This is a genomic window from Streptomyces sp. enrichment culture (assembly GCF_964272895.1).
Taxonomy (GTDB): Bacteria; Actinomycetota; Actinomycetes; order Streptomycetales; family Streptomycetaceae; genus Streptomyces.
Genome location: NZ_OZ186832.1, coordinates 790,545 through 848,215 on the forward strand (window position 1 = coordinate 790,545; position 57,671 = coordinate 848,215).

A 57,671-nucleotide genomic window follows, 5' to 3' on the forward strand; every position below is an offset into this window, starting at 1 on the left:
GATGGGGGGCGGGGGCGGTGGCCTCATCGGCCGGCGCGTCGTGCGCCGAAGACGGCGGCGGCCACCGCGGCGGGCAGGAGGAGCAGCAGCAGGACGGCGAGCAGGCCGAGGCCGGTGGGTTCGCCGTTCGGCCGGACGAGGCGGCGCAGGAGCGGGGTCTCCGGCGGGACCGCCTGGTCGCGGGGCGGGGTGGCGGGCGTCGCCGGGGCGTCGGGGGCGGGGGGGTCGGGCCGGGCGGGCGGTGCGTTCTGGTCGGCGGAGCCGGTTCCCGGTGCCGCCTCGCCCGGTGCGGCCTCGCCCGGTGCCGCCTCGCCCGGTGCGGCACCGCCACCAGTGGCTCCGGCGCCTTCCCCCGGCGCCGCGGGGGCCGCTCCGGGGGCGTCTGCGGCTCCTTCGCCGGCCTCCGCGGCGGCGCCGGCAGCGGCCTCGGCCGCCGTGTCGGTTGCCGCGTCCGGTGCCGGGTCGGGTGCGGCGATCGCCGGGGGTGGGGGTGCGGGGGCGGGCGGTGCGTCGAGGGGCGCGGGCAGGACGGGCGGCGGGAGCAGGGCGGCCGGGGGGCCTGGGGCCGGGGGTGGGGGCGCCTGCGGGACGACGACCGACGGCGGGGGTGCCTGCGGGACGAACGACCACGGCGGGGACGATCCGGAGGGCGGCGGTGAGGGCGGCCGGACGGGGGGCCTGGTGGGCCCGGCGCCCGGCGGGGGCGGCGGCTTGGGGACCGTGAAGCGTAAGGCGGCCGTCGCGGTGAGCGGCGGCGGCGGTTCCGTACCTCCCGTGCGGGTCAGCGTGTGCAGGCGGTCACTGCCGCTCGCGCGCCCCTCGCTGCGGTGGGTACCCGGCGGTCGCCGTACGACGGCCGTGCACCGCGCGGACCGCCCCGGCCCCAGCCTCGGCACCACCGCCGCACGGCCCGCGCAGTCGATCCGCGCCGGACGCAGCACCGGGTCGGTGATACGGACGCCGTGGACGGTGCGGTTGCCGGGGTTGCGCACGGTGTAGGTGACGACGGCACGGGTGCCGATCGGCGCGGCGTAGGCGCCGCCGAGGCGGGCGCGCGTGGTGACCGGCCCGGCATGAGTGCCGCCGACCTGGGCGCGCGTTCCAGCCCACCCCACCCGCGCCACGCCCGCCCGCGCCGCGCCCGCCCCCGCCCGCGCCACGCCCGCCCCCGCGCGCGGCCCGCTCCACCCGGCGCGGGTGCCTCCGGCTCCCCCGTCGCCCAGCCGGACCGACTCCGTCAGGACGAGTCCGCCGCCGACACCGGCGTATCCGGACCGGGCGCGTGCCCGTGCCTCCTTGCCCAGGTAGGGGATGCGCCCGCGGGCCTCCACGTCCCCGACCCAACTTCCGGGCCGGGCAAGGGTCTGCGCCCGGCAGGTGGCCGAGCCGAGTCCGCGCAGCATGGGGACGTGGTCGCGGCCCCCGGGGCAGCGGATGCGGACGCCGGGCATTCCGGGGTCACCGAGCCGGACGTCGTAGAGGTCGGCTCCCCCGCGGTTGATCAGCCGGTACGTCTTGACCACCGGGCGTCCCGAGCGGATGCCGGGGTGCAGTGCGCGGGTGCCGGGACGGGTGTTCACCGTGACGTCGAGGGCCAGTCCGCTCGCCCCCGTGCCGTCGGCGGCGGCCGGCGGGGCCGGTACGGCGGTGGCACCGGCGACCGCGGTGACGAGCAGCAGCACCGCCCATCGCGAGCGGATCCGTTCGATGAACATATCGTCATGATCTTCATGGGCGATGCGGATCCGGTCGCTTCCACGCCCGAGCCGTGCCGCATTGCCCGCGGAATCACTCGGTCGGTCGGCGCCCCGACAGGGGGTCCGGGCCGCATGCGACGTCGCATGCCCGCCCCCGCCGCGATCGGCCGGCGGCGCTCCGCGCGCCCCCTCGCCGCGGGCGCCGGGGTCACTTGGGCGGCCAAGTCATCAGCGCCGACTGAATAGTTGAAGCTTCCTCCAACCAAAAGACCGAAAAATCATGGCATTTACTCGTATGTACGGAGGACGGGGGTAGGCGGAGGACGTATGCAGAAGGGAGGTGCACGGCATGCGTACGTACGAGCCTCCGACCCTGACCCTGGCCGGTTCCTTCCGGAGCCTGACCGGTCTTGGTGGCCGCGGCCCCAAGGACGTGCTCTTCCGTCACCAGCTCATTTGAGACGGACGGTTGCGCACGGCGGGCCGGGTGGCAGCGCGGCGTCGCTGCGGCCCGGTCCGCCCGACGCTTCGGCACAGCACAGGAGGGCGGTGAGGCGTACGTCCTGGGAACCGGCGCCGGCCTGGTTCGCGGTGCTCCCCGACTGCCGGGCGGCGTCCCCGACCGCGGCCGCGCTGGGCGCCGGGGCGCCCCAGCGGATCGACCACGCCTCCGGCCGCCCCTGGATCCTCGGCCGCTGGCCCGAGGACACCCTGGCCCTCGGCACCGCGGGCGGCGTCCGCCTCGCCGTCCTCGGCCAGCACGCGCTCACACCGGAAGAACTCACCCGCGCCGCCCACGCGCACGGCTTCGACGCCCTGGCCGGCGGCGTGCCCGGCAGCGCCCACGTGATCGTCTCGGCCGGGGGACGGGTACGGCTACAGGGCACGGTCACCGCGATGCGCCGCGTCTGCCACGCCCGCGTCGGCGGCACGACGGTGGCGGCGGACCGCGCCGACGTACTGGCCCGGCTCGCGGGCGCCCCCGTGGACGAGCCGCGGCTCGCCCTGCGCCTGCTGGAGCCGTTCATCCTGCCGCCCCTGACCCGCACCCCCGTCTGGCGCGGAGTGACCGAGGTACCCGGCGGCAGCCACCTCCTGATCGACGAGACGGGGCGGCCCCGGCACGTCCGCCGGTGGACCCCGCCCGACCCGGTGCTTCCCCTGGCCGAGGGCGCGCGAGCCCTGCGCGACGCCCTGGCCGCGGCGGTCGCGGTCCGCACCGACGGCCACGCCACCGTCAGCTGCGACCTCGGTGGCCTCGACTCCACCGCCGTGTGCTGCCTGGCGGCCCACCGCACCCACCGGGTCCTGGCCTGCACGATCGCCCTGCGCGACCCCCGCGGCGACGACGTCCGCTGGGCGGTGCGCACGGCGGCCGCGCTGGACCCGCTGGAGCACCATGTGATCCCGGCCGACGAGGTGCCGCTCTTCTACGCGGGGGTGCAGCGCCTCGACGACCCGCTGGAGGAGCCGACCTCCGGCGGGGAGCGCGAGCGCGGACTGGTCACCGTGCGCCGCGCCGCCGCACTGGGCTCGCGGGTCCATCTCACCGGGATGGGCGGCGACGAGCTGCTCTACGGCTCGCTCGCCCATCTGCACACCCTGGCGCGCACCCGGCCCGCGCTCGCCGCCCGGCGGATCAGCGGCTTCGCCGCCAAGTACCGCTGGCCGCGCGCCGCCGTGCTGCGCCAGCTCGCCGACCACCGGCCCTACGGCACCTGGCTGCGGTCGGTCGCCGACCAGCTCACCGAACCCCCGCCGCCGCTCAACGACCCGCTGCTGTCCTGGGGCTTCACCCCCCGCCTGCCGCCCTGGACCACGCCGGACGCCGTGGCCGCCGTACGGGATCTGGTGCGGGAGGCCGCCCGCACGGCGCTGCCGCTGGCCGAGCGGCGGGGCCAGCACCGGGAGCTGGCCGCGATGCAGGCCGTGTCACGGGTGGCCGCCGAGGTGGAGGAGATGGGTGCCCGGATCGGGGTGACCGTCGCCTCGCCGTACTACGACGACCGGGTCCTCCAGGCCGCTCTCGCGGTACGGCCGGAGGACCGCGTCACGCCCTGGCGGTACAAGCCGCTCATCGTGGAGGCCATGCGCGGGATCGTCCCCGAGGAGAGCCGCACCCGGCAGACCAAGGCCACCGCGGACTGCGACGAGGCGCCGGGGCTGCGCCGGCACCGGGCGGCGCTGATGGCCCTGTGGGAGGACTCCCGGCTCGCCCGTCTCGGCCTCATCGACGCGGGCGCGCTGCGGGAGGTGTGCGCCCGGCCGCTGGACCCGCGGCTCGGCGCGGACGTGCTGTACCAGACCGTCGCCTGCGAGACCTGGCTGCGAGCCGTCGAACGGCCCGTCAGCGGACCGACCGAGGAGAAGTCATGGCTGTGAGACTGCGGGACCATGTGTCCCTCGCGCCGACCGAGGACGGCCTCGCCCTGCTCGACGAGGACTCGGGCGCCTACTGGTCGCTGAACCCGACCGGTGCGGTGGTGCTGCGCACCCTGCTGGACGGCGGCACGTCCGTCGAGGCCACGCGGCGGATCGCCGAGGAGTACGCCGTCGACACCGGCACCGCGCGGCACGACGTCGACGAACTGGTCGCCGCGCTGCGCTCGGCCGGGCTGATCGTGCCGGCGCCCGGCGGGCCGTAGGGGGTGGTCCGCGATGACGATGCAGGGGGCGGTGCCGCACGATCCGCGGTCCGTGCCCTTCCCGCGGCGGGTCGAGGCGCGGGCCGCCGTCGGGGCGGCACGGCTGCTCGGCACCCTCTCGCCGCGCCGGATCCGCGCCGTCCTCGGGGTGGTCAGGCGCGGGGCCCGCCCGGCGGGGCCGGACGAGACGCGCCGGGCGCGGGACCGGGTGATCGCGGTCAGCCTCGCGTGCGGCGGACCGGAGGGCTGCCTGACCCGGTCGCTGGCCACCGTGCTGCTGTGCCGGCTGCACGGCCGCTGGCCCACCTGGTGCGTGGGGGTGCGCTACACCTCGCCGTTCGGGGCGCACGCCTGGGTGGAGGCCGCGGGCGTCGCCGTCGGCGAGGACTTCCCTGCGGGCTACTTCCGGCCGCTGTTCAGGGTGGAGTAGAGGATGCCGGACCGCGCGGACGACGCCGAACGGAAGGCGGGGCTGCGGGACGTCCTGCGCCTGATGGGCCCGTACCGCCGCTGGGTGCTCGCCGCGTGTGCGCTGACCCTCGCCGGGGCCGCGCTGGGTCTGGCCCAGCCGCTGCTGGTCCGGCAGGTCATCGACGGGGCGGGCACCGGCAGCGTGCCGGCCGCGCTCGTCGGCGCGCTGGTCGCGCTGTTCGCCGCGGAGGCGGCCGTGGAGACGGCCGCCCGCTATGTGCTGGCCCGCACCAGCGAGCAGGTCACCCTCGGCCTCAGGGTCGGTCTCATCGGCCGGCTGCTGCGGCTGCGCATGCCGGAGTACGAGCGTCAGCGCACCGGCGATCTGATCTCGCGGCTCGGCACGGACGGCGGGGAGGTGCGCCGGCTGGTGGCGGACTCCTTCGCGGACGCCGTCACCGGGGTGGTGGGCGTGGCGGGCGCCGTGGCGCTGATGGTGTGGCTGGACCCGGTGCTGTTCCTGATCGTCCTGGTGCTGGTGACCGCGGGCGGGCTCGCGGTGGCCTCGGCGCTGCGCGGGCTGCGCCGGGCCTCCTGGCACCGGCAGACGTCGGTCGGCGCGATGGCCGCCGATCTGGAGCGGGCGCTGGGCGCGATCCGGACCGTGCGGGCGGGGCGGGCCGAGGAGCGCGAGAGCGACCGGATCTCCGCCCAGGCGCGGGCCGCGTACACGGCGAGCCTGCGCATGGCCCGGCTGGAGGCGGTGATCGGCCCGGCGACCCGGCTCGCCGTCAACGGCTCCTTCCTGGTGGTGCTGCTGGTGGGCGGCCTGCGGGTGGCGCAGGGCGCGGGCTCCGTGGGCGACCTGGTGGCCTTCCTGCTCTACATGACGTATCTGGTGATGCCGGTCGACGCGGTCTTCCAGGCGATGAGCGCCCTCCAGGAGGGCAGCGGCGCGCTGCGGCGCATCGACGACACCCTCGCCCTGCCCACCGAACCCTCCTCCTCCGGCTCCTCCCCCGCCCGCGCGCCCGTCCTGCGGCCCGGAGAGACGGCGCTGGAGTTGCAGGACGTGTGGTTCGGCTACGAGCCGGGCCGTCCGGTGCTGCGGGGGGTGTCCTTCCGGGTCCCGGCGCTGCGCGCCACCGCGCTCGTGGGCCGGTCGGGCGCGGGCAAGTCGACGGTGTTCGCGCTCGTCGAGCGGTTCTACGAACCCGACCGCGGCCGCATCCTGCTGTGCGGCGAGGATCTGCGGTCTCTGGACCGCGCCGCGTCGCGGTCCCGGATGGCGCTGGTCGAGCAGGACGCGCCGGTGCTGTTCGGCACGCTGCGGGAGAACCTGCTCTACGCCGCCCCGGACGCCGCCGACGACGAGGTGCGGCGCGCCCTGGAACTGACGGACCTCTCGGCGCTGGTGGCCCGGCTGCCGCGGGGACTGGACACCGACCTCGGGGAGCGCGGCGTACGGATCTCCGGCGGGGAGCGGCAACGCGTCGCGGTGGCCCGGGCGCTGCTCGCGCGGCCCGCGCTGCTGCTGCTGGACGAGCCGACCTCGCAGCTGGACCCGATCAGCGAGGCGGCGCTGCGGCGCTCGGTGCGGCGGATCAGCCGCGAGTGCACCCTGCTGGTCATCGCCCACCGCATGTCGACGATCCGGGCCGCGGACCGGATCGTCGCCCTGGAGGACGGCCGCGTCGTGGCCACGGGCACCCACGACGAACTCCTCGCGGGCAGCGGCTCCTACCGGGGGCTCGCCCTGGCGCACGAGGCGGGCAGCGGCGGCCCTGACGCCGGGCGCTGACGCCGGGCGCTGACGCCGGGCGCTCGGCGGGCAGCGGCGGCCCTGACGCCGGGCGCTGACGCCGGGCGCTGACGCCGGGCGCTGACGGCCGGACGGAGGCGTTCGGCGGGCGTGGGCGGGTCCCCGGCGCGCTTGGTCTTCCTGCTGCCCGTGACCAGGTCCCTGGTGCGCTCGATCTCCCTGCCGCCCGTGGGCGGGTCCCTAGTGCGCTCGATCTCCCTGCCGCCCGTGGGCGGGTCCCTAGTGCGCTCGATCTCCCTGCCGCCCGTGGGCGGGTCCCTAGTGCGCTCGTTCCGCCCGCCGCCCGTGGTGCTCATGGCGGTCCGGTGATCATTCGCCGAGCAGCCGGCGGGCCTGGGACAGCAGGCGCAGCAGTTCCGCGCGGGAGGGTTCGTCGGGGGCCGCCTCGGCGGAGGGGCGGGGCATGTGGGTGGTCAGGACGTGCAGGGCGACCGCGGCCTGGCGGGCGAAGAGGCCCAGCAGATCGAGCTCGGGCAGTCCGGAGCGGGCCTGCGGGGAGGGGTCGAGCACCTCCAGGACACCGAGGACCCGGGCGCCGTGGATCAGGGGCGCGGCCATCAGCGCGTTCGGGACGTAGCCCGTCGACCGGGCGGTGTCCCGGTCGAAGGACTCGTTGTCGCGCAGGTCGTCGACGATCATCGGTTCCCCGGAGGCCGCGACCCATCCGGCGATGCCCCGGCCCGCGGGGAACCGCCGGCCGACCAGGAACTCCTGGCCCTGGCCGGAGACGGCCTCGAAGACCATCTCGTCCGCGGCGGCGTCCAGGAGCAGGATGGAGCTCGCCTGGGCGCCGAAGATGGCGCGCGCGGTGTCCACCACCGACCTCAGGAGCTCCGCCAGGGCCGGATCCGGCCGGGGGCTTGCGGACACGACGGGGGCGGTCGTCCGATCCATGGGGTTCCCTTCCGGCGCCGGTGGTCACCGGCGTCCGTCGACACGGACGTTGGCTGCGGACAGGTACAGGGCGTTCTTCAGCTGGAACGGCGTCAGCCGGGGGCGGCTGGACAGCAGCCGGGCGCACAGGCCCGCGATGAACGGCGTGGCGTAGCTGTTGCCGGAGCTGGTGATGGACGTACCGCCGAGCCACGCCACCTGGACGCGCTGGCCCGGCGCGAAGAACTCCACCGGGGGCGCGGGGTTGTAGAGGTGGAGATCGGGGTCGTCCTCCTGGTGGCTGCCGACCGAGATCACCGAGGAGAACCGCCAGGGGAAGCTCTCCACCTGCGCGTTGTGCGCGGACGCCACGAGCACGGTGCCCTGGAAGTACGCCTCGTCGGCGAGCCGGCGCAGTTCCCCGACGAAGCGCTCGTGGGTGGTGGACAGGCTGAGGTTCACCACGTCGAACCGCTGCCGCACCGCCCAGCGGATCCCTTCGAGCAGGATGTCGCCGCTGCCGGAGAACCGCTCCCCGAGCACCCGCACGCTGGACAGTTCGCACTCGGGCGCGACGCGCCGGACGATCCCGGCGCAGGCCGTGCCGTGCCCGCAGGCGTCGCCCTCCTCGGTCTCCTCGACGCGCAGTCCGTCGTCGTCCTTGACGACCCGCCACGCCTGCGCGACCGGGCCGACCAGTGGGTGGTCCCGTTCGACGCCGGAGTCGACGACGCACACCCGCACCCCGCGCCCGGTGCCGCCGGGCAGGCCCTGTTCGGGCCGTTCCGGGGTGCCGTCGGCCCGCACCTGCACGTCCTCGGGGCCACGGCCGCGCAGGCCCCAGGTGAGTGCGGGGGCGGTCATCGCGCCGCCCCCGGCCCCGTGGTGGCGGTGTGGCAGCGCGCGGCCACCGCCTCGGCCTGGCGTACGGCGGGCAGGTGGCCCTTGGCCGCGAAGTGCTCGCGGGCGGCGCTCGCGGCCTCGGCCGCCCGGTCCGGGCAGCCCAGCGTGAGAGCGGTGCGGGCGAGGTCGAGGGCGGCGGTCCCCCGGACGATCGGCGAGTCGGTGCGGGCGGCGACGGCGACCGCACGGTCGGCCAGCCGTTCGGCGGTCACGGTGTCCCCGCGTCGGGCCGCGGCACGGGCGCGCAGCCCGTCGAGGTCGGCCGCCTCCGCGCGCGGGCGGTCCGGTACGCCGTCGGCGTCGCCCAGCGCGGTCAGCGCGTCCTGCGCGGCCCGCGGATCGCCGAGGTCGAGGCGGATGCGCGCGGCGTCCAGCAGGGCGCTGCGCAGCAGCGCGCCCGCGCCCAGGGAGCGGGCCGCGGCGGCGGCCCGGTCCAGGGTCGCCAGCGCCTCCTCCTTGCGGCCGGCGAGATCGGCCACCGTGGCGCCGAACAGCGGCAGGAACACCTCGGCCTCGGCATAGCCGAGCCGTTGGGCCAGCTGCTCGGCCTCGGCGAGGCAGTCCAGGGCGGCCTCCGCCTGGTCGGCGAGGGCGAGCAGGACCGCCAGGGGGCAGTTGAGGGTCAGCCGGACCGCGCGGCGGCCGGGTCCCTGTTCGGCGAGGAGGGACCGGCAGCGGTCCACGGCGGCCGGTACGGGCAGCGGGCCCCGCCACAGCGAGATGCCGGCCGCCCCGAGGGCCGCGGCCCGTTCCGGCTCGGCGTCGGCGCGCACCGCGTGCTCCAGGGCGCGCACCAGCAGCCGCTCCGCGGCCCGGTGGCGGCCCTGCTCCTGACGGCGCTGGGCGAGCCGCAGGCAGGCCCTGGCCTGGCCGAGGTCGTCGCCGGCCGCCTCGAACACCGGCAGGGTGGCGCGGGCGGCCTCGGCCGGTGACTGCGCGGGGCCGGTGCCGCGCCCGGCGGAGGCAAGGGCGAGCCGGGCGTGCGCGGCCTCCACGCCGTCGCCGCTGTCCGGGCCCTCGGCCAGCACCGCCTCCAGCAGGGCCCGGCCCTCCGCGGCCCGCCCGAGGTCCAGCAGGGTCTGGCCGAGGCGGCGCCGGGTCGCGGTGCTGTTCGGCTCGCCCGGCGCATAGCGGGCGACGGCCCTGCTCAGCAGGTCGGCGGCCCATACGGGGTCGGCGTGGGCCAGCGCGAGACGGCCGGCCTCGGCGAGGGCGTCGGCGGCGCGCCGGCGCAACGCGTCGGTGTGGGCGTCCTGGCCGCCCAGCTCGACGCGGTAGCGGTGGGCCTGCTCCAGATGGGCGCCCACGGCGGCGCTTCCGGCGGCGCGCACGGAGCCGAGCCGGGCCGCCCGTTCGTGCCGTTCGGCCCGGTCGTGCTTGGACTGGCAGTCGTAGACGACCTCCTGGATCAGTCCTCCGGCGAAGCGGAAGGCGGCTCCGTCCGGGGCGATGAGACGGTGGCGGACCAGCCGGTGCAGCGTCGTGCGCAGGGCGGGCCCGTCGGGCAGCTCGGCGGGCCGGCCGGCGAGCTCGGTGAGCTCCCCGGCGGTGAACTCCGGTCCCAGCACGGACGCCAGACCGAGGACGCGCTGCTCGGGCGGGTCGAGGGCGTCGACGCGGGCGCCGATCAGGGCCTGGAGCGGCAGCGGGACGCCGTCCGCGCCCACGGTGTCGCCCGCCACCAGCAGTTGCTCCAGGTGCAGCGGGTTGCCGCCGGCCCGCTCCAGGACCTGCGGGGGGACGGCCCCGCCGGGTGACCGGCCCGCGGCGAGCTCGGCGGCCAGCAGCCGCGCCTCGCCGTCGGACAGCCCGCCCAGGGACAGGGCCTCGGGGGCCAGTTCCGGGCGGGCGTCGAGGAGTTGGGGGCGGCCCAGCAGGACGACGAGGACCGGGGCGCCGGTGAGGGCGCGCAGCAGCCGGTCGAGGGCGTCGAACAGGGGCCGGGTGGCCCAGTGGCAGTCGTCGACCACCAGGACTAGGGGCCGGTGTGCGGCGAGTTCGGTGAGGACGCCCGCGAGGGCCGCGCAGGTGTCGGCCGCGGAGGCGTTCGGGGTGCCGTCCTTGAGCAGGCCCCGCTGGAGGAGGGCGAGTTCGGGCGACGGGGTGAGGGTGCCGTGGGCCCGGAGCACGGCGGCCACGGCGTCGGCGAGCGGCCCGAGGCTGGACTGCTCGCCGCGGGCGCGGCAGCGTCCCACGCCGTGCAGCGGGGGGCGAGGGCTGCCGTCCCCGCCTCCCGTGGAGCGCCGCTCCAGCCACTCCCGTACCAGCCGGGTCTTGCCCTGGCCCGCCTCTCCGGCGACCACCAGGCGGCCGGCGCGCCGGGAGCGGATGACGGCGTCCAACGCGGTGTCCAGCAGGCCGAGTTCTCGGGACCGGCCGACGAAACCGAGGTCGAAGCGGCGCAGCGCCTCGGGGCCGTCCGCCTCGTCCAGGCCGAGCAGCCGGTGGGCGGTGACCCGGTCGCGTTTGCCCTTCAGCCGCAGCGGGCCCGTCGCGGCGGTCCGCACGCCCGGTCCGGCGGCCGCCAGGGTGTCGGGGCCGATGAGGATCTCCCCCGCGGCGGCGTGCTGCTCCAGGCGGGCGGCGACATTGACCATCTCGCCGGACACCATCGCCTGCCGCGCGGTCGCCGAACCGGTCACCGCCTGGCCGGTGTTGATGCCGATGCGCATCTGGAGCCGTACGCCCACGCCGTCCTCCAGGCGGGTGTTGAAGGCGGCCAGCGCCTCCCGCATGGACAGGGCGGCGGCGACCGCCCGGCGGGCGTCGTCCTCGCGCACGGTCGGCACGCCGAACACGGCCATCACGGCGTCCCCGATGAACTTCTCGACCGTGCCGCCCTGTTCCTCGATGCGCTGCCGCATCAGATCGAACCAGCGCAGTGTCACCGAGCGCAGGGTCTCCGCGTCCAGCGCCCCGGACAGGGCGGTGGAGCCCACCAGGTCGCAGAACAGCACGGTCACCACCTTGCGGCCGACCGCCGGTGCGGCGGCCGGCCCGGCGGCGCACGGGCTGCCGCAGGAGGGGCAGAACCGGGCGCCGGGCGGGGTCTCGGTCCGGCACGAGGCGCAGGGCATGGGTTCCTCCGGGGGACGCGGGGCGGCGGGCGGGGTCAGAAGAGAGCGCCGCCCGCGACGTCGGCGTGCGCCTGCACCTCGGGGGCGGCCGCGTCCAGGCGCCCTCTGAGGTCGACGAGCAGGGCGATCTCCTGCGGGGTCAGCGCGGCCAGCACCTCAAGCTGCTCCTCGCTGAGGGCGTCCACGTTGAATCCGGCGGCGGTGAGGGCCTCCAGGGTGGGGCGGGGGGTCGCGTGGTCGGTCACGGGTGTCCTCCGGGGTCGGGGTCCGTCTCGGCGGCGAGGGAGAGGAAGAGCCGGGCGAGCAGGTCCGCCGTGTGCAGGGCGGTGACGGAGACGGCGGTCTGCTGCCCCGGCGTCAGGGCGAGTTCGTCGAGCGTGTGGTGCAGTCCGGCGAGGTGGCCGCCGTCGAGTTCCGCGTGCTCCCTGACGGTGCGGAACGCGGCGTCCGGCAGTCCGGTGCCGGCGGCGAGCCGGTCGGCCAGCCGGGGGCCCGGGGCGTTGCCCTCCAGGACCGCGATGTAGCCGAGCAGGGTGACGGGGTGCTCGTGCTCGATGCGGTAGTACTGCGCCCCGACGAGTTCGACGACGACGGGGTGCGCGGCGGCGGCCGGGGCGGCCCCGGCGGCGGCCAGGTCCTCCAGCAGCCAGGTGTCGTGGTCGCGCTCCTCTTCCGCGTGCCGCAGGCAGTACGCCCCGAGGCGACCGGCCGCCGGGTCGTCCAGCTCGGCACACCGCTCGGCGGCCCGTTCCAGCAGCGGCACGGAGGCCCGTACGAGCGGATGCATGGCGGCGAGATAGCGCAGATACCGCCCGCGCAGCCCGGCCGGGCGCCACAGCGCCGCCGTCGCCGCCCTCAGCACGGGTGTGGTGGGCGCGAGTTTCGTCCTCAGCGCGAGGGACGCGGTGACGGTCATCCACGACTCCTGTCCTCGACGGGGCGCTGCGCGGGGGGCGGGGCGGTCGGCCGGGCGCCGGGCGGTACGGCGGGCTCCGCGGCGGGGGTGGCCGTGACCGGACGTCTCGTGACCGGAGCGGTGCGGAAGCCGGCGTCCGGGACGGCAGGTCGCCCGGCGGCGGGCTGTCCCGCACGCCCCTGGGCGGGTGGCTCGGCGGTGGGCGACCCCGGACGGCTCCGGCCCCGAGCCCGGCCACCGCGAGGGCCTCCACCACCGACAGCAGGCTGCCCGGCGGCGGGCGCCCCCGAAAACCCCTCGGCAGACTGCGCCGTGCGGGGTGCGGGGGGCTCCCCGGAAAGCACCTCGGCGGACAGCACCGTCGGGGGCGCGGGGGGCTCCCCCGAAAGCCCCCCGGCCGGGTGCCCGGCGGGGGGCGCCCCCGAACGCCCCCCGAAAGGCTCCCCCGAGAGCCCCCCGTCAGACGGCCCCGCCGCAGGCCCTCCCGAAAACTCCCCGGCAGACGGCCCCGCGGCAGGCCCTCCCGTAAACCCCCCAGCGCGCTCCCCCGCCGGCCCGGCCTCCTCCTGCCGCTCGACCAGGTGCGCGTAGCGGCCGCAGCCCATGCGGCGGAGCAGGGCGGCCGGGCCCGCGGCGAGCTGGGTCTGGGTGGTGATGTGGTCGAGGGCGGCGCCGACGCGGCCGGAGGCGTCACGGGCCGCGCCGGTCAGGACGTCGGGGCGGTCGGCGAGGGCGTGGCAGCTGCGGCAGTAGCCGGAGGGGGCCGGGGCGGACGTGTAGCGGGCGTGCAGCCGCTGGGGGCCGACGGCGCGGAGCAGCCGTAGCACCGGGGAGCCGAGGGCTCGGGCGCGGACGGCCGGCCAGTCGTCGGCGGCGATGTGACCGAGCCGCAGATGCGCGGGGACGGGACGGCGGTCCACCGTCCACTGGTTGCAGCACGCGGCCACGGTTCCGTCGAAGGCGACCACCGGCCAGGCCGCGAGGGCGCACGGGGCGGCCAGGGTGCCGTCGGGTCCGGGCGGTGTCGCGGGGGCGAGGCCCCTGGCGCGGCCGAGCGGCCGTATCTCGTTGACCAGGAGCGGCACGCGGCCGGCGAAGACGCGACGGACGTCCGCGACGGCGTCGGCCAGGTAGGGGTCGTCGGGGCCGGTCCCGGTGAGGTGCACGCTGACGGGGATCCCGGCGTCGAGCACGGCCCGCAGCGCGGAGAACACCCCCGCGCGCGGGACCTCGCGCTCGTGGTGGACGTCCAGGCTCGCGGAGAAGTGGTCGAGGGCCGTGATGGTCCGCATGATCCGGTCCGGGACGCGGCCGTCGCGGGCGAAGAACATTCCGCTGAGCAGCGCCACCCGGGAGCCCGCTGCCCGCGCGAGGGCGGCCAGGCGGGCGGCGAGTTCCGGCAGCAGCAGCGGCTCCCCGCCGGTCAGCATGACCACCTCGGGGCGGTCCCGGTCGCCGAAGGAGCCGACGAAGCGCAGCAGTTGCCCGGCGTCGGGCCGTTCGGCGGCCGTCGGGGAGGAGTCGGTGGAGCAGTGCGCGCAGCTCAGGGGGCAGCGGCGGGTGAGCGCGACGAGGAGGCCGCCGCAGGGCACGGGCCGCAGCCCGATCAGCTCCGCCAGGTCCACGACTCCTCCAGTGTGCTCGGCCTCATGCCCGTCGCGCGCGGAGCACGGTCCCGATGGTGGGCGCGGGCGGCACACTTCCGGTTCACGGACGCCTGGACATCGGTTAAGTCGCCGGTCGGGGCCGGTTCTCCGGGGCTCGGGGGTGGCCGCAGGCGGGGGGCCACGGAGCGGTCCGCGGTCGTGCCGTCGGCGTATACCGGTGTCGAACCGGCGGGCAGGTGCCGCCATACCGGGGGTGCGTACGTTCCTTCCCAGCCGGCGCAGCGACGCCGTCGACCTAGGAGGACGAGCATGCCCGAGAACACGAACCCGGAGCCGACCGAGAACGAGGACATCGAGGTCGTCGCGCACAGCGAGACCGAGGAGGACGAGGCCGGCTGCATCGTCAACAACTCCAGCGACCTGTCCTGACGCGGCACCACCGCGTCTGAGCACCGCGCGGGTCCCCGGTCCCGGCAACCCCTGCCCCGGACCGGGGGCCCGCGGCCGGCCCGGCGTCTCGTCCGCCACGTCCCGAGGGAGCGGCACGTCGTGAAGATCCTGCTCTGTCCGCTCAGCGACGGCGGCTACCTCTACCCGGCGCTCGCGGCCGGCCGTGAGCTGCGCCGCCGGGGCCATGACGTCGAGGTGCTGGGCCGGTCCGGTGTCGCGCCCGTCGTGGCCGGCGCCGGGCTGGCGTTCGCGCCCGCCGAGGACGTCGGCGGGCGACGGGCGTTCTCCGCCACCTGGTGGGGGGAGACCGGGGCCGCGCAGTACCGGGCGACCGTGGCCACCGCCCGCCGGACGGGGGCGGACGTGCTGGTGACGTCCGTGCTGTGCAACGGTGCCCTGCTCGCGGCGGAGGCCCTGGATCTCCCGGTGGTGGTGATCGGCCTCTCGGTGCATCTGTGGGACTACCGCTCGGGCGGTGACGGTGAGCCGCATCTGGGCAGGACCCGCGCGAGCCGCACCCACGACTGCCGGCAGCTGTACGCGGCCGTGCGGGAGCAGGTCGGTCTGGCGGGCCGTGCCCCGCGGTGGGGAGCCGACCCGCTGCCCGGCGACGCGCTGCTGCTGCGCGGGGACCCGGCGCTGGAGTACCCCGGCGCGCGACTCCCCGAGCGGGTACGGCACGTGGGGCCGCTCACCTGGGAGCCGGCGCCCGCACCGGGCGAGACGGAGGCGGTCGAGGACGCGCTGGCGCGGTGCGGCAAGCCGGTCGTCTATGTCCATCTGGGCCGCTTCTTCGGCGGCAGGAGCCTGTGGCCGCGGCTGAACGAGGCGTTCACCGGCGGCCCGTTCCAGGCGGTGGTCGAGCAGGGCCGCTCCACCGACCCGCGGCCCGCTCCGGGCGCCGACATCCTGCTGGTGCGCAAGCCGTGGATGGGGCCGCTCGTCGACCGGGCCGGGCTGGTGCTGGCCAACGGCACCTCCGCCCCGGTGCTGGCCGCCCTGCTGCGCGGCCGGCCGCTCGCACTGTCCCCCAACGGCTCCGAGCAGCCCCTGCTCACCGGCGCCTGCCTGCGGGCCGGCGTCGCCGTGCACTTTCCGAAGAGCCCGTCCGTACAGCCCTCCGCGCTCCTGGAGTCCGCCTGGCACGACGAGGGGCTGCGGGCCCGCGCCCACGCGCTCGGCCGCAGGCTCGCCGCCGCGGACGGCGTGGCACGCGCGGCCGACGCCGTCGAACAGGTCGCCGCCGGCCGGCCACCGGCCGCCACCGGGGGCGGGGCCGCCGTCGCGCGCGGGGCCACCGCCGAGCCGGGGGCCGAGGCGCCCGCATCCTTCAAGGAGAACCATGAGTACGCGACCAGTCGGCCTCGATGAGGCCGTGACCAGCCTGTCGGCGGGCGCGCGGCAGTGGATACGGCTGCACGCCGCCTACCTCGACTCCCCCGCCGCCCACCGTGAACTGCCGGTCACCCCGCGGGTGAAGGCCCTGCTCCAGCTCGCGCTGCTGCGCCGGTACTGGGAGAAGGCCGCGCCCGCGGACCCCGCCCTCGGCGAGGTGACACGGGTCGTCGAAGGGGCCTGGCGGCGCCCGGAGTTCCCCCGGCTGCTCACCGCCGACCCGCGCTACGCCCGGCAGTTCGAGCTGATGTACGCGGCGCTGGCCCCCGGCACCGTCACCGACGCGCCCCGCGCCGTACTGTCCCGGCTGGCCGCCGACGACTATCTGGCCCCGCACCGCAAATCGCCCTACCTCCATCTGGAGGCGAGGTTCTACGCCGATCTGGCGGGCGCCGAGCACCGGTTCGCCCCGTACGAGGACCTCTACGAGGCGAGCCTGCTGCCATGGGCCGGCACCCTGCCGGTGACCGACCTGGATGTGTGCATGGTCACGCACACCGTCTTCTATCTGAGCGACTTCGGCTTCCGTGACCCCGGCCTGGGCGAGCGGGCCCGCGAGCAGGCGCTGCACGTCGTGGAGCGGCTCACCCAGCACTGCGTACGGCTGGGCGAATGGGACCTGGTCGGCAAGCTCCTGCTCGCCCACCACTGCCTGGGCGCTGATCCGCTGGACACCCCCTCCGGGGTGGCCGGGCTGCGGATGCTGGCCGCGGTGCAGTCGCCCGAGGGCGCGATCCCCGGACGGTCCGCCGGCCGGCGGGCGCGGGCCGACGCGACGCCCCTGCAGTTCTTCCGCAGGTCCTACCAGGCGACCCTGGTCACGGCGTTGACGACGATGATCGTCACCGGCGGACTCGCCCCGGCGGGGGCACCGGCACCGCGGGAGGCACGGTGAGCGTCGACCAGGCGGCGACCGCCGCCCTCCCCGGCCGCGCCCCCTCCGGCGCCCGCCTCCTCAAGGGCGAACGGAACTGGTGGTTCCTGGGTCCGGGCGGATTGGCCCGGCTCACCGACCGGCATGTCACCGCCGAGGGCACCCTGCGGCCGCAGGCGGAGCAACGGCTGCGCGAGAGCGGCCTGTTCACCCCGGCGGCGGTCCGCGCCTACGCGCTGACCGTCCTCACCAGCACCCACTGCAACCTGGGCTGCGGCTACTGCTTCCAGAACACCGCCCAGGACGCCTCCGGCGGCACCCGCCCGCCCCGCATCGCCCGCAGCCGGCTCACCTCCGCGACGATCACCGAGATCCTGCGGTTCACCGAGCGGCGGATGACCGAGGCCGGCCTGGAGCGGCTGAGGATCCTCCTCTTCGGCGGCGAGCCCCTGCTCAACCCGCGCGGCTGCGTGGAACTGCTGGAGCGCGCCGCGGACCTGGCACCGACCTCGGCCTGGATGATCTCCAACGCCACACTGCTCACCCCCGCGCTGGCCCGCCGCCTCGCCGGTCTCGGGCTGACCTCCGTCCAGGTCACCTTCGACGGCGACCGCGCCGACCACGACCGGATCCGGGTCGTCCGGGCCGACGGCGACGGCACCTTCGACCGGATCGTCCGCAACATCGTGCGGGCCTCGGAGGTCTCGCCGCTGCGCTGGACGCTGCGGGTGAACGTCTCCCAGGAGACCTTCCACGGCGTCGACGCGCTGATCGACCGGCTCGCGGCGGCGCTGGACCCCGGACACTGCACGCTGTACTTCGCGCGGGTGGGCGATGTGGGCGTGGGCTACGCCAACAGCCTGCTGCACACCGGCGACCTGTCGGCCGCGTTCACCCGCTGGCAGCGCAGGGCGCTCGACGCGGGCTTCGGCGTGAGCCGCCCCGGCGCCCGCAAGACATGCGTCACCTGCGGTCACGCCGACGGCCGCTACGGCGCGGTGGTGAGCGCCGACGGGACGCTGGCCAGCTGCTGGGAGACCGCGGGCAAACCCGACTGGCAGGTGGGCACGGTCACCGACGGCTATCTGCCGGGCGCGACGACCCGCGAGCGCTGGATCGCCTGCCAGGACCTGTACCGCTACGACGAGGACGCGGCCGTCCTCGCGCGGTTCCGCGACACCGTCGACACCGCCCTGCTCGACTACCTGCACGAGACGGGGCGCCTGTAACCATGTCCTCGCCCCTGGAGCAGCTCTCGGCCGGCGCGCTCGGCTGGCTGGGACGGAACCTGGACCACTTCCACCCGTTCTCGCCGCACGCGCGGCCGGTGCGGCACGGCCGGGCGAAGGCCACCCTCGAACTGGCGCTGCTCCGGCACTGCGCGGCCCGCCTGGCGCACCTCCCGCAGGAGCTGGCCGAGGCGGACGCCCTGGTACGGAAGCTGTGGCAGGACCCGGACTTCCCGCGGCTGTTCGACGGGGTGCCCGCCTACGCCGACACCTACCGGCTGGTGTACGCCGCGCTCACCCCGGACGGGGTCGACCGGGCGCCGGGCGGCGCCTGGACGGACCCCGGCTTCCTCGGGCCGGACGGGAAGTCGCCGTACCGGCGCATCGAGATCCGCCACTACGCGGACAAGGCGGGGATGCGCCACGGCATCGAGCCGTACGCCGCACTCGTGCCCCGCTGCCCGCTGGTGACCCTGCGCGCCGCCGAGGACGCGGACGCGGAGCCGCTCACCACGCCCGAGGCGTACGCCCTGACGCACACCGCCTTCTATCTCGGCGACTTCGGCCGCAGGTCGCCGGGGCTGGGCGGCGGCGCGCTGGCGCACGCGCGGGATCTGGTCGACCGGATGCTGCGCCACTGTGTGCGGCACGACCGCTGGGACCTGGCCGCGGAGCTGATGCTCACCCAGTTCGTACTGGGCGACGATCCGCCGGCCACGGACTCGGGGGCCGCGGCCCTGGAGTGCCTGCTGCGGGCCCAGCGGCCCGACGGCGCGCTGCCGGGGCGGTCGGCGGCCCTCGCGGCGGCCCCGCAGGATCCGGCCGGGGAGTTCTTCGCGAAGGCGTACCACACCACCCTGGTGACCGCTCTGATGGCGCTGGTCGTCTCGTCGGCGAGGCCGTCGTGACGCCGCGGCTGACGCTGATCAACCGTGACTACACGCGGCTGTGGTTCGGGCAGGCCGTCTCCTCCGTGGGGGACGCCGTGTTCAGCACCACGCTGGTGCTGTGGGTGGCCACCGTGCTGGCCGAGGACGAGGCGTGGGCGCCGGTGGCGGTCAGCGGTGTGCTGATGGCGTCCAGCGTCGCCGTGCTGGTCGTGGGGCCGCTCGCGGGGGTGTTCGTCGACCGCTGGGACAAGCGGGTCACCATGCTGCGCACCGAGGTGGTCCGCGGCGGGCTGGTGGCGGTGCTCACCGTCGTGTCCTTCCTGCCGGTCGACGCGCTGCCGGCCGGGCTGTGGCTCGCCCTGGTCTATCTGACGGTGCTGCTGCTGCACGCGGCCGGGCAGTTCTTCTCCCCGGCGCGCTTCGCGGTCCTCGCGGACCTGGTCACCGGGGAGGCGGACCGGGCGCGGGCGGCCGGGATCGGCCAGGCGACCGGGGAGACGGCCTGGATCATCGGGCCGCCGCTGGCCGCGCCGCTGCTGTTCGCCGCCGGCCTGCAGTGGGCGCTGCTGTTCAACGCGCTGTCCTACGCGGTGTCGTACGTGGCGATCCGCTCCATCGTGATGCCCGCGCCGACCGCCGAGCGACAGCGGGGCGGCGGGCGCGAACGGGGCGGGGTGCGGCGTGAGTTCGCCGCGGGGCTGCGCTTCTTCGCGCGCAGCCGGTTCCTGGTCGCGCTGCTGCTGCTCGCCGTCATCGGCCAGTTCGGGATCGGTGCGCTGGGCACGCTCAACGTCTTCTTCACCACCGAGAACCTGCACGCGGACGCCCAGCTGTACGGGTACCTCGGCATGGCCATGGGGGCCGGCGGCATCACCGGCGCGCTGTGCGGGGGCCGGGTGGTGCAGTGGCTCGGGGCGCGGCGGACCACGTGGATCAGCCTGCTGGTGAGCGGCGTGCTGCTGATCGCGTACTCCCGGCAGACCGGTTTCCTCGGCGGTATCGCCCTGCTGTTCGTCTTCACCGTGCCGCTCACCGTGCTCAACACCGCGATGGCGCCGCTGCTGCTGACGGCGGCGTCCGCGGAGTACCGGGGCCGGGTGATGGCGGTGTTCTATCCGGTGACCAAACTGGCCTCGATGCTCTCCGCGGTCCTGTCCGGATGGCTGGCCGGATCTGTGCTGCGGGACGTCGGGGGGTCGGTCGGCGGGGTCCGGTTCGGCACCGTCGACACGATCTTCGCCGCCTCCGGGCTGCTCGTCGTCCTGTCCGGCGTCTACGCCTGGGCGGCGCTGCCCGGCAAGGAGACCGCCGGCGAGGACGCCCCCGGCCGTCCCCCCGGCCCCGCGGAGCAGGCCGCCACCGCGTCCCCCGACGGCACGCCCGAGGCCACCGTCGCGGTCACCCCCCGTACCCCACCGCCCGGCCCCCCGCCCCGCCCCGACCACGACCGAGGAGGCACCGAGTGAGACCCGACGCCCGACCGGCACGGCGCCCCTACCCCTACGCGGAGCGGCAGGACGTCGTCGACGAGCTGCACGGGCTGCGCGTCCCGGACCCCTACCGGTGGCTGGAGGACGCCGAGGCGGCCTCGACGCGCCGCTGGAGCGCGGAGCAGCAGGCGCTGTACGAGGCGGAGCGGGCGTCCTGGCCGGGGGGCGAGCGGTGGCACGCGGAGGTGGCGGCGCTGCACGCCGTCGACCGCGTGCGGTCGCCCGAGGTCCGCGGGGAGCGGGTGTTCTGGCTGCGGCAGGACGCCGGGCAGGAGCATCCGGTGCTGGTGGTCGCGGACCGGGCGCGGGCCGGGGAGGAGGAGCGGGTGCTGCTGGACCCCGCCGCCCTGGACCCGTCCGGGCGTACCGTGCTCGACGCCTGGGAGCCGTCCTGGGAGGGCGAGCTGGTGGTCTGCCAGGTGTCGCGGGACGGTACGGAGGACTCGGAGCTGACCGTGCTGGACGTGGCCACCGGGAAGGTGGTCGACGGGCCGGTGGACCGGGTGCGCAGGTCGTCGGTGGGCTGGCTGCCCGGCGGGGAGGCGTTCTACTACGTCCGGCGTCTGGATCCGCGGGCGCACCCCGGCGAGGAGCGCTACCACCGCCGCGTGTACCTGCACCGCGTCGGGACCGCGCCCGACGAGGACGCCCTGGTGTTCGGCGAGGGGCGGGACCGTACGTCGTTCTACAGCGTCTCCGTGACGCCGGACGGCCGCTGGCTCACCGTCACCGCCACGCTCGGCACCGGCCGCGGCACCGACCTGTACCTGGCCGACCTCCGCACCGGGACGCCGGACCGCCCGCGCCTGGAGCCGGTCCAGCAGGGCACGCGGGCCGCCACCCGTGCGCACATCGTGCCCGGCACCGGTCCGCGGGACTGGATCTGGCTGCGCACCGACCACGGCGCCGAGCGCGGCCGCGTGGTGGCGTGCCGGCCCGCCGAGCTCGCCCTGGGCCCCGCCGCCTGGCGCGAGGTGATCCCCGAACGGCCGGACGCGGTGCTCACCCACCTCGTGGTGCTGTCCGGCCCGGAGCTGAGGCATCCGCTGGGGCTGGCCGCCTGGACCCGCGACACGGTCGCCGAGGTCACCGTGCACGATCTGGTCGAGGGCCGGCGGACGGGGACCGTCGCGCTGCCGGGCACGGGTGCGGTCGGCGACTTCGCGGCCGGTGCGCCCGGCGGTGGCGAGGCGTTCTTCGCCTACACCGACTTCGTCACCCCGCCGCGCGTGCTCCGCTTCGACGCGCGCACCGGCCGCGCGACCCGCTGGGAGCGCGACGCCCCGGACGTCCCGGAGGTGAGCGGCGCGGTCACCCGGCAGGTGGCGTTCACCTCCGCGGACGGGACGACGGTACGGATGTTCGTCATCTCCCCCACCGGCCGCCCGGACGTGCCGCGCCCCGCGCTGCTCACCGGGTACGGCGGCTTCGGCCGGACCATGTCGCCGCGCTACCGGGCCCAGGTGCTGGCCTGGGTCAGGGCCGGTGGGGTGTTCGCCTGGGCGGGGCTGCGCGGCGGCGGCGAGGAGGGCGAGGCGTGGCACCGGGCGGGCAGCGGCGCGCACAAGCAGAACACCTTCGACGACTTCGCGGCCGCCGCCGACCACCTGCTCACGGCGGGCTGGACGGCACCCGGCCGGCTCGCGATCATGGGCGGCTCGAACGGCGGGCTGCTGGTCGGCGCGGCCCTGACCCAGCAGCCGCACAGATACGCGGCCGTGGTGTGCATGTCCCCGCTCCTCGACATGGTCCGCTACGAGCTGTCGGGCCTCGGCCCCAGCTGGACGCCCGAGTACGGCAGCGCACAGGACCCGGAGCAGCTGTCCACACTGCTCGCCTACTCCCCCTACCACCGCGTCACGCCGGGCACGGCCTACCCGGCGGTGCTGCTGACCGCCGCGGACGGGGACACCCGGACCGATCCGCTGCACGCCCGCAAGATGTGCGCCGCGCTCCAGCACGCCTCCTCGGGATCCGGTCCCGTCCTGCTGCGCGTGGAGCACGGCGTGGGCCACGCCGACCGGGCCGCCTCCCGCGCGGTGGCCCTCCAGGCGGAGTGCCTGGCCTTCCTCGCCGCCCATGTGGGCCTTCCGGCTCCGCCGGTCAGCCCGAGGTGAGCAGCGGCACGTCGTGCTGGATGCCGCGCGCGTACAGCCGTACCAGGTAGGGCAGTTCGTACTGCGCGGCGTGTGCGGTGACCTCACCTCCGGGTGAGGTCACCAGGCCGGCGTCGATGAGGGCCTCCACGGTCCGTACGGCGTGCCGCTCGTCGCAGCCGAGGGCCTCGGCGGCCTCGGTGAGACCGAAGGGGCCGTCCCCGGTGGCCGCCGCCAGCCGTTCCGTGTCCCGGCCGTAGTGCTCGGGCAGCGTGTCCCAGCCGCGGGCCAGCCGTCGGCGTACCGACACGTCCCCCGAGGTCAGTTCGTCCAGCGCGGCCGCCGGATCGGCGAGCCGGTCGGCGAACTCCCGCAGCGGCACATGGCGCAGCACCGCCAGCCGCATCCCGCTCACCCGCACCGCGAGCGGCGATCCCCCGCAGGCGCGCACGATGCGCAGCGCGGCCTCCCGGTCGGCCCGCACCCGGCCGGGTCCGACGAGCCCGGTGAGCAGTTGCAGCGCCTCGGCGGTGCCGAACGGCGGGACGGGGATCCGGTGCACGGGGGCGAGGCCGCCGAGCTGGCCGCGTGCGGTGAGCAGCACCCTGCCCTGTCCGCCGCACGGGAGCAGCGGGCGTACGGCGCGTTCGCCGGGCACGTCGTCCAGGACCACCAGCGCGCGGTGGCGGGCCAGCCACTCCCGCCACGCCTCGGGCGTGGGCCGCCCGGACAGGCCGGTCCGTTCGGCGAGTTCGGCGAGTACGTCGGCCGGTGGGCGGGTCCGGCCGTCGGCGTCGCGCAGGGTGACGTGCAACCGCCCCGCGGGGAAGCGGTCGCCGAGCAGGTGGGCGGCCCGGACGGCCAGCGCGGTCTTGCCGGCCCCGGCCGGGCCGGACAGCAGCACGACTCCCGCGGGGCCCTCCTCCTCCAACAGCTCGACGAGGTGGCGCAGTTCGTCGCCGTGACCGGTGAAGTCGACGAGGTCGGGGGGCAGTACGGCCGTCAGGGGGCGGTTCCCGGCGGTGGGCGCGGGGTCCGCGGTGCGCTCGGCCGGGGGCCGCCCGGTGCGGTGGTCGCCCGCGAGGATCGCCCGGTAGCGGGCCGTCATGGCGGCGCTGGTCTCCAGGCCCAGCTCGCGGGCGAGGAGCTGGCGGTAGTCGTCGTACACCGCGAGGGCCTCGGCCTGCCGGCCGGACCCGGCGAGCGCGCGCATCCAGGCGGACCGCAGCCGTTCGCGCAGCGGGTGGTGTTCCACCAGGTCGCGCAGTCCCTCGACGACCGCCGGTGCGCCGCCGAGCTCCAGCTCCGCCTCCGCCCAGCTCTCGTACGCCGTGAGGTGGCGCAGCTCCAGCCGCTCGGCCTCCTCCGCCAGGCGCGGTGAGCGCCGCAGGTCGTCGCCCAGCGGGGGGCCCTGCCACAGGTCGAGGGCCTGGCGCAGGAGTGCGGCGGCCGGGCCGGGCCGCTGTCCCTCGGCGGCCCGCACCAGGGAGCGGAAGCGCAGCAGGTCCAGTTCGTCCTCGTCCGCGCGCAGCAGGTATCCGCCGCAGGTGTGGGTCAGCCGCGCCGGGTCCCGGTCGTCGGCCCCGAGCAGGGCGCGCAGGGCGCTGACGTACACCTGGAGGTTCTTGCGGGCGGTGCGCGGGGGTTCCTCGGGCCAGACCGCGTCGGTCAACGCGTCCACGGACACGGGGCTGTTGGCCGAGCCGAGCAGGGTCGCCAGGACGACCCGCTGCTTGTGCGGGCCCAGGGGCAGCGCCCGGCCGTCCCGGTGGACCGCGAGCGGTCCGAGGACGGAGAACCGAAGCGTGCCGGGTGACGCTGCGGGCTGCGCGGACGGACGCGGCATCGGGCGAACCTCCGTGGGACGAAGGGGTGTCGAGCGGTCCCTTCGATGATCGGCCGCCCCGACCCGTCGCACATCGGTGCGAGACCCGCACAGTCACGGGGCCGGGGGGCGGCATCTGGGGGTCGGGACCCCCATATACGTACGGCCGTCCCCCATGCCGGGCGGTCCCTCCCCCTAGCCCTCCGCACGTTCCGCCGACAGCGCGCACAGGGCGGAGCGGTCGGTGCAGCCGGTCTTGGCCATGAGGCTCGCCATGTGCTTCTCCACGGTGCGGGGCGAGATGCACAGACGGCGGGCGATCTGCTGGTTGCCGGGGCGTTCGGCGAGCAGCACGAACACCTCGTACTCGCGGGGGGTGACGCCCGCGGTGCGCAGTTCGGCGGGGATGCGTTCCCGGCCGCCCCGGCGCTGCGGGACGCTGACCCCCGCCTGCCGCAGGGCCGCGCGGCAGGCCCCGGCCACCGCGGGGACGCCGGCCTCGTGGAAGTACTCCTCGGCGGTGCGCAGCCAGGCGACGGGCTCGCCCCAGGAGTCGGCGAGCGCCGCCTCGGCGGTCAGCCGCAGGGCCAGATGCCATGCCTGCGGGAACACGGCCGCCGTACGGCCGGTCGCCGCCACCGCGCGCCGAGCGCCGTCCGCGTCGCCGTCCCGACCGCGCAGCACCGCGTCCGCCATGCCCAGGAACATACGGTTCCAGGCCAGCTGGGCGCCGGGGGAGGCCAGCGCCTCCTGGTACGCCTCGGGGCCGTCGGCGGCGCCGCCGAGGACGCGCAGCAGGGGGCGCAGTCCGTAGCGGCCGCTGAGGTAGAAGAAGCTGGGGTGTTCCCGCTCCCAGGCCAGGGCCGCGTCGAGCTCGGCCAGGGCCCGGGGGCGGTCCTCGGCCAGCAGCGCGCCGACCGCCTGGCACAGTCCGCGCTGCAGGGGGACCAGCATCGACTCCTCGCCCCCGGCCCGGCGGAAGCGGAGCAGGGCCCGCTCCTGCTCGCGGGCGCGGCCCCGGTGGGCGGCGAGCGTGGCGTCGACGAGCAGCAGATAGCGGTGGGCCGCCAGGTTCTGCAGGCGGGCGCTGGCCTCCAGGGACCTGTCGACGATCTCCTGGGCGCGGTCCCAGTGGCCGGCCAGCACGCCCTGCATGGCGAGCAGCCCGTCGACGGTCTGGAGCAGGGCGAGGGAGCCGAGTTCGTGGGCCGCCGTGCGGGCGGTCTCCAGCCGGGTGGCCTCACCGGTGCGCATGAACGCGTTGGTGCCGAGCCGCACCAGTGCCTCCGCCCGGTACACCGGCAGCCGGTGCCGCTCGGCGACCGTCAGCATCCGCTCCAGGCAGGCGTCGGCCTCGTCGAACCCGCGCTCCCGGAACAGCAGGGCCAGCAGCTGCCACGCCTGGCAGGCCACGACCGGGCGTCCGCGTTCCTCCGCGGTGAGCGCGGCCCGCTCGGCGGAACGTTCCGCCTCTTTCAGCCGCGCCCGCGTGCCGCCGTCGTCACCGGCACCTCGGGGCCGCTGGCCCGGCAGCAGCGCCAGATGCCCCTCGACCACCGCGAGCGCCGCCTCCTGTTCCGGGCGGGGCGTGGCGCCGAGCAGGGCGCGGGCGGCGCGGATGCGGCGGTGGGCCTCCTCCTGCCGCTCGGCCATGGTGGCGACCCAGGCGACCTGGGTGTGCGCCTGGGCGCGCTCCTGCGCGGCGCGGGACCCGGCGGGGGCCGGCGGCAGGTCGTCCAGGAGCGCGGACGCCTCGTCGAGCCGCCCCGACTCGGCCTGCGCGATGGCCAGGTGCACGGTCACCTCGTCCCGTTCCGCGTCGGCCGCGAGCCCCCGGGCGCGCTCCAGCAGCACGGCCGCCGACCCGGACGCCCCCGCGTCCAGCATCTGCCGACCCACCTGAGCGAACTGCCGGGCCGCGGCCACCCTGTCACCGGCCGCCAGCCGCAGACCGGCCACCAACTGCCGCTCCTCGCCCGTGAGTTCGCCCCCGGCCTCCTCGATGGCCGTGGCCGCGCGCCGGGCCAGCGCGGCCTGTTCGGCGGGCGGCAGCGAGGCCCTGAGCGCGTCGGCCGTCAGCACGTGGCGGAAGGTGTAGTGGTCGTGGGCGGCCCCGTCCGGGGCGATGATCCCGGCCTCGGAGGCCGCCCGTAAGTGGGCGAACAGCGCCCGGTCGTCGAACCCGGTCACCGCCCTGAGCGCCCCCACGGAGAACCGGCCGCCCAGCGTCGCCGCGACGAGCAGCAGCTCCCGCACCGGTTCGTCGAGCCGGTCCAGCCGCCGCGCCCAGCTGCGCACCGCGCCCGTCGGCACCGTCGCCGCGCTCGGCCCCGCGAGCAGCCAGCCGCCGTCCTTCCTGACCAGCCGGCCGGTGTCCAGCAGATCGGCCAGAAGCACCTCCACCAGGTAGGGGTTGCCGCCCGCCCGCTGTGCGAGCGTCCGGTACGCCTCCGGGGGTACCTCACCCGGCCCGGCGTCCAGACACGCGTCCACCATGGCCCGCACGGCGCCCTCGTCCAGCGGCCCCAGCTCCCGGAGCGCGGCGGTGTTGCGCAGCTCGGCGGCGAGCGCCAGGTCGAGCGCGGGGCCGGGTTCGGGCCGGAGCGTGCCGGCCAGCAGGACGGGGAGGCCGGCCACGTTGTCGGCGACGTACTCGACGACCGCGATCGTCTCGGTGTCGGAGTCGTGCAGGTCCTCCAGCAGGATCACGCAGCCGCGGTCGCGGCCGAGCACCGCCAGCAGTCTGAGCAGCGCCTCGGCCAGTTCGACGAGCGAGATGGCGTAGCCGGGGGCCGCCCCGGCTTCCCGCCACTCCGGGACGAGACCGGCCAACGCGGGCCGGTAGGGCGCGAGTTCGGGGTCGTCGGGGGCGCCCGCCGCGCGGAACCGGGAGGCCAGTGCCTCCACCAGCGGCCGGAACGGCACGACGAGCCCGGTGGAGGTGGCCCGGCCGCGCAGCACCGGCATGTCCGCGGCGTAGGCGCGCAGGGCGCACTCGCCGGCCAGCCGGGACTTGCCGATGCCCGCCTCGCCCACGAGGAACACCGCCCGCCCGGCACCCCTCCTGACGCTCTGCAGGGCCTCGTCCAGCAGCCCGATCTCCGCGTCCCGCCCCACGATGACCGACGACGTCGCTCGCATGGGCGCAGGCTACTTGATCCCTTTTGCGCACGGCAGAGGGCCGGGGAGCGCCCCGGCCCTCGTCCGCCCTGTCAAGGTGTCATCCGTGCCACGTCGGTGGCGTCGGGCCGGACCGCCCGTCAGTTCACCGTGATGGTGCCGGTGGTGAAGGGCATGTCCAGCGAGACGGCGGACTCGCAGTCGGCCGTTCTGAGCAGCCTGCTGCGCAGGCCCAGGGCTCCGCTCCCGCCGAGCGTCACCTCGCCCACGGGGTGGTCCTGGGCGGCGGTCTCCGCGCCGGCGTCGACGTACCTCACCGAGTCAGTGATCTGCATCGTCCCTCGCTCGTCCTTCGTGTCCGCAGGGGTGGTGGTCGGGCTGAGCTGTGCGATGGTGCGGTGGGCCGGTCGTGCTGGTCGTGCCGGCCGTGCTGGTGACGGCCGGTCGTACTGGTGTGGCCGGCGTTCCTCGGGCGGTGTGACGGTGTGTCAGCGTCCGCCGTCGTCCCGGCGTGTGCGCAGGAGCAGCAGGGACGGGACACTGTCCGGGAAGCCGGCGCGCAGAAGCCCGTGGCCGATGCCGGCCAGGCCGGTCAGCAGGCCGGGGTGCGGCACGCCGTCCGGTGCGCCGCTGCGGGCGCCGGTCTCCTCGACGGACGCGAGGAGCGCGCCGGCGGCGCGGATCCAGTGCGGGCGGGCCTCGGGCACCGCGCTGTGGCCGAGGAGTTCGCAGAGTCCGGCGGTGCCGTGGCAGAGGCTGTCGTCGGGTGCCGGTCCGTCGCGGCCGAGGCCCTCGACCGTACCGCGGGCCCAGGCCGCGAGCCGCGGATCGTCCAGGGCGCCCGGCGCGTCCAGCACCGCGAGCGCGATCCCGGCGTCCCCCCGGCACCAGGCCGAGGCCCGCGCACCGGGCGCGTCGTCCGGCTCCCCGCCGACCGCCGCCCGCAGCGCGGCCAGCCCGGCGCGCCGGTACCGCTCGACGCCCGCGCCCCCGTCCGAGGGCCGGTCCCCGCTCCCCGTACGCGCGCCCCCGTCCCCCGTACGCGCGCCCCCGTCCCCCGTACGCGACCCCCCGCTCCCCGTACCCGCCCCGGCGAACCGCAGCAGGGCCCAGCCGATCCCCGCCGCCCCCGCGACGAACCCCCGCCCGCCGGCCGCGGCGTCCGCGTCGGCCAGCCGGTCCGCGCAGGCGCGCGCCGCCTGCCGCACCTCGCGCCGCACGTCCCCGGTCCCGGCGCCGGACGTCAGGGCGACGAGGCCCCCGGCGACCCCCGCGCCCACCCCGAGCTCCCCCTCGGACCGGCCCGCCTCGGCCGCCAGCCGCAGCGCGGGGACCGCCCAGGAGGCCACCTCGGGGTCGTCCAGCAGCCGTGCCGTCTCGGCGAGGGCGTACGCGATGCCGCCGAGGCCGGAGAAGGCCCCCGAGCCGACCGCGGCCAGGGCGTCGGGCCGGTCGTGCAGGGAGTCGAGCAGGGCGGGCACCGGCGTCAGGGCGGTGCGGGCCGCCTCGGCGTAGTGCGCGGCACCGGTGAGCGCCGCCAGCTGGGCCAGGAACAGCGCGGGGCCGGTGTATCCGCCGGCCAGGTCGGCGGGCATGGGGCCGATCCGCCAGTAGCGGTCGTCCAGCAGTTCCAGGCCGATCCAGTTGGCGCGATCGTCCGCCCGGTAGGCCAGGGAGACCAGCCGGTCGCCGACGGACCGGGCGGCCGACAGCAGCCGCTCGGGCTCGGGGGCGCGGTCCGCGGTGCGCGGGCGGTGACCGGATGCGGGCCGGTGCGCGGGCGCGCGGGAGGCGGTGGCCATGGCGGCCCGTACGATCCACTCCTGGTCCTGCCGGTCCACCGTGTCCAGCGCGGCGAGCTTGGCGGTGACCCGGGCGAGCCCCGGCGACCGGGTGCGGCCGGCCGGCGGGCGTCCGGGGCGGCCCCAGACGCGGTCCCGGTCCGGCCGGGCGGTGAACAGCGGTACGTCCCCCGCCCAGAGCTGGGCGATCTCCTCGTCGACCAGACCGGCGTCGGGGACGGGGCCGAACAGGTCGGTGCGCAGGGTCTCCAGCACCCGCTGCCGTTCGCGGGCGTCGGTGAGCAGGTCGGGGTGCGTCGACTCGTCGAGGAGCGTGGTGTACACGCAGGTGGGGCGCAGCACGACCCGCATCTCGTCGGTGGCGAAGTCCCGCAACGGGCCGCTCTCGCCGAGCAGGTGGCTGCGGGCCGCGCCGATCGCGGAGTAGGCGTCGCGGAATCCGGCGCACAGCGCCTCCACATGGGCACCGGGTTCGACGGGCTCGCCGCCGGGCAGCCGCGGCCGGTTGGCGGACTCGCCGAACCGTCCGGCCCGGCGCACCAGCCGCATCCGGTCGGTGCCGGCGTCGGCCCAGTGCGCGCGGCTCACCGGCGACGGCGCGGCGTGGCCGCCGCCGACCGCGGAGACGTCCAGCGCGCTGTCGTCGCCCACCAGCAGCTGGGGCAGCAGCCCGACCCGGTACACCGAGTCGTGCAGCGCCCGGGCGGCGGGATCCTCCGCGGCCGCGCCCGGCAGCGGAGGGTGGAACAGGGTCTCCACGTCGACCAGCACCGGGTGGGCGCCGACGGCGATCAGGTTCTCGTGGTGCAGATCGGTGCCGTCGAACAGGTGCAGCAGGGCCAGCAGCGCGCCCTGGCGGCGGTAGAACACGGCGACCTCCGCGGCGTCGGCGCAGGGCCGCGCGGTGACGTGTTCCACCCAGCCGTAGCGGCCGCGGTCGAGCAGCCGCAGGGTGCGCAGGCCGACGGTGCCGGGGAGCGCGTCGAACCAGGCGACGAGGTCGTTGAAGTGGCGGTGCGCGGCGAGCGGCCGGGGTTTGTAGACCAGCCGGGTGCCGTCGGCGAAGCGCAGCAGCGTCACACTGCGTCCGCCCCGGTGTCCGTCACCGGCGCCCGGTTCGACGCCCACCAGCGGCCCCCGGCCCTCGCCGAGGAGACCGGCGGTCAGCAGGGCGTGGTCGTCGGCCAGCCGGCGCAGCGTCTCGGCGAGGGCGTCCGCCGCGTCGAGCGCCGCGCGCCCCAGCAGCCGGGCCAGCACCGGCCGCCGGCACAGCAGGGCGGTCAGTCCGCGCCGGGATCCGGCGAGCCCCAGGAAGTCCCGGAACCGGGCCCGCGGATCGTCCCCGCGAAGGCGCCCCGCGGTGCGTGCCTCGTACAGCTCCAGCACCAGCGTCCGCGCCGCCGTGCGCGCCAGCCGCCCGCCGAGCTGCCGCTGGAGATCCCGTCGTACGGCGGTCAGGTCCACGATCCCGCGCACCCGCGCCGGCACCGCGCGCTCCAGCCGCTCCCCCGCCCGCTCGACGAACGGCCGCAGCACCCACGCGAAGCCGCTCAGCCCCGGATACTCCCCCTCGGTCGCCACGGCCTCCTCGGGCGCGCGGGCCGTCGCCTCCTCGGCGAACGCGGCCCAGTCCGGCCGGTGCCCGGTGCCGTCGCCGTCGAGCAGTCCGGCCCGCCACCACCCCTCGGCCTCCGGCAGCGCCGCCCCCTCCAGCACCCCGGTCCGCCCGTGCCCCGGCTCCGCCGCCATCGTCCCTCCCCTGCCCGCGCTGCGCCGCTGTGTGCCACGTCCGATCCTGGTACGAGGCAGGCGGCGGGTGCATGGGGAAGTACCCCCCATGTTTTCCGACCGGGCCCGCACCGGCCACGCAGAGTTGGCCCGATCACCCCTGACCTCGCGTGCGCGCGAGCCCTACGGTCCCTGTGACCGGTCGGCGACTCTGCCGAGCCGAACATTCGCCCCTTCCTCGACGAAGGAGTAGCTGTGGAACGTCGGAACTTCCTGCGTGGCGCGGTTCTCGGTACCTCCGCCGCCGTCTTCGGCGGCACTCTCATGCACGGGGCCGCCTACGCGGCACCGGCCCAGAACGGCGTCAGCCCGTACGGCGGTCTGCAGGCCGCCGACGCCAACGGGATCATGCTGCCCAGCGGCTTCACCAGCCGGGTCATAGCCCGGTCCTCGCAGGTCGTCCCCGGAACCTCCTACACCTGGCACAACGCCCCCGACGGCGGCGCCTGCTTCGCCGACGGCACGGGCTGGATCTATGTCTCCAACTCGGAGATATCCACCACCGGCGGGGCGAGCGCGGTGAGATTCAACTCCTCGGGCACGGTCACCGCCGCCTACCGGATCCTGTCCAACACCAACCGCAACTGCGCGGGCGGCGCCACTCCCTGGAACACCTGGCTGTCCTGCGAGGAGGTCAGCCGCGGCTATGTCTACGAGACCGACCCGTGGGGCGTGAAGCCCGCGGTACGCCGTGACGCGATGGGGCGGTTCAACCACGAGGCGGCCGCCGCCGACCCGGTGCGCAAGGTCGTCTATCTGACCGAGGACGAGTCCGACGGCTGCTTCTACCGGTTCGTGCCCACCACCTGGGGCGATCTCTCCTCCGGCACCCTCCAGGTGCTGAAGGCCGGCACCGCCACCTCGGGCTCCTTCACCTGGGTGAACGTGCCCGACCCCGACGGCTCGCCCACCTACACCCGTGACCAGGTGTCCGGCGCCAAGATCTTCAACGGCGGCGAGGGCTGCCACTACGCCAACGACACCGTGTGGTTCACCACCAAGGGCGACAACCGGGTCTGGCAGCTCAACCTGCTCAGCAACACCTACGAACTGGCCTACGACGACAGCCTGGTCACCAACGGCACCGCGCCGCTGACCGGTGTCGACAACGTCACCGGCAGCTCCTCCGGCGACCTCTTCGTCGCCGAGGACGGCGGCAACATGGAGATCTGCATCATCACCCCGAACGACATCGTGGCCCCCTTCCTGCGCATCACCGGCCAGTCGGGCTCGGAGATCTGCGGCCCGGCGTTCTCCCCCGACGGCAAGCGCCTGTACTTCTCCAGCCAGCGCGGCACGTCCGGCAGCTCCTCCGGTGGCATCACCTACGAGGTGACGGGCCCGTTCCGCAGCGCCGCCTGAGCGCGTCGCGGTGACCGCCCCGGCGGTGCCGGCCCCTCGCGGGCGCGGCACCGCCGGGGCGGTCGTATACCCTCCCTCTGCGCCCGCGTTCCCGGGATCTCCGGGCCCGCCCGGCCCTATAGTTGCGCCATGAGCAACGACACCGCAGAAAGCGAGACAGCCGCTCCCTCGGCGGGCGGTGTGCAGTCCGTCGACCGTGCCGTCAGCGTGCTGGAGATCCTGGCCCGGAGCGGCGAGGCGGGCGTCACCGACGTGGCCGCCGAGCTCGATGTCCACAAGTCGACCGCGTTCCGGCTGCTCGGCGCCCTGGAGGCGCGTGGCCTGGTGGAGCAGTCGGGCGAGCGCGGCAAGTACCGGCTCGGGTTCGGCATCGTACGGCTCGCGGGCGCGGTGACCGGCCGGCTCGACATCACCCAGCAGGGCCGTCCGGTCTGCGAGCGCCTCGCCGAGGAGATCGGCGAGACCGTCAACATCGCCGTCCTCCAGGAGCACTACGCCGTCAACCTCTGCCAGGTGCGCGGCCCCGGCGCGGTCGGCACCCACAACTGGGTCGGCCAGCTGACCCCGCTGCACGCCACATCGAGCGGCAAGATCCTGCTCGCCCATCTGCCCGAGCAGGAGCGCGCCGCGGTGCTCGGGGCGGCCGGGCTGCGCAGGCTCACCCCGCACACCCTGACCTCCCGGTCCCGGCTGGAGAAGAACCTCGCCGAGGCGCTGGAGCGCGGCTACGCGGTGACGCTGGAGGAGCTGGAGACCGGACTGCACGCCATGGCCGCCCCCATCCGCGGCCACCACGGCGAGGTCGTCGCCGCCCTCAGCGCCTCCGGCCCCGCCTACCGCTTCACCGAGGAACGCATCCACGAGCTCGCCCCCGTGCTGCTCAAGGGCGCGCAGGACATCAGCCGGCGGATGGGCCACCTCGGCTGAGCCTCATGGCGTGCCGCCGGTGACCGGTGTCGCGCCCAGGCGTGCCGCGACACAGGCGGGCGGGAGGTTGGGCGGTGCCGCGGAGAGCCTGACGTGGATCACGCCGTCCTCGACGACGACCTCGTGGGTGCGCACCGGGAGCCTGGCCGGCGGGGCGTCCACCGCTCCGGTGCGCAGGTCGAACGTCGAGGCGTGCAAGGGGCATTCGACCTCGCAGCCCTCCAGCCAGCCGTCGGCGAGCGAGGCGTCCTGGTGGGTGCAGGTGTCGTCGATCGCGTAGAGCTCGCCGTCGTCGGTGTGGAACACGGAAACCGGCGGCTCGATGTCCAGCCGGAACGCCTCGCCGCGCGGCAGATCCGCGAGACGGCACGCGGGAACCATCATGACGGCCTCCGGGTGTACTCCACGGCCGCGTCCAGCAGCCAGTCGGTGAGATAGCCGGCGAAGGAGGAGCGCACCAGCACCCAGAAGCCCGCCCGTTCCTCGTCCCGCGCCACCAGGACGACCTGGGCGCGGGCCAGGTTCGTCTGGGCGCACCGGCCGGGGCCGAAGGCGCGCGGGTGCAGGTCCAGCGCGCAGCCGTGGGCGAGCAGGTCGCGGGCGCGGGGGCCGCTGACCAGCAGGGTGGTGCGCTGGGCGGAGACATCGGTGACGGACACCGGCTCGTCGCCGCCCGCCGCGCGCACCCGGTCCTCCAGCTCCCGCTCGGTGCCGGGCGGCCCCACGAGCAGCCATTCGTCGGGACCGAGCCACAGTGCGGTCAGCCCGCCCGCCCGGACAGCCGTATTGGGTTCCAGGGGCAGCGGGAAGCCCAGGGCGTAGCCGACGGCCTCGGCCGCCGGGCCCTTGGCGTCGAGCCGGACGTTCACCTGGGCCAGAAAGGGCAGTTCGGCCAGGCGGACGGCGCCGCCGCTGGCGCGGGTCGCGGCGGCCAGGCGGACGGCGGCGTGCGCCAGGGGGCTGCGCCGGTGGGTGGTCGGGGCGGTGTCAGCCATCGCGGCGGGCTCCCTCGGGGTCGTAGAGGACGGGACTGGCGACCGTCACCGGCACCAGCCGGTCGCCGACGGGCGCGTAGAGGCGTTCGCCCACGCGGCCGCGGCCGCCCTTGACCAGGGCGAGCGCGAAGGTCCGGCCGAGTGCGGCGCTGCGGTAGCTGGAGGTGACATGGCCGAGCATCGGCACGGGCGGGGCGGGCAGTTCGGCGTCGGCGACCAGCTGGGTGCCCTCGGGCAGGAAGGCGGCCGGGTCCTCGGGGAGGAGGCCGACGAGGTGCTTGCGGTCGGGCCGGGCGGTGTCGGCCCGCGCGAAGGAGCGCTTGCCGAGGAAGTCGGGCTTCTTCTTCGACACCGCCCAGCCCATGCCGAGGTCCTGCGGGGTGACCGTGCCGTCGGTGTCCTGCCCGATGATCGGGTAGCCCTTCTCGGCGCGCAGGACGTGCATGGTCTCGGTGCCGTACGGGGTGATGCCGTGCGGGGCGCCGGCCTCGTCCAGCGCCTCCCACAGGGCGAGGGCGTCCCACGGCGACACATTGATCTCGTAGGCGAGTTCGCCGGAGAAGCTGATCCGGCACACGCGCGCGGGGATCCCCGCGACGGCCGTCTCGCGCCACGCCATGAACGGGAAGTCCTCGTGGGACACGGCCAGTTCGGGTGCGAGCGAGCCGAGGACCGTGCGGGACCCGGGCCCCACCAGCGCGACGGTGGCCCACTGCTCGGTGACGGACGTGCAGTGCACGCGCAGCTGCGGCCACTCGGTCTGGAGCCATTCCTCCATCCAGTCCAGTACGGCGGCCGCGTTGCCGGTGGTCGTGGTGACCAGGAAGCGGTCCTCGGCCAGCCGGATGACCGTGCCGTCGTCGAAGACCATGCCGTCCGGGCGGCACATCACCCCGTAGCGGATCATGCCGGGCTTCAGGGTGCTCATCATGTTGGTGTAGAGCCGGTCGAGGAACAGCGCGGCGTCCGGGCCCTGCACATCGATCTTGCCGAGGGTGGAGGCGTCCATGAACGCCACGCCCTCACGGGCGGCACGGCACTCGCGCAGGACGGCGGTCTCCTTGTCCTCGCCCGGCCTCGGGTAGTACCAGGGCCGCTTCCACTGGCCGACGTTCTCGAAGAGCGCGCCGTGCGCCACGTGCCAGGAGTGCAGCGGGGTGGTGCGGACGGGGTCGTGCAGCGCGCCCCGGTCGCGGCCGGCGAGGGCGGCGAAGGAGACCGGGGCGTACGGCGGCCGGAACGTGGGCAGGCCGAGCGCCGAGACGTCCACGCCGAGCAGTTCGGCGACCACGCCGCTGGCCAGGACGCCGGCGGTGCGGCCCTGGTCGCCTCCGGTGCCGGCGGTGGTGTAGCGCTTGGTGTGCTCCACGGAGCGCAGACCCGCGCCGGTCGCGCGCGCCAGGTCGTCCACCGTGACATCGCGCTGGAGGTCGACGAAGCGGGGGGCGCCGGTAGGGGTGGGGACGGTGAACACCTGCATGGGCGGGGTGTACGGCCGCCCGCTCACCGCCGGGAGGACGGGGTGCTCGGCGGTGTACCCCTCCGCCTCGACGGCGCGGGCGCCCGCCGCCGCGCCCTCGGCGAGGACGGCCGCCGGATCGAAGGTGCCGTTCGCGCTGCCCGCGACCTCGACCGCCTGACGGCAGCCGTCCGGGACGAAGGTGCCCAGCGTCTCGTCGTGGCGGAGCGTGCCGCCCGCCTGGCTGAACAGGTGCGCGACGGGGTTCCAGCCGCCGGAGACCAGCAGCAGGTCCACGGCGAACTCCCGCCGGCCGGCCGTGTCACCGTACGGGGCGACCGTGACCGCGGTGAGGCGGGCGCCGCCCTCGGTGCCGGTGACCGCGTGGCCGGCGAGCACCTCGATGCCGGCGGACCGGGCGCGCTCGGCCCACTCCCCCGGCTCGGGGCGGGTGTCCACGATCGCCGCGATGTCCACGCCGGCCGCGGCGAGGTCGAGTGCGGCGGCGTAGGCACTGTCGTTGGTGGTGAACACGGCCGCGTGCCGGCCGGGGAGTACGGCGTACCGGTGCAGGTAGGTGCGGGCCGAGGCCGCCAGCATCACGCCGGGGCGGTCGTTGTCGCCGAACGCCAGGGAGCGCTCGTGGGCGCCGGTCGCGAGGACCACGCGGCGGGCCCGGATGCGCCAGACGCGTTCGCGGGAGACGTCGGCGGGGGCCTGGGCGCCGAGGTGGTTGGTGCGGCGCTCCACGGCGAGGAGGTGGTTGTCGTCGTAGTGGCCGAAGACGGTGGTGCGGCGCAGGACGCGGACGTCGGGGGCGGCTTCCAGCCGGGCGTGGGTCTCCCGCACCCAGTCGAGGTGTTCGCCGGTGCCGAGCAGGCTGCCGCCGGGTTCGGGCTGGTCGTCGGCGAGGATGACGCGGGCGCCGGTGCGGGCGGCCGCGGAGGCGGCGGCGAGGCCGGCGGGGCCCGCGCCGACGATCAGGACGTCGCAGTGGGCGTGTACGGCGTCGTAGCGGGCCGGGTCGGGGGTGGTGGCGAGGCGGCCCTGGCCGGGGAGGCTGCTCGCGGCGAGGCCGTCGTACAGCTCGACCGTGGTGGCCGGGAGCATGGGTTCGGGGAAGGGGGCCTCGATCTGGATCACGGCGTTGGGTTCTTCCACGCCGGCGGTGAAGATGCCTCGGGGGCGGCCGAGTTTGATGCTGGTGGCGGTGGTGATGACGCCGTTGGCGAGGAGCGCGGAGGCGAGGGTGTCGCCTCGGTAGCCGTGGTATTCGGTGCCGTCGAAGGTGAAGGTGAGGGGGGTGGTGCGGTCGATGCGGCCGCCGGTGGGGGTGCGGAACGGTTGGGATTTCTCGCCCCCGCCGCCCCTACCCTTCCCGTCCTCCAGGGGCTCCGCCCCTTCGGCCCCGCCAGGGGGCTCCGCCCCCTGGACCCCCGTCGGCCCTGGACGGGCCTCGTCCTCAATCGCCGGACGGGCTGAGAACACCGGGCCGGGCTGAGAGGTGCCCGGGCGCGACTGCGCGGGGGCCGGGTGGGTCGACTCTGGGGCAGGGCGGGGGTGGGGCGAGGTGTCTGTCCTGTGCTTCACCTCTCGCGGGGGCTCCTCCCCCACTCTGTACACCGCCAGGATCTCGTTCGTCGCCGTGTCCCGCACCGCGTTGAACCAGCGGCGGCAGCCGGCCGCGTGGCTCCAGCGTTCGGCGAAGGGGCCCTTGGGGTTGTCGCGGAAGAAGAGGTAGCGCGCCCACTCCTCGTCGGTGAGGGCGGCGGGGTCGAGCGGGTAGGGCACGTGGGCCTGGCCGCCGTAGTGGAACTCGGCCTCGTCGCGGGGCCCGCACCACGGGCAGGAAATGAGCAGCATGGGTCGGCTCCCAAGGGGTCCAGTGGTCCTAGTGGGCCACCGCGGCCGCGCCGTGCTCGTCGACGAGCGCGCCGGTGGTGAAACGGTCGAGCGAGAAGGGGGCGTTGAGGGCGTGCGGGGCGTCGTGGGCGATGGTGTGGGCGAAGACCCAGCCGACGCCGGGGGTGGCCTTGAAACCGCCCGTGCCCCAGCCGCAGTTGAGGTAGAGGCCGTCCACCGGAGTGAGGCCGACGATGGGTGAGGCGTCCGGGCTGACGTCGACGATGCCGCCCCAGGTGCGCAGCACGTGGGCGCGGGCGAACACCGGGAACAGCTCCAGCGCGGCGGACATCTGCTCCTCGATGATGTGGAACGCGCCGCGCTGGGTGTAGGAGGTGTACGCGTCGATCCCGGCGCCCATCACCAGCTCGCCCTTGTGGGCCTGGCTGACGTACACATGGACGGCGTTGGACATGACCACCGTGGGGTGCACGGGCTCCAGCAGCTCGGACACCAGGGCCTGCAACGGGTGGCTCTGGAGGGGGAGTTCGATGCCGGCCATGGCGGCGAGGACCGAGGTGTGGCCGGCGGAGCACAGGGCGACCTTGCCGGCGGCGATCGGGCCGCGGGTGGTCCGCACTCCGACCACCCGGCCGTCCACCACGTCCAGGCCGGTGACCTCGCAGTTCTGGATGATGTCGACGCCTGCGGCGTCGGCGGAGCGGGCGAGGCCCCAGGCCACGTGGTCGTGCTTGGCGATGCCGGCGCGGGGCTGGTAGGTGGCGCCGAGGACCGGGTAGCGGACGTCGGGTGAGGTGTTGACGATCGGGCAGACCTCTGTGACCTGGTCGGCGTCGAGCCATTCGGCGTCGACGCCGTTGAGGCGGTTGGCCTCGACACGGCGGACGCTGTCGCGGACGTCCTGGAGGCTGTGGGCCAGGTTCAGCACGCCGCGCTGGGAGAAGAGGAGGGGATAGTCCAGCTCCTCCTCCAGGCCCTCCCAGAGCTTCAGGGCGTGCTCGTAGATGCCGGCGCTCTCGTCCCAGAGGTAGTTGGAGCGGATGATCGTGGTGTTGCGGGCCATGTTGCCGCCCGCGAGCCAGCCCTTCTCCAGGACGGCCACATCGGTGATGCCGTGGTTCCTGGCGAGGTAGTGGGCGGTGGCGAGGCCGTGGCCTCCGCCGCCCACGACGACCACGTCGTACGAGCGCTTCGGCTCGGGGTCGCGCCAGAGCCGGTCGGGGTGGTCGGGGAGGTCGGCGCCGGGGGTTCGGGGGCTCATCGGGCGGCTCCGGCTTCGCTTGCGGTCAGGTGCGGGTAGAGGGGGTGCCGGTCCGCGAGCGCCTTGGTGCGGGCGCGCAGGGCGTCCACGTCCGGGTCGGGCCGCAGGGCCAGCGCGATGACGTCGGCGACCTCGGCGAAGTCGTCCTCGGTGAAGCCGCGGGTGGCCAGCGCGGGGGTGCCGATGCGCAGTCCGGACGTGATCAGGGGTGGGCGGGGGTCGAAGGGGACGGCGTTGCGGTTGACGGTGATGCCGATCGAGTGCAGGAGGTCCTCGGCGTGTTTGCCGTCGAGCGGGGAGTCCCGCAGGTCGACCAGCACCAGATGCACATCGGTGCCGCCGGTCAGCACCTTCACCCCCGCCTCGGCCGCGTCGGGCCGGGTGAGGCGCTCGGCGAGGAGGCGGGCGCCGGCCAGGGTGCGGGCCTGGCGTTCGGCGAACCCGGGGGACGCGGCGATCTTGAAGGCGACCGCCTTCGCGGCGATCACATGCTCCAGCGGGCCTCCCTGCATGCCGGGGAACACCGCCGAGTTGATCTTCTTGGCGAGGTCGGCCTCGTCGGTCAGGATGACGCCGCCGCGGGGGCCGCCGAGCGTCTTGTGGGTCGTGGTGGTGACCACGTGCGCGTGCGGGACGGGGCTGGGGTGCAGTCCGGCGGCGACCAAGCCCGCGAAGTGCGCCATGTCGACCATCAGCAGGGCGCCGACCTCGTCGGCGATCCGGCGGAAGGCCGCGAAGTCCAGGTGCCTCGGGTACGCCGACCAGCCCGCGATGATCATCTTGGGGCGGTGTTCCTTGGCGAGCCGCTCCACCTCGTCCAGGTCGACCCGGTGGTCCGTCCCGGACACGTGGTAGGGCACCACGTTCAGCATCTTGCCGCTGTAGTTGATCCGCATGCCGTGGGTGAGGTGACCGCCGTGGGCGAGGTCGAGCCCGAGGATCGTGTCGCCGGGCCGCAGCAGGGCGAAGAACACGGCGGTGTTGGCCTGGGCACCCGAGTGCGGCTGGACGTTGGCGTAGGCCGCTCCGAAGAGGGACTTGGCCCGCTCGATCGCCAACCGTTCGGTGACGTCGACGTGTTCGCAGCCGCCGTAGTAGCGGCGGCCGGGGTAGCCCTCGGCGTACTTGTTGGTGGCCACCGAGCCCTGTGCCTCCATCACCGCGGACGGCGCGAAGTTCTCGGAGGCGATCATCTCCAGGGTGTTCTGCTGGCGGTGCAGCTCGGCACGGAGGGCGGCGTGGACCTCGGGGTCCAGCTCGGCCAGGGAGGTGTTCAGCACGTTCATACGGTGTTCGCGTTCCTCTCGGCGGCCTCGACGACATTGGCGAGCAGCATCGCCCGGGTCATGGGGCCCACGCCCCCGGGCATCGGCGCGAGCCACCCGGCGACCTGAGCGGCCTGCGGGTCCACGTCACCGACGAGCCCCTGTTCGGTGCGGGTGATGCCGACGTCCAGGACGGCCGCGCCGGGGCGCAGCATGTCCTTGCCGATCAGTCCGGGCACCCCGGCCGCGGCGACGACGACGTCCGCCTCCCGCACATGCCAGGCGAGTCCCTTGGTTCCGGTGTGGCAGAGGGTGACGGTGGCGTTCTCGGAGCGGCGGGTCAGCAGCAGCCCGAGCGGCCGCCCCACGGTGATCCCCCGCCCGACCACGCACACCCGCGCCCCGGCCACCGGTACGTCGTGGCGGCGCAGCAGTTCGACGATCCCGCGCGGCGTACAGGGCAGCGGCGCGTCGACGCCGAGGACGAGCCGGCCGAGGTTGACGGGGTGCAGTCCGTCGGCGTCCTTGGCGGGGTCCATGCGCGCGAGGACGGCGTGGGTGTCCAGGTGGCGCGGGAGCGGCAGTTGGACGATGTATCCGGTGCAGGTCGGGTCGGCGTTCAGCTCGTCGACGACGTCCTCGACCTGACGCTGGGTGGCGTCGGCGGGCAGCTCGCGGCGGATGGACGCGATGCCCACCTGCGCACAGTCGCGGTGCTTCCCGGCGACATAGGCGCGGCTGCCGGGATCGTCACCGACGAGCACGGTCCCGAGTCCGGGCGCCCGCCCGGTGCGGGCTCTCAATGCGGCTGTTCGTTCGGCGAGTTCACGCCGGACGGCGGCGGCGGTCGCCTTGCCGTCGAGGAGTTGCGCGGTCACAGGGGGCACTCCTTCTCGGGAGAGGAACACGGAACGTCCCAGGGGCGCGGGGACGGCGTCGCGGTGCGGCTCCGCCGCGCCTCACCCGCGAAGACGCGACATCGTCTGGTCGAACAGCGGCTCCTCGGCCACGACCGCCGCCACCCGCCGCTCGAAGTAGCCGATCTCCACAGCGCGCCCCGGCACCGCGAGCTCCGCCGGCAGCCACGCGTACGCGATGCCCTTGCCGATCGTGTAGCCGTACGCCGCGCTGGTGACGTACCCGACGCAGCACTCCCCGTCGAACACCGGCTCCTTGCCCATGACGACGGACCGCGGGTCGTCGATGGTCAGGCAGGTCAGCCTGCGCCGCACATCGGCCCTGCGGCGTTCCAGCGCGGCCTTGCCGACGAAGTCGCCCTTGTCGGGCTTGACCGCGAACCCGACCCCGGCCTCGTACGGATCGTGCTCGTACGTCATGTCGGTGCCGAAGGAGCGGTACCCCTTCTCCAGGCGCAGGCTGTTGAAGGCGCCGCGGCCGGCGACGATGCCGCCCAGCGGTTCCACCGCGGCCCAGAGCGTGTCCCACAGCTTCGCCCCGAGGTCGGCCGTGGTGTACAGCTCCCAGCCCAGTTCGCCCACGTAGGACAGCCGCATGGCCGTCACCGGCACGGAACCGATGTACGCCCGCTTGGCGCGGAAGTACTTCAGGCCGTCGGCCGAGAAGTCGTCGTCGGTCAGCGGCTGGAGCACCTTGCGGGCGAGCGGCCCCCACAGCCCGATGCAGCAGGTGCCGGGCGTGATGTCGCGGACCTGGACGGTGCCGTCGGCCGGGAGGTGGCGGGTGAACCAGTCGAGGTCGAGGTTGCCGTTGGCGCCGACCTGGAAGAGGTCGGGGGCGAGGCGGGCCACGGTGATGTCGCTGCGGATGCCGCCGTCGTGGCCGAGGAGCAGCGTGTAGGTCACTGAGCCGACGGACTTGGCGACCTTGCCGGTGCACAGGCTCTCCAGAAAGGCCCCCGCGCCCGGTCCGCCGACCTCCAGGCGTTTGAGGGCCGTCATGTCGTACATCGCGACGGTCTCCCGCGTGACCTGTGCCTCCGCGCCGACGATCGGCGACCAGTACCGTGCGGCCCAGTCGCCCGGCGTGGGGATGGAACGGCCGTCCAGCAGACGGGCGTTGGCCTCGTACCACTGCGGCCGCTCCCAGCCGTTCGCCTCCAGGAAGAACGCGCCGTGCTCCTGCTGGCGGGCGTGGAAGGGGCTGGTGCGCAGCGGGCGGGGCTCGCCGGACGGCTGGAGGGGGTGGAGGATGTCGTAGACCTCCTCGAAGTTCCGGCAGTCGCGGGCCAGCACGTAGGCGGGGGCCAGCTGGTGCGGCTCGAAGCGGTTGACGTCGCACTCGTGCAGGTCGAAGGACGAGCAGTGGCCGTCGACCAGCCATTCGGCGACGGCACGGCCGACGCCCGCGGAGTGGGTGACCCAGACGGCCTCGGCGACCCAGAAGCCCTTGACGTCGGGGGACTCGCCGAGCAGCGGGTAGCCGTCGGTGGTGAAGGAGAACAGGCCGTTGATGCCCTCCTCGACCTTGGCCTCCTTCGTCGCCGGGAGCAGTGACTTCGTCTCGGTCCAGGCGTCCTCGAAGTCCTCCTCGGTGAACGTCAGGACCGAGGGCATGCCCTCGGCCGCGTCCACGGAGAGGATGTCGTCGGCCGGGACCGGCATGGGGCGGTGGCCGTAGAAGCCGATGCCGAGGCCGTCGTAGCGGTCGCGGTAGTACAGGTCGGCGTCCTGGTGGCGCAGGATCGGGCGGACGGCCTCCTCGGTCTGGCCGGCGAGGGCGGGGACCGGGCCGGTCCAGGCGAGCTGGTGGGCGAGCGGGGTCAGCGGCAGGTTCATGCCGACCATGCGGGCGATCTTCGGGCCCCAGATGCCGGCGCAGCACACGACGATGTCGGCGTCGATCTCGCCCTGGTCGGTCACCACGCCGGTGACGCGGCCGCCGGTCCGCCGGATGTCGAGGACCTCGTGGCGGGGCAGGAAGCGCACCCCGCGGTCGACGGCCCGGCGGATCTGGGCCTCGACGGCGAGGACGGCCTTGGCGAGTCCGTCGGTGGGGACGTGGAGGCCGCCGAGGATCCTGTCCCGGTCGACGAGCGGGTGCAGGGCGACGCACTCGTCCGGGCCGAGGACGCGCGCCTCGATGCCCCAGGCGGTGATCCAGCCGTGGCGGCGGTGGAGTTCGGCGAGGCGTTCGGGGGTGGTGGCCACCTCCAGGCCGCCGACCTGGAGGAAGCAGGGCTCGCCGTCGACGTCGAGGGAGCAGAACTTCTCGACGGTGTAGCGGGCCAGTTCCGTCATGGTCTTCGAGGGGTTCGTCTGGAAGACCAGGCCCGGCGCGTGCGAGCTGGATCCCCCGGTCGCCGGGAGGGGTCCCTGGTCGACCACGGTCACGTCGGTCCAGCCGCGTGCGGAGATCTCGTCGGCGAGGGCCGCTCCCACGACGCCCGCTCCGATGATGACCACTCGGGGTCCCGCCATCGCCCAACCTCCGAACTCGACAACGGTTCAGTTGCTGTCTGCGCAACGTGGTTCAGGTTGCGCAACTCAATGTGCCTGTCGCCGGAGGGGGTGTCAAGGGGTCCGTGACGTCGGGGAACAGCCCGGGAAGGACCCGGAACTCCGGCCTGGAAAACGCGACGCCCGGCGGGCGGCGCGCCACCTTCGCGCACCGCCCGCCGGGCGTCCTGCAAGCCCCTTCCGGGGGCCCTACTCGATCCAGCCCTCCCCCTTTTCCGGGGGCCCTACTCGATCCAGCCCTCCCCCTTTTCCGGGGGGCCTACTCGATCCATGCCTCCACCTTGTCCCGGTTGGCCTCGACCCACTTCTCGGCCGCCGCCTCCGGGGACATCTTGTCCACGGCGATGTACTTGGCCACGGTGTTCTGGTCGTCGTTGGTCCAGCGGAAGTTCTTCACCAGGTCGTACGCGGGACTGCCGGACCTGGCGAACTTGGCGCTGACGATCTTGTCCAGCTCGAACACGGGGTAGTCGCAGGCGACCTTCTCCGCGTCGGCGTCGCACCCCTCCTCGTACTCGGGCAGCTCGACCTTGACCAGCGGCACCTCGGAGATGAACCACTGCGGTTCGTAGAAGTAGCCGATCATCCATTCCTTGTTCTTCTCGGCCCTGCGGAATGCCTGGATGAGCGCGGTCTCGCTGCCCGCGTACACCACCTTGAAGTCCAGCTTCAGGTTCTTCACCAGAGCCTCGTCGTTGGTGACGAACGACGGGTCGCCGTCCAGGAGTTGGCCCTTGCCGCCGGACTCGGAGGTCTTGAAGCGGTCCGCGTACCGGTTCAGGTTCCGCCAGTCGAGGACGTCGGGGTGCGCCTTCGCCAGCCACGGCGGCACGTACCAGCCGATGAGGCCCTGGTTGCCGGTCGGGCCGGCGTCGACGGCGGTCTTCTGGTCGGTGATGTACTTCTTCTTCAGGTCGTCGTGGCCCCAGTTCTCGATGACGGCGTCGACCTCGCCCGTGCCGAAGCCCTGCCAGGCGATCTCCTCCTTCAGGTCCTTCTGGACCACCTTGCAGCCGAGGTCGTGCTCGGCGACATGGGCGACGACCGCCGCGTTGGCCTCGTAGCCCACCCACGGGTTGACCGCGAGGTTGAAGGTGCCGCACGTGCCGGAACCGCCCGCGTCCGCGGACGCCTCGCCGACCTTCGCACCGCCGCAGGCGGTGAGGGTGAGGCCGAGGACGGCCAGGCCGGCCGCGCCGGTTCGCCAGTGTTGTGCCATGGTGTGCTGCTCCTTACGCGCCGGCGCGCCGCGCCGCTGCCTGCGTGATCCGGTCGAACATGACGCCGAGGAGGACGATGGCCAGCCCCGCCGCGAGCCCCTTGCCGTACAACTGCCCCTGCGAGAAGCCGGCCACGACGTCGTAGCCGAGCGCTCCCGCGCCGACGAGGCCGCCCACGACCACCATCGACAGCACATAGATCAGGCCCTGGTTGGTGGCGAGGGTCAGGGCGCCGCGTGCCATGGGAAGCTGGACCTTGGTGATGATCTGCCAGGTGGTGCATCCGGCGGAGGTGGCCGCCTCCACGGTGGCCGCGGGCACGTTCCGCACCCCGTCCGCGACGATCTTGATGGCGACGGGCGCCGCGTAGACGACGGCGGCGACAATCGCGGTGAAGCGGGTCGCGCCGAACAGCGCGAGGAACGGCACCAGATAGACGAACGGCGGCATGACCTGGGCCGCGTCGAGCGTGGGCCGCAGCACCCGGTCCACCCGCCGGCTGCGCCCCATCCATACCCCGAAGGCGACGCCGAGCGCCATGACCAGCACGGTGGCGACGACGGTGGAGGCGAGCGTGGTCATGCTGTCGGACCACAGGCCCGTGCCGATCAGCAGCCCCACGCAGACCGCCGCGGTGAGCCCGGCGCGCACCCCGCCGAGGACGACGGCGAGGGCGATCAGCGCCGCGCCGACCAGCCACCACGGGGAGTCGGTGAGCAGCGACTGGAAGGGGTTGAGCAGCCCGTCGGTGAGGGCGTCGCGGAAGGCGTTGGTCAGGCCGGAGAGGTTGTCCTGCGCCCAGGTGGTCGCGGTGTCGGCGCCGCGGGCGATCGAGGTGCCGACGCCGCCCTCGCCGGGGAACTCTGCCGCCCATACGTAGGTGTGCGAGAGGTACACCAGGACCGCGGTGACCGCCGCTCCCGCCCCCAGCAGCCCTCGCCGTCCGCGGAGGAGGCGGTCGGCGAGGCGCCGGCCCGGTCCCTGCCTGCGCGGGACCCCGGCCGGGTGGACTCCCGTCCCGCTGCGCTCGGCGGCGGCGGTGGTGACCCGGTCGAGCACGATGGCCAGGACGACGATCGCGAGCCCCGCGTTGAACGCGGTGCCGACGTCCAGGGACTGCAGCGCCTGCACGACGGTCTTGCCGAGGCCGGGCGCGTCGATCAGGGCCGCGATGGTCACCATCGCCAGCGCGGCCATGATGGTCTGGTTGACGCCCATCACCACGGTCCGCTTGGACATCGGCAGCAGCACCTTCAGCAGCGCCTGACGGCGGGTGGCGCCGAGCGACTCGGCGGCCTCGACGGTGGTGTGCGGCACCGAGCGGACGGCGTGCGCGGTGATACGGATCGCGGGCGGCGCCGCGTAGACGAGGGTGGCGATGGTGGCGGAGGCCGGGCCGATGAGGAAGAACAGGGTCAGCGGGGCCAGGTAGACGAAGGTCGGCATCGTCTGCATGAAGTCCAGCAGGGGCGTCAGGATCCGGTGGAACCGGTCGGACAGCCCCGCCCACACCCCGAGCGGCAGGGCGAACAGCAGCGCCACCAGGACCGCGGAGAGGGTCAGCGCCAGGGTGTCCATGCTCTCCTGCCACAGCCCCTGCAGGCCGAGGAAGGTGAACCCGGCCACGGCCAGCACCGCGACCCGCCAGTTGCCGACGGCCCAGGAGACGTACCCGGCGATGCCGACCACGCCCAGCCAGCCGATCTGCGGCACCGGGCGGCCCGCGGCGGGCTGGGCGATCAGCTCCTGGACGAAGGTCACCAGGGTGTCGATGACCAGGCGGATCTCGTTGAAGAAGTACAGGAAGACGGGGTTGGAGTTGCGGTCGGCCCCGATGGAGTCGTTGAGGTCGTTGAACCAGCGGTGCAGATCGGTGAGTTCGGCGGCCCCCAGGGTCAGGGTGTGGGTGCCGCGCACCACGGCGAACAGCAGCAGCCAGCCGGCGAGGATCGCGGCGACCACCGTGCCCCGGCCGAAGCGGCGCCGGTCCGCGGCGGGCGCGGGCTCCTGCGCCGCCGCCTTCGCCGGGGGCTTCTCGGTGAGGACGGCCATCACCGGCCGCCTTCCTGCCCGGCGACCACCCCGAGGATCTCCTCGTCCCCGACGATGCCGAGCAGTTCACCGTTCTCGACGACCTTGACGGGCCGGTCGGCCGCCAGCACCGCCCGGGTGGCCTCCCGCACCACGACGTCCGGACCCAGCTCGGGACCGTCGAGCGCGTCGTCCGGGCCCGCCGGCCGCATGATCCAGCGCAGGGTGAGCACATCGCCGCGCGGCACGTCCTTGACGAACTCGCGGACATAGTCGTCGGCCGGGGCGCCGACGAGTTCGTCACCGGTGCCGCACTGCACGGTCCGCCCGTCGCGCATGATGAGGATGCGGTCGCCCAGCTTGAGCGCCTCGGAGAGGTCGTGGGTGATGAACACCATGGTCTTGCCGACCTCGTGGTGCAGCCGGATGACCTCGTTCTGCATGTCACGGCGGATCAGCGGGTCGAGCGCGGAGAACGGTTCGTCGAAGAAGAGGACGTCGGGGTCCCCGGCGAGGGCGCGGGCGAGGCCGACGCGCTGCTGCATCCCGCCGGAGAGCTGGTCGGGGTAGGAGTTCTCGTATCCGGCGAGGCCCACCAGCTCGACGGCCTCCATGGCCTTGCGGGTGCGCTCGGCGCGGCCCATGCCGCGGATCTCCAGACCGAAGGAGACGTTGTCGAGGACCCGGCGGTGCGGCAGCAGCCCGAAGTGCTGGAACACCATGGAGAACTTCGAGCGGCGCAGCTCGCGCAGCCGCCGGGCGTCCGCGCCGCGGATGTCCTCGCCCTCGAACACGACCTCGCCCGCGGTGGGTTCGATCAGCCGGGTGAGACAGCGCACCAGGGTGGACTTGCCGGAGCCGGACAGACCCATGACGACGAAGACCTCGCCGGGCGACACCTCGAAGTCCACCTCGCGCACGGCGGCGGTGCAGCCGGTGCGGTCCATGAGCTCACGGCGGGTCAGCGCGCACAACTCCGGTGAGCGGGGCACCTGGTCGGCCTGGGGACCGAACACCTTCCACAGCCGGCGCACGGAGATGACCGGGGTGCGGTCCGGGGAGTCCTGGGACGTGCCGCGCCGCTGCGACACCTCGGTCTGCGTTGGGGTCACGGTCGACCTCTTTTCGGCGTTCAGCCGCGGAACCAGTGCTGCGGCCGGGGTTGGATGTTCTGCCAGACGTGCTTGGGCTCTCGGTACTCGTCGAGGCCGGTCGGTCCCAGCTCCCGGCCCACCCCCGAGTGCCCGAACCCACCCCACTCCGCCTGCGGCACATAGGGGTGGTAGTCGTTGATCCAGACCGTGCCGTGGCGCAGCCGCCGGGCGACCCGCTGGGCCCGGCCCGCGTCCTGCGTCCAGACGGCGCCGGCCAGTCCGTACTCGGTGTCGTTGGCGATGCGGACGGCGTCGTCCTCGTCGGTGAAGCGCTCCACGGTCAGGACGGGCCCGAAGGACTCCTCGTGGACCACGCGCATGTCCTGCCGGCACTCGTCGAGGACGGTGGGCGGGTAGTAGAAGCCGTTCGCCAGCGCGGTATCGCGGGGACGCTCACCGCCGCAGCGCAGTACGGCGCCCTCGGCGAGCCCCGCGGCGACGTACTCCTCGACCTTCTCCCGGTGCTGCGCGGAGATCAGCGGGCCGGTGTCCGCGTCGGGGTCGAACGGCCCGCCGAGGCGGATGAGCCGGGCCCGGCGTACGAGCTCGTCCACGAAGGCGTCGTGCAGGCCGTCCTCGACGATCAGCCGGGCGCCCGCGGAGCAGACCTGGCCGGAGTGCAGGAAGACGGCGGTGAGGGCGAAGTCGACCGCGGTGTCGAAGTCGGCGTCCGCGAAGACCACGTTGGGGTTCTTGCCGCCCAGTTCCAGCGCGACCTTCTTCACCGTCGCCGACGCGGCGGCCATGACGCGGCGGCCGGTCGCCAGGCCCCCGGTGAAGGAGACCAGGTCGACGTCCGGGTGCTCGGCGAGCGGTGCGCCCACCTCGGCGCCGGCGCCCAGGACGAGGTTGGCCGCGCCCGCCGGGAGCCCGGCCTCGTGCAGGGCCCGCATCAGCAGGACGGAGGTGGAGGGCGTGAGTTCGCTGGGCTTGAGGACGACCGTGTTGCCCGCGAGCAGGGCCGGGGCGACTTTCCAGGAGGCTTGCAACAGCGGGTAGTTCCACGGTGTGATCAGCCCGCACACACCGACCGGCTCGTACCGCACATGGCTGACGGCGTCGGCGCGGCCGGTGTCCACCACCCGTCCGGCGCTGGTGCCGGCGATGCCGCCGTAGTAGCGGAGGCAGGAGACGACGTCGGCGATGTCGTACTCGCTCTCCACCAGCCGCTTGCCGGTGTCGAGGGACTCGGCGCGGGCGAACTCCTTGGCGTCCCGCTCGATCGCGTCGGCGGTGCGCAGCAGCAGCGCGCCCCGCTCGCGCTCGGGGGTGTGCGGCCAGGGGCCCTCGTCGAAGGCCCGGCGGGCCGCGGCGATCGCGGCCTCGGTGTCGGCGCGCGTCCCCTCGGACACGGTCGCGACCGGTGTGCCGTCGGCGGGGCAGCGGATCTCCCGATGGCCTCCGGCCACGGACGCGCGCCACTGTCCGTCCACATACAGGTCTGCCACGGCGGAGCCCTCCGACCCGATGTCGTTGCGCATCGCGCATCGAATTGCTTGTGGGGGAACCCTGGCCGAACGGCCGACATACGTCAAGGGGTCCCGTCGTAATTACGGGCGCAGGGTTGACCGGCAGCCGCGCCGACCCAACCATGTTGCGTATAGCCCATCGTGTTGTGCGATACGCACCAACGGGAGGCCCCCGTATGTCCCCTCGACCGCAGCCCGGCGACGAGTACGTCCTCACCTTCTCCTGCCCGGACCAGTCCGGACTGGTCCATGCCGTGAGCGGCTTCCTGGTCAGGAACTCGGGCAACATCCTGCAGAGCCAGCAGTTCGACGACCGTCTTCAGGACCGCTTCTTCATGCGGGTCCACTTCGAGGTGTCGGACCCGGACATCACGCTGCACCATCTGCGTGACCGCTTCGGGCCGGTGGCCGAGGCCCACCACATGTCCTGGACGCTGCGGGACGCGGCCACGCCGGCCCGCACACTGATCATGGTGTCCCGGTTCGGCCACTGCCTGAACGACCTGCTCTTCCGCTGCCGTACCGGCGCCCTGAACCTCGAGATCCCGGCGATCGTCTCCAACCACCGCGACTTCGCACCCCTCGCCGAGTCCTACGGCATCCCCTTCCACCACATCCCGGTGAGCAGGGACACCAAGCCCGAGGCCGAGGCGCGGCTGCTGGAGCTGGTCCGCGAACTGGACGTCGACCTCGTGGTGCTGGCCCGCTACATGCAGGTCCTCTCCGACGACCTGTGCAAGGAGCTGGAGGGCCGCGCCATCAACATCCACCACTCCTTCCTGCCGAGCTTCAAGGGCGCCAAGCCCTATCAGCAGGCGCACGCGCGCGGGGTCAAGCTGGTCGGGGCGACGGCGCACTATGTGACGCCGGACCTGGACGAGGGGCAGATCATCGAGCAGGACGTGGTCCGGGTGGACCACTCCCTGGACGCCGACGAACTCGTCACCGTCGGCCGTGACGTGGAGGCCCAGGTGCTGGCCCGCGCGGTGAAGTGGCACACCGAGAGCCGGGTGATGGTGGACGGCAACCGCACGGTGGTCTTCCGCTGAGCACGGTCCGGGCGGGGCCGGAGTCGACCGACTCCGGCCCCGCCCGTCGTACGACTGCGGCCCCGCCCGTCCGTTCGACCCCGGCCCCGCCTGTCGTACACGACGCCGGAGACACCCCTTACGGACCGAGCCGGTCCAGCAGCTCCCGTCGCCAGCGCTCCGTCTGCGCCACCTGGTTGAAGGTGAACAGATGCAGGCCCGCCACCCCCGCCGAGGGTGCCGTCAGCGCCTGCGCCGAGCGGGTCAGCAGCCGCTCGGGGGCGTAGCCGCCCGGCGTCGCGAACCGGAGGAACCACGAGGGATGCCGGGTGAGGAACCGCGTCGACTCCCCCACCCCGATCTTCGTCGCCACGGCCAGCAGCCTGGCCCGCTGCACCGGCCCCGCGACGCCCACGTGCACCGGCAGCGTGACACCCCGGTGCCGGATCCGGGCGACCCACTCCCCGAGCGCGCGGGGGTCGAAGCAGAGGTTGCTGACGATGTACGCGGCGTGCGCCCGCTTGTCCCACATCGCCTGGACGGTGATGTCGTCGTGCAGCAGCGGATGGCTCTCCGGATAGCCGGTGATGCCCATCCGGGCGAAGGGGCGGCCGAGTTCGTCGAGCCGGCGCAGTACCGGCAGGGCGCCCTCGTACGGCCCGGCCGGCGGGTCGGCGTCCCCCGCGGGCACGAACACGTCGTCCACGCCCGCCGCGCGCAGCCGTTCGGCGACGTCCTTGAGGTGGGCGTCGTCCCGCAGCAGCCGCGCGGGCACATGAGGGACCACCCGGAAACCGTGGGCGGTGAGCCGCTCGGCCAGGGCGAGCGTCGGCTCCAGGCCCTTGACCGGCGACGCCGTGACCGTGACCACGACGTCGCGCGGGACATGGGCGAGGACCTTGTCCTCGGTGGGACCGGCCGGCAGCACCTCGTAGCGGACGCGGTCGAGCAGCGCCCGCAGCACCTCGGCGGCCACGCGCTACCCGGCCTGCTTCTGGGCGTCGCGGTGCCGGTAGTAGGCGGCCCGGGAGGGCGCGAGCGGCTCCTTGCCGAGGATGAGGTCGGCGGCCTTCTCGGCGACCATCATCACGGGCGCGTAGATGTTGCCGTTGGTGACGTAGGGCATCACCGACGCGTCCACCACCCGCAGCCCCTCCATGCCGTGCACCTTCATGCTCAGCGGGTCCACGACGGACATGTCGTCGGTGCCCATCTTGCAGGTGCAGGAGGGGTGCAGCGCGGTCTCGCCCTCCCTGGCGACCCAGGCCAGGATCTCCTCGTCGCTCTCCACGGAGGGTCCGGGCGAGATCTCGCCGCCGTTGTACGGGGCGAGCGCGGGCTGGTTGAGGATGTTCCGGGCGACGCGGACGGCCTCGACCCATTCGCGGCGGTCCTGCTCGGTGGAGAGGTAGTTGAAGCGCAGGGCGGGGTGCACCCGCGGGTCCCGGCTCTTGATCTTCACCGAGCCGATCGCGTCCGAGTACATGGGGCCCACATGGACCTGGTAGCCGTGGCCGCCGGCCGGCGAGGAGCCGTCGTAGCGGACCGCGACCGGCAGGAAGTGGAACATCAGGTTGGGGTAGTCCACGTCCTCGTTGCTGCGGGCGAAGCCGCCGGCCTCGAAGTGGTTGGTGGCGGCGGGGCCCTTCCTCATCAGCCACTGGAGCCCGATGAAGGGGGCGCGCCACTTCGCCATGTACGGCTGCATGGAGACCGGCTGCCGGCAGGCGTACTGGACGTACACCTCCAGGTGGTCCTGCATGTTCTCGCCGACGCCCGGCAGGTCGTGGACGACGTCGATGCCGAGGGCGGAGAGCTCGGCGGCGTTGCCGACGCCGGAGAGCTGGAGCAGCTGCGGGGAGTTGATGGCGCCGCCACACAGGATGACCTCGCCCGCCCGCACCTGCTGCGGGGCGCCGCGGCCGCGCCGGTACTCGACGCCGACGGCGCGCTTGCCCTCGAACAGCACCCGGGTGACGAAGGACCGGGTGCGCACGGTGAGGTTGGGCCGCTTCATCGCGGGCTTGAGATAGGCCCTGGAGGCCGACAGGCGGCGCCCGCGGTGGACGTTGCGGTCGAACTTGGCGAAGCCCTCCTGGCGGTAGCCGTTGACGTCGTCCGTCGGGGCGTAACCGGCCTCCTGGGTGGCCTGGAGGAAGGCGGTGAACAGGGGGTTGGTGGCGGGGCCGCGCTCGAGGACGAGGGGGCCGTCGTGGCCGCGGAACTCGTCGTCCGGGTCGGCCGCCAGACAGTTCTCCATCCGCCGGAAGTACGGCAGGCAGTGCGCGTAGTCCCAGGTGTCCATGCCGGGATCGGCGGCCCAGCGCTCGTAGTCCATGGGGTTGCCGCGCTGGAAGATCATGCCGTTGATGCTGCTGGAGCCGCCGAGGACCTTGCCGCGGGCGTGGTAGATGCGGCGGCCGCCCATGTGGGGCTCGGGCTCGGACTCGTACTTCCAGTCGTAGAAGCGGCTGCCTATCGGGTAGGTCAGCGCCGCGGGCATGTGGATGAAGACGTCCCACGGGTAGTCGGAGCGCCCCGCCTCCAGGACGAGCACGCGGTTTCCGGGGTCGGCCGAGAGCCGGTTCGCCAGTGCGCAACCGGCCGATCCGCCGCCGACGATGACGAAGTCGTACTGCACGTGAGCCATGGGGCCTCGTCTCGCTCGCGCCGTCGATACGCCGGGCATGCTAATACGGGTAGCGCTATACGCACCAGGTTGCGAACAACGCAACTTGAAGCGCCGAGATGTGCGGCGCGTCATGTGGGCGGTGTTGTTTACTGCGAGTATAGTTCCGCTATGAGCAACTACAGTCCGGATACCGGAACGAACGGCTCGCCATCCGGGGGTGTGCAGTCCGTCGACCGCGCCATCAGCGTGCTGGAGATCCTGGCCCAGCGCGGCGAGGCGGGCGTCAGCGAGGTCGCCGCCGAGATCGACGTCCACAAGTCGACCGCGTTCCGCCTGCTCGGCGCCCTGGAGGCGCGCGGCCTGGTGGAGCAGGCCGGCGAGCGCGGCAAGTACCGGCTCGGCTTCGGCATCGTCCGTCTGGCGGGTGCGGTCACGGGGCGCATCGACATCACCCAGCAGGGACGCCCGGTGTGCGAGCGCCTCGCCGAGGAGATCGGCGAGACGGTGAACATCGCGGTGCGGCAGGAGCACTACGCGATCAACCTCTACCAGGTGCGCGGCCGGGCCGCCGTCACCGCGCACAACTGGGTGGGCCAGCTGACCCCGCTGCACGCCACGTCGAGCGGCAAGATCATGCTGGCCCATCTGCCCGCCAAGGAGCGCTCCGCGCTGCTGAGCGAGTCCGGCCTGAAGAAACTGACCCCCCACACCATCACCGCGAAGTCCAAGCTGGAGAAGAACCTGGAGCTGGCCCGCGAGCGCGGCTACGCCTGGACGCTGGAGGAACTGGAGATCGGCCTGCACGCCATGGCGGCACCGGTCCGCGACCGCGACGGCGAGGTCGTCGCCGCGATCAGCGCCTCCGGGCCCGCCTACCGCTTCACCGAGGAGCGCATGCACGAGCTGGCCCCGGTCCTGGTCAAGGGCGCGCAGGAGATCAGCCACCGGATGGGCTACCTGGGCTGAGTCACCCCTGGGCGGTGCCCAGGCGCTCGTTCACCCACTCGTGGAAGGCGCCGATGTGGTGCTCGCTGGGCACCAGCACCCCGCCCTTGGCGTAGAGGCGGGAGCTCATGCCGGGCTGGGTGCGCTCACAGGCGTCGAAGTCCTGCCGGTTGACCCGGTCGAAGAGCTCCACCGAGCGGCTGACGTCCTTGCCGCTGTCGACGACGTGCGGCAGGTACAGCCAGTCGCACTCGACGACCGTGCGGTCCACGGCCACCGGGTACATCCGGTGGAAGATGACGTGGTCGGGCACGAGGTTGATGAAGACCTGCGGCTTGACGGTGATCGCGTAGTAGCGCCGGTCCTGCTCCTCGGCGACGCCGGGGATGCGGTCCAGGCCCTCGCTGCCGTCGACGGTGAAGCCCTGGATCTCCTCGCCGAACTCGGCGCCGTGGCCCACGTAGTACTGGGCGGCGTAGCCGTCGGCGAACTCCGGGAGCACTTCGGTGAGTTCGGGGTGGATCGTGGCGCAGTGGTAGCACTCCATGAAGTTCTCGATGATGAGCTTCCAGTTGGCCTTCACGTCGTAGACGATCCGCCGGCCCACCGCGAGGTGGTCGATGTCGTAGTGCTCGATCGACTCCACGTCGCCCAGCCGCTCGACCACCGCGCCGATCACGTCCTCCTCGAAGGACGGGGGGTTCTCCGCCAGGCACACCCACACATAGCCGAGCCATTCCCGCACGGCGACGCTCACCAGCCCGTACTCGGTGCGGCCGACGTCGGGCATCTTGGTGAGGTTGGGCGCGGCGACCAGCTTGCCGTTCAGGTCGTAGGTCCAGGCGTGGTACGGGCACTGGAAGGCGCGCTTGACCTCGCCGGTCTCCTCGGTGCACAGCTTGGCGCCGCGATGCCGGCAGACGTTGAAGTACGCGCGGATCGAGTGGTCCCGGGCGCGGGTGACCAGGATGCTCTCGCGGCCCACGTCGACGGTGCGGAACGCGCCGGGCCTCGGGAGGTCGGAGGCGCGGGCGACGCAGAACCACATCGCCTCGAAGATGCGCTCCTGCTCCTGGGCGAAGACGGCCGGGTCCGTGTAGGAGGAGCCGGGGAGGGTGGCGATCAGGCTGTCCGGCAGGGAGGTCGAGGTCACGCTGCACTCCTCGGGAGACGTCGGGAGAGGGGGAGAGGTCAGGAACCGACCGTGGCGAACCGCTTGCGCCAACGGGTGAACAGACGCGGCTGGTCCATCCCGAGCACGGCGACGGGCGCGCCGGCCCGCCGGTAGACGGCGAGGAAACTGCGGTCGTCGGTGGCACCCTCCTCGACCGTCACGCTGTCGGCCCCGGCGGCGTGCCCGACGAACTGGATCCGCACTCCGTACTGGTCGGACCAGAAGTACGGCGGCCGGGGCGTGCCCGCCTCCCGCGCGCCGTGGGCGAGCAGGGTGGCCACGGCGATGGCGGGCCGCTCCTTCGCGCCGGTCCAGTGCTCGACGCGCCGGTGGCCGCCGGTGGCCGGGTCGTACCAGTCGGCGCAGTCGCCGACGGCGACCACCCCGGCGAGGCTGGTGCGGCCGTCGGCGCCGCACGTCACCCCGTTGCCGAGGGCGACGCCGGAGCCGCGCAGCCAGTCGACGCAGGGGACCGCGCCCACGCCGACGACGACGGTGTCGGCGGGGAGGGTGCGCCCGTCCTCCAGCAGCACGGCCTCGACGCGGTGCTCGCCGCCGAGCCCCTTCACGCCGACCCCGCAGAGCAGCCGTACGCCGTGGTCCGCGTGGAGGGCGGAGACGACGGCGCCCATGTCCGCGCCGAGCGGCCCGGCCAGCGGGACGGGCGCGGCCTCGACGATCGTGACGTCCAGGCCGAGGGTGTACGCGGTGGAGGCGACCTCGGCTCCGACGAACCCGCCGCCGATCACCACCAGCCGCCCGCCGCGGGCCAGATCCTCGCGCAGGGCGCGGGCGTCGTCCAGGGTGCGCAGGGTGTGCACGCCGGCCAGTCCCTCGGTGCCGGGCAGGGTGCGGGCGGCGGCCCCGGTCGCGACGACCACGCCGTCGGCGGGCAGTTCCCGGCCGTCGGCGAGCAGGACCGCCCGCCGGGTGCGGTCGAGGCCGGTGGCCCGGACCCCGAGCAGCCACTCCGCCCGCAGATCCTCCTCCTCCGCCTCCAGGGCGAGGTCCGCCTCGCCGAGGGTGCCGGCGAGGAACTCCTTGGACAGCGGCGGCCGGTCGTACGGGCGATGGGGTTCGTCGCCGACGACGACCAGCCGGCCGTCGTAGCCCTGCTGCCGCAGCGAGCGCGCGGCCGACAGCCCGGCCAGCGAGGCGCCCACCACGGCGACGGTCCTCACGCGGGGCCTCCGACCAGTCGGGCGGCCCCGCAGGGCGGCAGGTTGGGGGCCTCGGCCGACAGGCGGACGTAGACCGTGCCGTCCTCGACGACGACCTCGTGGGTGCGCACCGGGAGCCTGGCCGGCGGGGCGTCCACCGCTCCGGTGCGCAGGTCGAACGTCGAGGCGTGCAAGGGGCATTCGACCTCGCAGCCCTCCAGCCAGCCGTCGGCGAGCGAGGCGTCCTGGTGGGTGCAGGTGTCGTCGATCGCGTAGAGCTCGCCGTCGTCGGTGTGGAACACGGAAACCGGCGGCTCGATGTCCAGCCGGATGGCCTCGCCTCGGGGCAGATCCGCGAGACGGCACGCGGGAATCATCATGACACCTCGGTGCGTATAGCGAAACGGATTGCGGTAAGCGCAACGCCAGTCTGGGGGCGCCCGAGAACCCTTGTCAAGGCGTCAGAAGGCCCCTGCGCGACGGGTTTCCGAGGCATGCCGAAGGAGCCCCGGAAACCGGGGCTGAGCAGCGGAAACGACATGACGGCCCCGCCGCGGGCGCGGTCGTCGGACAGCGCCTGCGGCGGGGCCGGGCGGGCGGCGGTCAGAAGCCGCGGTCGATCCAGTCCTGGAGGTGCGGCGCCTCGGCGCCGATGGTGGTGGTGTCCCCGTGACCGGTGTGCACGACGGTGTCGCCGGGCAGCGTCAGCAGGCGGGTGCGGATCGAGTCCACGATCGTGGGGAAGTCGCTGTACGACCGTCCGGTCGCCCCCGGCCCGCCGGCGAACAGCGTGTCCCCGCTGAACAGGGCGCCGAGCGCGGGGGCGTGCAGACAGACGGCACCGGGCGCGTGGCCCGGTGTGTGCAGCACGGTCAGCTCCACGTCCGCGACCACGATCCGCTGCCCGTCGGCCAGTTCGGCGTCGGGCGCGCGGTCCGGGTGGGTCTGCTTCCACAGCGGCAGGTCGTCGGGGTGCAGCAGCACCGGGGCTCCGGTGGCCTCGGCGAGGGCGGGCGCGGCGTCGATGTGGTCGTTGTGGGCGTGGGTGCACACGATCGCGGTGACCCGGCGGCCCGCGACGGCCGCGGCGATGGCCTCGGCGTCGTGGGCGGCGTCGACGACGATCACCTCGTGGTCGTCGCCGACGATCCACACGTTGTTGTCGACGTCCCAGGTGCCGCCGTCGAGGCTGAACTGCCCGGAGGTGACGAGCCGTTCGACGCGCGCGGCGCTCACAGCACCACCACCGAGCGCAGGACGTCCCCGTGGTGCATGCGCTCGAATGCCTTCTCGACGTCGTCCAGCGGGATGGTCTCGGTGACGAAGGCGTCCAGGTCGAGCCGGCCCTGGAGATAGAGGTCGACGAGCATCGGGAAGTC

The 57,671-nt window shown here is 74.6% G+C and carries 44 protein-coding genes (1 of these 44 only partly in view); 15 read left to right on the top strand and 29 right to left on the bottom strand.

Annotated elements, in window-relative coordinates:
- Positions 1-23 precede the first annotated feature (23 nt).
- Positions 24-1,715 (bottom strand): hypothetical protein, encoded by a 1,692-nt coding sequence (locus ACSU6M_RS03535; protein WP_437066936.1) that lies wholly within the window; start codon positions 1,713-1,715, stop codon positions 24-26.
- A gap of 331 nt (positions 1,716-2,046) precedes the next feature.
- Here ACSU6M_RS03535 and ACSU6M_RS03540 point away from each other — a divergent pair, with 331 nt between their 5' ends.
- The 5 genes from ACSU6M_RS03540 (at position 2,047) to ACSU6M_RS03560 (ending at position 6,554) form a co-directional block, all read left to right on the top strand.
- Positions 2,047-2,157: a keywimysin-related RiPP gene (locus ACSU6M_RS03540; RefSeq protein WP_437066937.1), complete on the top strand. Its 111-nt coding sequence runs from the start codon at positions 2,047-2,049 to the stop codon at positions 2,155-2,157.
- 89 nt (positions 2,158-2,246) lie between these two features.
- A complete protein-coding gene (locus tag ACSU6M_RS03545; protein WP_437066939.1) occupies positions 2,247-4,079 on the top strand; it encodes an asparagine synthase-related protein in 1,833 nt (610 codons plus the stop codon).
- Complete coding sequence (locus ACSU6M_RS03550; protein ID WP_437066941.1) at positions 4,070-4,342, top strand: lasso peptide biosynthesis PqqD family chaperone; 273 nt, start codon at positions 4,070-4,072, stop codon at positions 4,340-4,342. Before ACSU6M_RS03545 ends, ACSU6M_RS03550 begins: the two co-directional genes overlap by 10 nt.
- Positions 4,343-4,355: 13 nt before the next feature.
- Entirely contained in the window at positions 4,356-4,772 is a 417-nt protein-coding gene (locus ACSU6M_RS03555; RefSeq protein WP_437066943.1) for a lasso peptide biosynthesis B2 protein, read from the top strand.
- 3 nt (positions 4,773-4,775) lie between these two features.
- Positions 4,776-6,554, top strand: coding sequence for an ABC transporter ATP-binding protein (locus ACSU6M_RS03560; protein WP_437066945.1), 1,779 nt, complete (start codon positions 4,776-4,778; stop codon positions 6,552-6,554).
- 330 nt (positions 6,555-6,884) lie between these two features.
- Here ACSU6M_RS03560 and ACSU6M_RS03565 read toward each other — a convergent pair whose 3' ends face one another.
- The 6 genes from ACSU6M_RS03565 to ACSU6M_RS03590 are packed head-to-tail and all read right to left on the bottom strand — an operon-like array spanning position 6,885 to position 13,969.
- Positions 6,885-7,469 (bottom strand): GAF domain-containing protein, encoded by a 585-nt coding sequence (locus ACSU6M_RS03565; protein WP_437066947.1) that lies wholly within the window; start codon positions 7,467-7,469, stop codon positions 6,885-6,887.
- 24 nt (positions 7,470-7,493) lie between these two features.
- On the bottom strand, positions 7,494-8,312 hold the full coding sequence (locus ACSU6M_RS03570; protein ID WP_437066948.1) for a S8 family peptidase: 819 nt from the start codon (positions 8,310-8,312) through the stop codon (positions 7,494-7,496).
- Positions 8,309-11,428 (bottom strand): adenylate/guanylate cyclase domain-containing protein, encoded by a 3,120-nt coding sequence (locus ACSU6M_RS03575; RefSeq protein ID WP_437066950.1) that lies wholly within the window; start codon positions 11,426-11,428, stop codon positions 8,309-8,311. Before ACSU6M_RS03575 ends, ACSU6M_RS03570 begins: the two co-directional genes overlap by 4 nt.
- 35 nt (positions 11,429-11,463) lie before the next feature.
- Positions 11,464-11,673: an aroma-sacti cluster domain-containing protein gene (locus ACSU6M_RS03580; protein ID WP_437066951.1), complete on the bottom strand. Its 210-nt coding sequence runs from the start codon at positions 11,671-11,673 to the stop codon at positions 11,464-11,466.
- The gene (locus ACSU6M_RS03585) at positions 11,670-12,344 is read right to left on the bottom strand and encodes a hypothetical protein (protein WP_437066953.1); all 675 of its coding nucleotides are present in this window, start codon (positions 12,342-12,344) and stop codon (positions 11,670-11,672) included. The genes ACSU6M_RS03580 and ACSU6M_RS03585 overlap by 4 nt, the downstream gene beginning before the upstream one ends.
- Complete coding sequence (locus ACSU6M_RS03590; protein ID WP_437066955.1) at positions 12,341-13,969, bottom strand: radical SAM protein; 1,629 nt, start codon at positions 13,967-13,969, stop codon at positions 12,341-12,343. The genes ACSU6M_RS03585 and ACSU6M_RS03590 overlap by 4 nt, the downstream gene beginning before the upstream one ends.
- A gap of 531 nt (positions 13,970-14,500) precedes the next feature.
- Here ACSU6M_RS03590 and ACSU6M_RS03595 point away from each other — a divergent pair.
- Genes ACSU6M_RS03595 through ACSU6M_RS03620 form a run of 6 tightly spaced genes read left to right on the top strand, consistent with a single transcriptional unit; the run spans position 14,501 to position 22,396 of the window.
- On the top strand, positions 14,501-15,772 hold the full coding sequence (locus ACSU6M_RS03595) for a glycosyltransferase (protein ID WP_437066957.1): 1,272 nt from the start codon (positions 14,501-14,503) through the stop codon (positions 15,770-15,772).
- Positions 15,744-16,691, top strand: coding sequence for a DUF6895 family protein (locus tag ACSU6M_RS03600; RefSeq protein WP_437066959.1), 948 nt, complete (start codon positions 15,744-15,746; stop codon positions 16,689-16,691). Before ACSU6M_RS03595 ends, ACSU6M_RS03600 begins: the two co-directional genes overlap by 29 nt.
- Positions 16,688-17,899, top strand: a complete 1,212-nt coding sequence (locus ACSU6M_RS03605) for a radical SAM protein (protein ID WP_437066960.1) — start codon at positions 16,688-16,690, stop codon at positions 17,897-17,899. The genes ACSU6M_RS03600 and ACSU6M_RS03605 overlap by 4 nt, the downstream gene beginning before the upstream one ends.
- A gap of 2 nt (positions 17,900-17,901) precedes the next feature.
- Entirely contained in the window at positions 17,902-18,807 is a 906-nt protein-coding gene (locus ACSU6M_RS03610; protein ID WP_437066962.1) for a DUF6895 family protein, read from the top strand.
- Positions 18,804-20,255, top strand: coding sequence for an MFS transporter (locus ACSU6M_RS03615; protein WP_437066964.1), 1,452 nt, complete (start codon positions 18,804-18,806; stop codon positions 20,253-20,255). The genes ACSU6M_RS03610 and ACSU6M_RS03615 overlap by 4 nt, the downstream gene beginning before the upstream one ends.
- Positions 20,252-22,396 carry a prolyl oligopeptidase family serine peptidase gene (locus ACSU6M_RS03620; protein WP_437066966.1) on the top strand — a complete coding sequence of 715 codons (2,145 nt, stop codon included), beginning with the start codon at positions 20,252-20,254 and terminating at the stop codon, positions 22,394-22,396. Before ACSU6M_RS03615 ends, ACSU6M_RS03620 begins: the two co-directional genes overlap by 4 nt.
- Here ACSU6M_RS03620 and ACSU6M_RS03625 read toward each other — a convergent pair.
- The 4 genes from ACSU6M_RS03625 to ACSU6M_RS03640 all read right to left on the bottom strand — a co-directional run bounded on the left by ACSU6M_RS03625 (position 22,383) and on the right by ACSU6M_RS03640 (position 30,961).
- On the bottom strand, positions 22,383-24,221 hold the full coding sequence (locus ACSU6M_RS03625) for a BTAD domain-containing putative transcriptional regulator (RefSeq protein ID WP_437066968.1): 1,839 nt from the start codon (positions 24,219-24,221) through the stop codon (positions 22,383-22,385). The genes ACSU6M_RS03620 and ACSU6M_RS03625 overlap by 14 nt on opposite strands.
- Before the next feature lie 174 nt (positions 24,222-24,395).
- Complete coding sequence (locus tag ACSU6M_RS03630) at positions 24,396-27,341, bottom strand: helix-turn-helix transcriptional regulator (protein WP_437066970.1); 2,946 nt, start codon at positions 27,339-27,341, stop codon at positions 24,396-24,398.
- Between the two features lie 119 nt (positions 27,342-27,460).
- Positions 27,461-27,655, bottom strand: a complete 195-nt coding sequence (locus ACSU6M_RS03635; protein ID WP_437066971.1) for a hypothetical protein — start codon at positions 27,653-27,655, stop codon at positions 27,461-27,463.
- A gap of 153 nt (positions 27,656-27,808) precedes the next feature.
- Complete coding sequence (locus ACSU6M_RS03640) at positions 27,809-30,961, bottom strand: type 2 lanthipeptide synthetase LanM family protein (RefSeq protein ID WP_437066973.1); 3,153 nt, start codon at positions 30,959-30,961, stop codon at positions 27,809-27,811.
- Between the two features lie 144 nt (positions 30,962-31,105).
- Here ACSU6M_RS03640 and ACSU6M_RS03645 point away from each other — a divergent pair, with 144 nt between their 5' ends.
- Positions 31,106-32,272 (top strand): alkaline phosphatase PhoX, encoded by a 1,167-nt coding sequence (locus tag ACSU6M_RS03645; RefSeq protein WP_437066975.1) that lies wholly within the window; start codon positions 31,106-31,108, stop codon positions 32,270-32,272.
- A gap of 129 nt (positions 32,273-32,401) precedes the next feature.
- Positions 32,402-33,199: an IclR family transcriptional regulator gene (locus tag ACSU6M_RS03650; protein ID WP_437066976.1), complete on the top strand. Its 798-nt coding sequence runs from the start codon at positions 32,402-32,404 to the stop codon at positions 33,197-33,199.
- A 3-nt stretch (positions 33,200-33,202) separates the two neighbouring features.
- Here the strand turns inward: ACSU6M_RS03650 and ACSU6M_RS03655 are convergent, their stop codons facing one another.
- From ACSU6M_RS03655 to ACSU6M_RS03705, 11 genes are all read right to left on the bottom strand, one after another.
- On the bottom strand, positions 33,203-33,583 hold the full coding sequence (locus ACSU6M_RS03655; RefSeq protein WP_437066978.1) for a bifunctional 3-phenylpropionate/cinnamic acid dioxygenase ferredoxin subunit: 381 nt from the start codon (positions 33,581-33,583) through the stop codon (positions 33,203-33,205).
- On the bottom strand, positions 33,580-34,194 hold the full coding sequence (locus ACSU6M_RS03660) for a sarcosine oxidase subunit gamma (RefSeq protein WP_437066980.1): 615 nt from the start codon (positions 34,192-34,194) through the stop codon (positions 33,580-33,582). Before ACSU6M_RS03660 ends, ACSU6M_RS03655 begins: the two co-directional genes overlap by 4 nt.
- Positions 34,187-37,516, bottom strand: a complete 3,330-nt coding sequence (locus ACSU6M_RS03665; RefSeq protein ID WP_437066982.1) for a sarcosine oxidase subunit delta family protein — start codon at positions 37,514-37,516, stop codon at positions 34,187-34,189. The genes ACSU6M_RS03660 and ACSU6M_RS03665 overlap by 8 nt, the downstream gene beginning before the upstream one ends.
- A 28-nt stretch (positions 37,517-37,544) precedes the next feature.
- Complete coding sequence (locus tag ACSU6M_RS03670) at positions 37,545-38,777, bottom strand: sarcosine oxidase subunit beta family protein (RefSeq protein WP_437066984.1); 1,233 nt, start codon at positions 38,775-38,777, stop codon at positions 37,545-37,547.
- Positions 38,774-40,063, bottom strand: coding sequence for a serine hydroxymethyltransferase (gene glyA / locus ACSU6M_RS03675; RefSeq protein WP_437066985.1), 1,290 nt, complete (start codon positions 40,061-40,063; stop codon positions 38,774-38,776). The genes ACSU6M_RS03670 and glyA overlap by 4 nt, the downstream gene beginning before the upstream one ends.
- On the bottom strand, positions 40,060-40,920 hold the full coding sequence (locus ACSU6M_RS03680; RefSeq protein ID WP_437066986.1) for a bifunctional methylenetetrahydrofolate dehydrogenase/methenyltetrahydrofolate cyclohydrolase: 861 nt from the start codon (positions 40,918-40,920) through the stop codon (positions 40,060-40,062). Before ACSU6M_RS03680 ends, glyA begins: the two co-directional genes overlap by 4 nt.
- An 81-nt stretch (positions 40,921-41,001) precedes the next feature.
- Entirely contained in the window at positions 41,002-43,440 is a 2,439-nt protein-coding gene (locus tag ACSU6M_RS03685; RefSeq protein ID WP_437066987.1) for a GcvT family protein, read from the bottom strand.
- Between the two features lie 298 nt (positions 43,441-43,738).
- The gene (locus ACSU6M_RS03690) at positions 43,739-44,698 is read right to left on the bottom strand and encodes an ABC transporter substrate-binding protein (protein WP_437066988.1); all 960 of its coding nucleotides are present in this window, start codon (positions 44,696-44,698) and stop codon (positions 43,739-43,741) included.
- Positions 44,699-44,711: 13 nt separating this feature from the next.
- Positions 44,712-46,751 (bottom strand): ABC transporter permease, encoded by a 2,040-nt coding sequence (locus tag ACSU6M_RS03695; protein WP_437066989.1) that lies wholly within the window; start codon positions 46,749-46,751, stop codon positions 44,712-44,714.
- Positions 46,751-47,842, bottom strand: a complete 1,092-nt coding sequence (locus ACSU6M_RS03700) for a quaternary amine ABC transporter ATP-binding protein (RefSeq protein ID WP_437066991.1) — start codon at positions 47,840-47,842, stop codon at positions 46,751-46,753. The genes ACSU6M_RS03695 and ACSU6M_RS03700 overlap by 1 nt, the downstream gene beginning before the upstream one ends.
- Before the next feature lie 20 nt (positions 47,843-47,862).
- Positions 47,863-49,332 carry an aldehyde dehydrogenase family protein gene (locus tag ACSU6M_RS03705; protein WP_437074997.1) on the bottom strand — a complete coding sequence of 490 codons (1,470 nt, stop codon included), beginning with the start codon at positions 49,330-49,332 and terminating at the stop codon, positions 47,863-47,865.
- Between the two features lie 197 nt (positions 49,333-49,529).
- On the opposite strand from ACSU6M_RS03705, the gene purU reads away from it, so the two are divergent.
- On the top strand, positions 49,530-50,402 hold the full coding sequence (purU, locus tag ACSU6M_RS03710) for a formyltetrahydrofolate deformylase (protein ID WP_437066993.1): 873 nt from the start codon (positions 49,530-49,532) through the stop codon (positions 50,400-50,402).
- A 118-nt stretch (positions 50,403-50,520) separates the two neighbouring features.
- Here purU and ACSU6M_RS03715 read toward each other — a convergent pair whose 3' ends face one another.
- Together ACSU6M_RS03715 and betA are read right to left on the bottom strand one after the other, a co-directional pair.
- Entirely contained in the window at positions 50,521-51,357 is an 837-nt protein-coding gene (locus ACSU6M_RS03715; RefSeq protein WP_437066994.1) for a methylenetetrahydrofolate reductase, read from the bottom strand.
- Between the two features lie 3 nt (positions 51,358-51,360).
- The gene (betA, locus tag ACSU6M_RS03720; RefSeq protein WP_437066996.1) at positions 51,361-53,031 is read right to left on the bottom strand and encodes a choline dehydrogenase; all 1,671 of its coding nucleotides are present in this window, start codon (positions 53,029-53,031) and stop codon (positions 51,361-51,363) included.
- A gap of 150 nt (positions 53,032-53,181) precedes the next feature.
- On the opposite strand from betA, the gene ACSU6M_RS03725 reads away from it, so the two are divergent.
- The gene (locus ACSU6M_RS03725; RefSeq protein ID WP_437066997.1) at positions 53,182-53,979 is read left to right on the top strand and encodes an IclR family transcriptional regulator; all 798 of its coding nucleotides are present in this window, start codon (positions 53,182-53,184) and stop codon (positions 53,977-53,979) included.
- Position 53,980: 1 nt separating this feature from the next.
- Here the strand turns inward: ACSU6M_RS03725 and ACSU6M_RS03730 are convergent, their stop codons facing one another.
- The 5 genes from ACSU6M_RS03730 to ACSU6M_RS03750 form a co-directional block, all read right to left on the bottom strand.
- Positions 53,981-55,111: an aromatic ring-hydroxylating oxygenase subunit alpha gene (locus ACSU6M_RS03730; protein WP_437066998.1), complete on the bottom strand. Its 1,131-nt coding sequence runs from the start codon at positions 55,109-55,111 to the stop codon at positions 53,981-53,983.
- A 38-nt stretch (positions 55,112-55,149) separates the two neighbouring features.
- Complete coding sequence (locus ACSU6M_RS03735) at positions 55,150-56,313, bottom strand: NAD(P)/FAD-dependent oxidoreductase (protein ID WP_437067000.1); 1,164 nt, start codon at positions 56,311-56,313, stop codon at positions 55,150-55,152.
- Positions 56,310-56,672, bottom strand: a complete 363-nt coding sequence (locus ACSU6M_RS03740) for a bifunctional 3-phenylpropionate/cinnamic acid dioxygenase ferredoxin subunit (protein WP_437067002.1) — start codon at positions 56,670-56,672, stop codon at positions 56,310-56,312. Before ACSU6M_RS03740 ends, ACSU6M_RS03735 begins: the two co-directional genes overlap by 4 nt.
- A 223-nt stretch (positions 56,673-56,895) precedes the next feature.
- Positions 56,896-57,528: an MBL fold metallo-hydrolase gene (locus ACSU6M_RS03745; RefSeq protein ID WP_437067003.1), complete on the bottom strand. Its 633-nt coding sequence runs from the start codon at positions 57,526-57,528 to the stop codon at positions 56,896-56,898.
- Positions 57,525-57,671 carry the final stretch of an S-(hydroxymethyl)mycothiol dehydrogenase gene (locus tag ACSU6M_RS03750; RefSeq protein WP_437067005.1) on the bottom strand. Its footprint extends 939 nt past the window's final position, so 147 of the gene's 1,086 nt are visible here — the last part of the coding sequence; its start codon lies beyond the right edge, outside the window; the stop codon is at positions 57,525-57,527. Before ACSU6M_RS03750 ends, ACSU6M_RS03745 begins: the two co-directional genes overlap by 4 nt.

Excerpts from the sequence above, each read along its gene's own strand:
- ACSU6M_RS03685 (WP_437066987.1), bottom strand. The coding sequence starts at position 43,440 with ATGGCGGGACCCCGAGTGGTCATCATCGGAGCGGGCGTCGTGGGAGCG.
- ACSU6M_RS03610 (WP_437066962.1), top strand. The coding sequence starts at position 17,902 with ATGTCCTCGCCCCTGGAGCAGCTCTCGGCCGGCGCGCTCGGCTGGCTG.
- ACSU6M_RS03535 (WP_437066936.1), bottom strand. The coding sequence starts at position 1,715 with ATGTTCATCGAACGGATCCGCTCGCGATGGGCGGTGCTGCTGCTCGTC.
- ACSU6M_RS03635 (WP_437066971.1), bottom strand. The coding sequence starts at position 27,655 with ATGCAGATCACTGACTCGGTGAGGTACGTCGACGCCGGCGCGGAGACC.
- ACSU6M_RS03540 (WP_437066937.1), top strand. The coding sequence starts at position 2,047 with ATGCGTACGTACGAGCCTCCGACCCTGACCCTGGCCGGTTCCTTCCGG.
- ACSU6M_RS03665 (WP_437066982.1), bottom strand. The coding sequence starts at position 37,516 with ATGCTGCTCATTTCCTGCCCGTGGTGCGGGCCCCGCGACGAGGCCGAG.
- betA (WP_437066996.1), bottom strand. The coding sequence starts at position 53,031 with ATGGCTCACGTGCAGTACGACTTCGTCATCGTCGGCGGCGGATCGGCC.
- ACSU6M_RS03725 (WP_437066997.1), top strand. The coding sequence starts at position 53,182 with ATGAGCAACTACAGTCCGGATACCGGAACGAACGGCTCGCCATCCGGG.
- ACSU6M_RS03555 (WP_437066943.1), top strand. The coding sequence starts at position 4,356 with ATGACGATGCAGGGGGCGGTGCCGCACGATCCGCGGTCCGTGCCCTTC.
- purU (WP_437066993.1), top strand. The coding sequence starts at position 49,530 with ATGTCCCCTCGACCGCAGCCCGGCGACGAGTACGTCCTCACCTTCTCC.
- ACSU6M_RS03690 (WP_437066988.1), bottom strand. The coding sequence starts at position 44,698 with ATGGCACAACACTGGCGAACCGGCGCGGCCGGCCTGGCCGTCCTCGGC.
- ACSU6M_RS03695 (WP_437066989.1), bottom strand. The coding sequence starts at position 46,751 with ATGGCCGTCCTCACCGAGAAGCCCCCGGCGAAGGCGGCGGCGCAGGAG.
- ACSU6M_RS03640 (WP_437066973.1), bottom strand. The coding sequence starts at position 30,961 with ATGGGGGGTACTTCCCCATGCACCCGCCGCCTGCCTCGTACCAGGATC.
- ACSU6M_RS03650 (WP_437066976.1), top strand. The coding sequence starts at position 32,402 with ATGAGCAACGACACCGCAGAAAGCGAGACAGCCGCTCCCTCGGCGGGC.
- ACSU6M_RS03550 (WP_437066941.1), top strand. The coding sequence starts at position 4,070 with ATGGCTGTGAGACTGCGGGACCATGTGTCCCTCGCGCCGACCGAGGAC.
- ACSU6M_RS03625 (WP_437066968.1), bottom strand. The coding sequence starts at position 24,221 with ATGCCGCGTCCGTCCGCGCAGCCCGCAGCGTCACCCGGCACGCTTCGG.
- ACSU6M_RS03660 (WP_437066980.1), bottom strand. The coding sequence starts at position 34,194 with ATGGCTGACACCGCCCCGACCACCCACCGGCGCAGCCCCCTGGCGCAC.
- ACSU6M_RS03655 (WP_437066978.1), bottom strand. The coding sequence starts at position 33,583 with ATGATGGTTCCCGCGTGCCGTCTCGCGGATCTGCCGCGCGGCGAGGCG.
- ACSU6M_RS03670 (WP_437066984.1), bottom strand. The coding sequence starts at position 38,777 with ATGAGCCCCCGAACCCCCGGCGCCGACCTCCCCGACCACCCCGACCGG.
- ACSU6M_RS03570 (WP_437066948.1), bottom strand. The coding sequence starts at position 8,312 with ATGACCGCCCCCGCACTCACCTGGGGCCTGCGCGGCCGTGGCCCCGAG.
- glyA (WP_437066985.1), bottom strand. The coding sequence starts at position 40,063 with ATGAACGTGCTGAACACCTCCCTGGCCGAGCTGGACCCCGAGGTCCAC.
- ACSU6M_RS03585 (WP_437066953.1), bottom strand. The coding sequence starts at position 12,344 with ATGACCGTCACCGCGTCCCTCGCGCTGAGGACGAAACTCGCGCCCACC.
- ACSU6M_RS03575 (WP_437066950.1), bottom strand. The coding sequence starts at position 11,428 with ATGCCCTGCGCCTCGTGCCGGACCGAGACCCCGCCCGGCGCCCGGTTC.
- ACSU6M_RS03560 (WP_437066945.1), top strand. The coding sequence starts at position 4,776 with ATGCCGGACCGCGCGGACGACGCCGAACGGAAGGCGGGGCTGCGGGAC.
- ACSU6M_RS03600 (WP_437066959.1), top strand. The coding sequence starts at position 15,744 with ATGAGTACGCGACCAGTCGGCCTCGATGAGGCCGTGACCAGCCTGTCG.
- ACSU6M_RS03740 (WP_437067002.1), bottom strand. The coding sequence starts at position 56,672 with ATGATGATTCCCGCGTGCCGTCTCGCGGATCTGCCCCGAGGCGAGGCC.
- ACSU6M_RS03630 (WP_437066970.1), bottom strand. The coding sequence starts at position 27,341 with ATGCGAGCGACGTCGTCGGTCATCGTGGGGCGGGACGCGGAGATCGGG.
- ACSU6M_RS03565 (WP_437066947.1), bottom strand. The coding sequence starts at position 7,469 with ATGGATCGGACGACCGCCCCCGTCGTGTCCGCAAGCCCCCGGCCGGAT.